The 57,671-nt window shown below is 29.9% G+C and carries 58 protein-coding genes (2 of these 58 running past the window's edge); 17 read left to right on the forward strand and 41 right to left on the reverse strand.

Annotated elements, in window-relative coordinates:
* The 3 genes in view from ACQ3F0_RS14355 to ACQ3F0_RS14365 are tightly spaced (at most 21 nt apart) and all read right to left on the reverse strand, a layout consistent with a single transcriptional unit that may run on beyond the window.
* Positions 1–1,008: the 5' portion of a M56 family metallopeptidase gene (locus tag ACQ3F0_RS14355; protein ID WP_428866085.1), read on the reverse strand. Its footprint begins 84 nt before the window's first position; only the first 1,008 of its 1,092 coding nucleotides appear in the window; it begins with the start codon at positions 1,006–1,008; the stop codon falls past the left edge of the window.
* Between the two features lie 21 nt (positions 1,009–1,029).
* The gene (locus ACQ3F0_RS14360) at positions 1,030–2,469 is read right to left on the reverse strand and encodes a sensor histidine kinase (protein WP_428866004.1); all 1,440 of its coding nucleotides are present in this window, start codon (positions 2,467–2,469) and stop codon (positions 1,030–1,032) included.
* The gene (locus ACQ3F0_RS14365) at positions 2,462–3,154 is read right to left on the reverse strand and encodes a response regulator transcription factor (RefSeq protein WP_428866005.1); all 693 of its coding nucleotides are present in this window, start codon (positions 3,152–3,154) and stop codon (positions 2,462–2,464) included. Before ACQ3F0_RS14365 ends, ACQ3F0_RS14360 begins: the two co-directional genes overlap by 8 nt.
* A 335-nt stretch (positions 3,155–3,489) precedes the next feature.
* On the opposite strand from ACQ3F0_RS14365, the gene ACQ3F0_RS14370 reads away from it, so the two are divergent.
* On the forward strand, positions 3,490–3,957 hold the full coding sequence (locus tag ACQ3F0_RS14370) for a DUF2680 domain-containing protein (protein WP_428866006.1): 468 nt from the start codon (positions 3,490–3,492) through the stop codon (positions 3,955–3,957).
* 48 nt (positions 3,958–4,005) lie between these two features.
* Here the strand turns inward: ACQ3F0_RS14370 and ACQ3F0_RS14375 are convergent, their stop codons facing one another.
* Positions 4,006–4,299, reverse strand: coding sequence for a hypothetical protein (locus ACQ3F0_RS14375; protein WP_428866007.1), 294 nt, complete (start codon positions 4,297–4,299; stop codon positions 4,006–4,008).
* 173 nt (positions 4,300–4,472) lie between these two features.
* Complete coding sequence (locus ACQ3F0_RS14380) at positions 4,473–5,087, reverse strand: hypothetical protein (RefSeq protein ID WP_428866008.1); 615 nt, start codon at positions 5,085–5,087, stop codon at positions 4,473–4,475.
* Positions 5,088–5,242: 155 nt separating this feature from the next.
* Between ACQ3F0_RS14380 and ACQ3F0_RS14385 the strand changes: the two genes are divergently transcribed.
* Complete coding sequence (locus tag ACQ3F0_RS14385; RefSeq protein ID WP_428866009.1) at positions 5,243–7,048, forward strand: sulfatase family protein; 1,806 nt, start codon at positions 5,243–5,245, stop codon at positions 7,046–7,048.
* Between the two features lie 172 nt (positions 7,049–7,220).
* Here ACQ3F0_RS14385 and ACQ3F0_RS14390 read toward each other — a convergent pair whose 3' ends face one another.
* The 10 genes from ACQ3F0_RS14390 to ACQ3F0_RS14435 all read right to left on the reverse strand — a co-directional run bounded on the left by ACQ3F0_RS14390 (position 7,221) and on the right by ACQ3F0_RS14435 (position 15,634).
* Positions 7,221–7,928 (reverse strand): putative ABC transporter permease, encoded by a 708-nt coding sequence (locus ACQ3F0_RS14390; RefSeq protein ID WP_428866010.1) that lies wholly within the window; start codon positions 7,926–7,928, stop codon positions 7,221–7,223.
* Positions 7,929–8,112: 184 nt separating this feature from the next.
* Positions 8,113–8,739 (reverse strand): hypothetical protein, encoded by a 627-nt coding sequence (locus tag ACQ3F0_RS14395; protein ID WP_428866011.1) that lies wholly within the window; start codon positions 8,737–8,739, stop codon positions 8,113–8,115.
* Positions 8,740–8,781: 42 nt separating this feature from the next.
* Positions 8,782–8,982, reverse strand: a complete 201-nt coding sequence (locus ACQ3F0_RS14400; RefSeq protein ID WP_428866012.1) for a DUF1858 domain-containing protein — start codon at positions 8,980–8,982, stop codon at positions 8,782–8,784.
* 216 nt (positions 8,983–9,198) lie between these two features.
* On the reverse strand, positions 9,199–9,894 hold the full coding sequence (locus ACQ3F0_RS14405) for an ABC transporter permease (protein ID WP_428866013.1): 696 nt from the start codon (positions 9,892–9,894) through the stop codon (positions 9,199–9,201).
* Positions 9,887–10,810: an ABC transporter ATP-binding protein gene (locus ACQ3F0_RS14410; RefSeq protein ID WP_428866014.1), complete on the reverse strand. Its 924-nt coding sequence runs from the start codon at positions 10,808–10,810 to the stop codon at positions 9,887–9,889. The genes ACQ3F0_RS14405 and ACQ3F0_RS14410 overlap by 8 nt, the downstream gene beginning before the upstream one ends.
* Positions 10,811–10,911: 101 nt before the next feature.
* Positions 10,912–11,847 carry a sensor histidine kinase gene (locus tag ACQ3F0_RS14415; protein ID WP_428866015.1) on the reverse strand — a complete coding sequence of 312 codons (936 nt, stop codon included), beginning with the start codon at positions 11,845–11,847 and terminating at the stop codon, positions 10,912–10,914.
* A 1-nt stretch (position 11,848) separates the two neighbouring features.
* Positions 11,849–12,544 carry a response regulator transcription factor gene (locus ACQ3F0_RS14420; RefSeq protein WP_428866016.1) on the reverse strand — a complete coding sequence of 232 codons (696 nt, stop codon included), beginning with the start codon at positions 12,542–12,544 and terminating at the stop codon, positions 11,849–11,851.
* A 66-nt stretch (positions 12,545–12,610) separates the two neighbouring features.
* The gene (locus tag ACQ3F0_RS14425) at positions 12,611–13,282 is read right to left on the reverse strand and encodes a DUF1905 domain-containing protein (RefSeq protein WP_428866017.1); all 672 of its coding nucleotides are present in this window, start codon (positions 13,280–13,282) and stop codon (positions 12,611–12,613) included.
* Positions 13,283–13,455: 173 nt separating this feature from the next.
* Entirely contained in the window at positions 13,456–14,283 is an 828-nt protein-coding gene (locus ACQ3F0_RS14430; RefSeq protein WP_428866018.1) for a Cof-type HAD-IIB family hydrolase, read from the reverse strand.
* Positions 14,284–14,305: 22 nt separating this feature from the next.
* Complete coding sequence (locus ACQ3F0_RS14435; RefSeq protein ID WP_428866019.1) at positions 14,306–15,634, reverse strand: 6-phospho-beta-glucosidase; 1,329 nt, start codon at positions 15,632–15,634, stop codon at positions 14,306–14,308.
* 119 nt (positions 15,635–15,753) lie between these two features.
* Here ACQ3F0_RS14435 and ACQ3F0_RS14440 point away from each other — a divergent pair, with 119 nt between their 5' ends.
* Positions 15,754–17,109, forward strand: coding sequence for an aminotransferase-like domain-containing protein (locus tag ACQ3F0_RS14440; protein ID WP_428866020.1), 1,356 nt, complete (start codon positions 15,754–15,756; stop codon positions 17,107–17,109).
* A gap of 46 nt (positions 17,110–17,155) precedes the next feature.
* Here ACQ3F0_RS14440 and ACQ3F0_RS14445 read toward each other — a convergent pair whose 3' ends face one another.
* The 4 genes from ACQ3F0_RS14445 to ACQ3F0_RS14460 form a co-directional block, all read right to left on the reverse strand.
* Positions 17,156–18,598 (reverse strand): 6-phospho-beta-glucosidase, encoded by a 1,443-nt coding sequence (locus ACQ3F0_RS14445; RefSeq protein WP_428866086.1) that lies wholly within the window; start codon positions 18,596–18,598, stop codon positions 17,156–17,158.
* 11 nt (positions 18,599–18,609) lie between these two features.
* Positions 18,610–20,466 carry a beta-glucoside-specific PTS transporter subunit IIABC gene (locus tag ACQ3F0_RS14450; protein ID WP_428866021.1) on the reverse strand — a complete coding sequence of 619 codons (1,857 nt, stop codon included), beginning with the start codon at positions 20,464–20,466 and terminating at the stop codon, positions 18,610–18,612.
* Positions 20,467–20,859: 393 nt separating this feature from the next.
* Positions 20,860–21,693, reverse strand: a complete 834-nt coding sequence (licT, locus tag ACQ3F0_RS14455) for a BglG family transcription antiterminator LicT (RefSeq protein WP_428866022.1) — start codon at positions 21,691–21,693, stop codon at positions 20,860–20,862.
* A gap of 168 nt (positions 21,694–21,861) precedes the next feature.
* The gene (locus ACQ3F0_RS14460; RefSeq protein WP_428866023.1) at positions 21,862–23,847 is read right to left on the reverse strand and encodes an oxidoreductase; all 1,986 of its coding nucleotides are present in this window, start codon (positions 23,845–23,847) and stop codon (positions 21,862–21,864) included.
* 170 nt (positions 23,848–24,017) lie between these two features.
* On the opposite strand from ACQ3F0_RS14460, the gene ACQ3F0_RS14465 reads away from it, so the two are divergent.
* Entirely contained in the window at positions 24,018–24,611 is a 594-nt protein-coding gene (locus ACQ3F0_RS14465; RefSeq protein WP_428866024.1) for a TetR/AcrR family transcriptional regulator, read from the forward strand.
* 143 nt (positions 24,612–24,754) lie between these two features.
* Here ACQ3F0_RS14465 and ACQ3F0_RS14470 read toward each other — a convergent pair whose 3' ends face one another.
* The 7 genes from ACQ3F0_RS14470 to licT (ACQ3F0_RS14500) all read right to left on the reverse strand — a co-directional run bounded on the left by ACQ3F0_RS14470 (position 24,755) and on the right by licT (ACQ3F0_RS14500) (position 32,901).
* Positions 24,755–25,525 carry a hypothetical protein gene (locus tag ACQ3F0_RS14470; protein WP_428866025.1) on the reverse strand — a complete coding sequence of 257 codons (771 nt, stop codon included), beginning with the start codon at positions 25,523–25,525 and terminating at the stop codon, positions 24,755–24,757.
* Positions 25,526–25,656: 131 nt separating this feature from the next.
* Positions 25,657–26,559, reverse strand: a complete 903-nt coding sequence (locus ACQ3F0_RS14475; RefSeq protein ID WP_428866026.1) for a DMT family transporter — start codon at positions 26,557–26,559, stop codon at positions 25,657–25,659.
* 108 nt (positions 26,560–26,667) lie between these two features.
* Positions 26,668–26,991 carry a DMT family transporter gene (locus tag ACQ3F0_RS14480; RefSeq protein WP_428866027.1) on the reverse strand — a complete coding sequence of 108 codons (324 nt, stop codon included), beginning with the start codon at positions 26,989–26,991 and terminating at the stop codon, positions 26,668–26,670.
* 124 nt (positions 26,992–27,115) lie between these two features.
* A complete protein-coding gene (locus ACQ3F0_RS14485) occupies positions 27,116–28,552 on the reverse strand; it encodes a 6-phospho-beta-glucosidase (RefSeq protein WP_428866028.1) in 1,437 nt (478 codons plus the stop codon).
* Positions 28,553–28,606: 54 nt separating this feature from the next.
* The gene (locus tag ACQ3F0_RS14490; RefSeq protein WP_428866029.1) at positions 28,607–30,043 is read right to left on the reverse strand and encodes a 6-phospho-beta-glucosidase; all 1,437 of its coding nucleotides are present in this window, start codon (positions 30,041–30,043) and stop codon (positions 28,607–28,609) included.
* Positions 30,044–30,063: 20 nt separating this feature from the next.
* The gene (locus ACQ3F0_RS14495) at positions 30,064–31,947 is read right to left on the reverse strand and encodes a beta-glucoside-specific PTS transporter subunit IIABC (protein WP_428866030.1); all 1,884 of its coding nucleotides are present in this window, start codon (positions 31,945–31,947) and stop codon (positions 30,064–30,066) included.
* Between the two features lie 123 nt (positions 31,948–32,070).
* The gene (gene licT, locus ACQ3F0_RS14500; RefSeq protein WP_428866031.1) at positions 32,071–32,901 is read right to left on the reverse strand and encodes a BglG family transcription antiterminator LicT; all 831 of its coding nucleotides are present in this window, start codon (positions 32,899–32,901) and stop codon (positions 32,071–32,073) included.
* A gap of 667 nt (positions 32,902–33,568) precedes the next feature.
* On the opposite strand from licT (ACQ3F0_RS14500), the gene ACQ3F0_RS14505 reads away from it, so the two are divergent.
* The 3 genes from ACQ3F0_RS14505 (at position 33,569) to ACQ3F0_RS14515 (ending at position 35,205) form a co-directional block, all read left to right on the forward strand.
* Positions 33,569–33,916: a PadR family transcriptional regulator gene (locus ACQ3F0_RS14505; RefSeq protein ID WP_428866032.1), complete on the forward strand. Its 348-nt coding sequence runs from the start codon at positions 33,569–33,571 to the stop codon at positions 33,914–33,916.
* The gene (locus ACQ3F0_RS14510; protein WP_428866033.1) at positions 33,897–34,727 is read left to right on the forward strand and encodes a DUF1048 domain-containing protein; all 831 of its coding nucleotides are present in this window, start codon (positions 33,897–33,899) and stop codon (positions 34,725–34,727) included. The genes ACQ3F0_RS14505 and ACQ3F0_RS14510 overlap by 20 nt, the downstream gene beginning before the upstream one ends.
* Before the next feature lie 121 nt (positions 34,728–34,848).
* Positions 34,849–35,205 carry a NifB/NifX family molybdenum-iron cluster-binding protein gene (locus ACQ3F0_RS14515; protein ID WP_428866034.1) on the forward strand — a complete coding sequence of 119 codons (357 nt, stop codon included), beginning with the start codon at positions 34,849–34,851 and terminating at the stop codon, positions 35,203–35,205.
* A 39-nt stretch (positions 35,206–35,244) separates the two neighbouring features.
* Here ACQ3F0_RS14515 and ACQ3F0_RS14520 read toward each other — a convergent pair whose 3' ends face one another.
* Positions 35,245–35,883, reverse strand: a complete 639-nt coding sequence (locus ACQ3F0_RS14520) for a hypothetical protein (protein ID WP_428866035.1) — start codon at positions 35,881–35,883, stop codon at positions 35,245–35,247.
* Between the two features lie 773 nt (positions 35,884–36,656).
* Between ACQ3F0_RS14520 and ACQ3F0_RS14525 the strand changes: the two genes are divergently transcribed.
* Positions 36,657–38,090 carry a L,D-transpeptidase family protein gene (locus ACQ3F0_RS14525; RefSeq protein WP_428866036.1) on the forward strand — a complete coding sequence of 478 codons (1,434 nt, stop codon included), beginning with the start codon at positions 36,657–36,659 and terminating at the stop codon, positions 38,088–38,090.
* Between the two features lie 38 nt (positions 38,091–38,128).
* On the forward strand, positions 38,129–38,395 hold the full coding sequence (locus tag ACQ3F0_RS14530) for a NifB/NifX family molybdenum-iron cluster-binding protein (protein WP_428866037.1): 267 nt from the start codon (positions 38,129–38,131) through the stop codon (positions 38,393–38,395).
* Between the two features lie 190 nt (positions 38,396–38,585).
* Here ACQ3F0_RS14530 and ACQ3F0_RS14535 read toward each other — a convergent pair whose 3' ends face one another.
* Together ACQ3F0_RS14535 and ACQ3F0_RS14540 are read right to left on the reverse strand one after the other, a co-directional pair.
* Positions 38,586–38,717: a hypothetical protein gene (locus ACQ3F0_RS14535; protein WP_428866038.1), complete on the reverse strand. Its 132-nt coding sequence runs from the start codon at positions 38,715–38,717 to the stop codon at positions 38,586–38,588.
* A 471-nt stretch (positions 38,718–39,188) separates the two neighbouring features.
* A complete protein-coding gene (locus ACQ3F0_RS14540; RefSeq protein ID WP_428866039.1) occupies positions 39,189–39,488 on the reverse strand; it encodes a hypothetical protein in 300 nt (99 codons plus the stop codon).
* A gap of 278 nt (positions 39,489–39,766) precedes the next feature.
* Between ACQ3F0_RS14540 and ACQ3F0_RS14545 the strand changes: the two genes are divergently transcribed.
* The 3 genes from ACQ3F0_RS14545 to ACQ3F0_RS14555 are packed head-to-tail and all read left to right on the forward strand — an operon-like array spanning position 39,767 to position 41,157.
* Positions 39,767–40,093 (forward strand): PadR family transcriptional regulator, encoded by a 327-nt coding sequence (locus tag ACQ3F0_RS14545; RefSeq protein WP_428866040.1) that lies wholly within the window; start codon positions 39,767–39,769, stop codon positions 40,091–40,093.
* Positions 40,093–40,644 carry a DUF2812 domain-containing protein gene (locus ACQ3F0_RS14550; protein WP_428866041.1) on the forward strand — a complete coding sequence of 184 codons (552 nt, stop codon included), beginning with the start codon at positions 40,093–40,095 and terminating at the stop codon, positions 40,642–40,644. The genes ACQ3F0_RS14545 and ACQ3F0_RS14550 overlap by 1 nt, the downstream gene beginning before the upstream one ends.
* An 18-nt stretch (positions 40,645–40,662) precedes the next feature.
* Positions 40,663–41,157: a GNAT family N-acetyltransferase gene (locus ACQ3F0_RS14555; protein ID WP_428866042.1), complete on the forward strand. Its 495-nt coding sequence runs from the start codon at positions 40,663–40,665 to the stop codon at positions 41,155–41,157.
* A gap of 62 nt (positions 41,158–41,219) precedes the next feature.
* Here ACQ3F0_RS14555 and ACQ3F0_RS14560 read toward each other — a convergent pair whose 3' ends face one another.
* Entirely contained in the window at positions 41,220–42,425 is a 1,206-nt protein-coding gene (locus ACQ3F0_RS14560) for a dicarboxylate/amino acid:cation symporter (RefSeq protein ID WP_428866043.1), read from the reverse strand.
* A 350-nt stretch (positions 42,426–42,775) separates the two neighbouring features.
* On the opposite strand from ACQ3F0_RS14560, the gene ACQ3F0_RS14565 reads away from it, so the two are divergent.
* Together ACQ3F0_RS14565 and ACQ3F0_RS14570 are read left to right on the forward strand one after the other, a co-directional pair.
* Entirely contained in the window at positions 42,776–42,982 is a 207-nt protein-coding gene (locus tag ACQ3F0_RS14565) for a helix-turn-helix transcriptional regulator (RefSeq protein ID WP_428866044.1), read from the forward strand.
* Position 42,983: 1 nt separating this feature from the next.
* Complete coding sequence (locus ACQ3F0_RS14570) at positions 42,984–43,436, forward strand: hypothetical protein (protein WP_428866045.1); 453 nt, start codon at positions 42,984–42,986, stop codon at positions 43,434–43,436.
* Between the two features lie 77 nt (positions 43,437–43,513).
* On the opposite strand, the gene ACQ3F0_RS14575 is transcribed toward ACQ3F0_RS14570, so the two are convergent.
* The 6 genes from ACQ3F0_RS14575 to ACQ3F0_RS14600 all read right to left on the reverse strand — a co-directional run bounded on the left by ACQ3F0_RS14575 (position 43,514) and on the right by ACQ3F0_RS14600 (position 49,421).
* Positions 43,514–44,932: a L,D-transpeptidase family protein gene (locus ACQ3F0_RS14575; protein ID WP_428866046.1), complete on the reverse strand. Its 1,419-nt coding sequence runs from the start codon at positions 44,930–44,932 to the stop codon at positions 43,514–43,516.
* A gap of 278 nt (positions 44,933–45,210) precedes the next feature.
* A complete protein-coding gene (locus ACQ3F0_RS14580) occupies positions 45,211–46,212 on the reverse strand; it encodes a hypothetical protein (protein WP_428866047.1) in 1,002 nt (333 codons plus the stop codon).
* Between the two features lie 19 nt (positions 46,213–46,231).
* Complete coding sequence (locus ACQ3F0_RS14585; RefSeq protein WP_428866048.1) at positions 46,232–47,251, reverse strand: ester cyclase; 1,020 nt, start codon at positions 47,249–47,251, stop codon at positions 46,232–46,234.
* An 88-nt stretch (positions 47,252–47,339) separates the two neighbouring features.
* The gene (locus tag ACQ3F0_RS14590; RefSeq protein ID WP_428866049.1) at positions 47,340–48,155 is read right to left on the reverse strand and encodes a MerR family transcriptional regulator; all 816 of its coding nucleotides are present in this window, start codon (positions 48,153–48,155) and stop codon (positions 47,340–47,342) included.
* Positions 48,156–48,178: 23 nt separating this feature from the next.
* Positions 48,179–48,742, reverse strand: coding sequence for a uracil-DNA glycosylase (locus ACQ3F0_RS14595; RefSeq protein WP_428866050.1), 564 nt, complete (start codon positions 48,740–48,742; stop codon positions 48,179–48,181).
* Between the two features lie 157 nt (positions 48,743–48,899).
* Complete coding sequence (locus tag ACQ3F0_RS14600; protein WP_428866051.1) at positions 48,900–49,421, reverse strand: ferritin family protein; 522 nt, start codon at positions 49,419–49,421, stop codon at positions 48,900–48,902.
* A gap of 285 nt (positions 49,422–49,706) precedes the next feature.
* Between ACQ3F0_RS14600 and ACQ3F0_RS14605 the strand changes: the two genes are divergently transcribed.
* Positions 49,707–49,892 carry a hypothetical protein gene (locus tag ACQ3F0_RS14605; RefSeq protein WP_428866052.1) on the forward strand — a complete coding sequence of 62 codons (186 nt, stop codon included), beginning with the start codon at positions 49,707–49,709 and terminating at the stop codon, positions 49,890–49,892.
* A gap of 412 nt (positions 49,893–50,304) precedes the next feature.
* Here the strand turns inward: ACQ3F0_RS14605 and ACQ3F0_RS14610 are convergent, their stop codons facing one another.
* Positions 50,305–50,856: a phosphatase PAP2 family protein gene (locus ACQ3F0_RS14610; RefSeq protein WP_428866053.1), complete on the reverse strand. Its 552-nt coding sequence runs from the start codon at positions 50,854–50,856 to the stop codon at positions 50,305–50,307.
* 356 nt (positions 50,857–51,212) lie between these two features.
* Between ACQ3F0_RS14610 and ACQ3F0_RS14615 the strand changes: the two genes are divergently transcribed.
* Positions 51,213–51,491, forward strand: coding sequence for a CD3324 family protein (locus tag ACQ3F0_RS14615; RefSeq protein ID WP_428866054.1), 279 nt, complete (start codon positions 51,213–51,215; stop codon positions 51,489–51,491).
* 312 nt (positions 51,492–51,803) lie between these two features.
* Positions 51,804–52,463 (forward strand): FBP domain-containing protein, encoded by a 660-nt coding sequence (locus ACQ3F0_RS14620; protein ID WP_428866055.1) that lies wholly within the window; start codon positions 51,804–51,806, stop codon positions 52,461–52,463.
* A 387-nt stretch (positions 52,464–52,850) separates the two neighbouring features.
* On the opposite strand, the gene ACQ3F0_RS14625 is transcribed toward ACQ3F0_RS14620, so the two are convergent.
* From ACQ3F0_RS14625 to ACQ3F0_RS14640, 4 genes are all read right to left on the reverse strand, one after another.
* On the reverse strand, positions 52,851–53,897 hold the full coding sequence (locus ACQ3F0_RS14625; protein WP_428866056.1) for a serine hydrolase domain-containing protein: 1,047 nt from the start codon (positions 53,895–53,897) through the stop codon (positions 52,851–52,853).
* Between the two features lie 69 nt (positions 53,898–53,966).
* Positions 53,967–54,791 (reverse strand): MerR family transcriptional regulator, encoded by an 825-nt coding sequence (locus tag ACQ3F0_RS14630; RefSeq protein WP_428866057.1) that lies wholly within the window; start codon positions 54,789–54,791, stop codon positions 53,967–53,969.
* 316 nt (positions 54,792–55,107) lie between these two features.
* Positions 55,108–56,358, reverse strand: a complete 1,251-nt coding sequence (locus ACQ3F0_RS14635; RefSeq protein WP_428866058.1) for a putative manganese transporter — start codon at positions 56,356–56,358, stop codon at positions 55,108–55,110.
* 169 nt (positions 56,359–56,527) lie between these two features.
* On the reverse strand, positions 56,528–57,671 hold the 3' portion of the coding sequence (locus ACQ3F0_RS14640; RefSeq protein WP_428866059.1) for an endonuclease MutS2. 785 nt of this gene lie beyond the right edge of the window; the window shows 1,144 of its 1,929 coding nt (coding positions 786–1,929); its start codon lies off the right edge, out of view; the stop codon is at positions 56,528–56,530.

Here is a 57,671-nt window from a genome sequence, read left to right on the forward strand (position 1 = left end):
ATTTATATACAATTTATTATTAAGTTTATATACAATCGTATTTAAATCATAAAATCTTATGTTACCTTTTTCTTCATTATTTTCATAAAAAGTTATATCATACGTCAGTTCTAAATTAGCCTCTATCTTATGAAGATCGGGTTCTCCAATCTCAGTAAATTTAATACCTTTTAAATTATTTACAACCTCACCCATTACATTTTTGTTAGATATTGGTCTTGCATCTGAAAACTTTTCCACAGCTTTTCCTAATTCTTCATCGTAAACAGAATACTGATTTGCTACAGTAATTTTATCATAGTTGAACTCTTTTATTCCATCAATATTTTGTAATTTATTTTCAACAGTATTACCAACTGCACGTACATTCTTATTTTCTTTATTAGTTAAAAAAGTTATGCCAACTACTGTTAAAACAATAGCTGCAATCACTGTATAAATTAATTTTGTTTTCTTTCCATTTACAATCATTTTTATTCTCCTTTTTATTTGTTTTTCTCCATTTTCCATTGATGTTGCATAAAACATAATACTTTTCTTATTTAATGCCGTATGTAATAATACAGTGGCATATAGTTTTTTATCTTTAGTTATATTTAAAACTCTTTGATCACATAACATCTCCATATCTTGCCTCATTTTTATTGATGCTATCCATATAATTGGATTAAACCAATATAAACATGTTATTAATGAAATACTAATATTTACAAGCACATCTTTATATTTAATGTGACATAGTTCATGTATTAATATTTGCTCTATTTCTTTATTTTTATAACCGTATGGAATAAGTATCTTAGGTTTTATAAAACCTATTGCCATTGGAGATTCTCCACCTCTAACAATCTCTATACTATTTTTAATTTTCATTTTATTTTTATAATTATTCAATATATGTAATATGTCTTTATTCTTGCATATTTCTAATTTCCTTATTTTATAAATAAATATTAAATATACAAATATTAAATATGAAAAACTAATAAAGAATCGAGCTATCCAAATATAATTTTTTTATAAATCTATTCAATCTCTGAATTCTAATGTGAACTGAGTTTTAACATTTTCTTCACTCTGAACTGATATAACAATGTCATGTCTCTCAGCAATTTGTTTAGCAATTGCTAGACCTAATCCAGTACCACTTTTATTTTGCTCTGAACGGGATTTATTGAATCTATCAAATATATATGGAAGATTTTCTTTTGGAATACCAATACCATTATCTGTAATTGATAGTATCTTATTTTTTAAGTCAATTCTTACAATCCCATTTGCTGGTGAAAATTTCAATGCATTATCAACTAATATCATTAGCATTTGTCTAAGCCTTCCATAGTCTGCCACTATTTCACAAAGGCTATTGTCATTATAAACCTCAATAGAAACTCCTTTTTTATCACCAATGTGCGACATACTTCTTTTAACATCTTCTATAACATGACAAATATTAATTGTTTGCTTTTCAATTACGAAATCAGTATTCTGCAATTTCGATAAATCTAGTAAATCCCCAACAAGTCTTTGCAAAAATTTAGCTTCAAATAACATTTGTTCATGATAACTCTTAACTAATTTTGGATCAGTTACAATCTCATCACATAAAGCTTCAAGTGACCCACGCATTACTGTTATAGGAGTTCTAAGTTCATGTGAAATATTGGCTACAAAATCACGTCTTAACTTTTCTAATTTTTCACTTTCTTTGCTTGCTTCATAAAGACGTTTTGTTAGTATATCAATAGTTGCTGCAAGCTCACCTATTTCGTCTTTCTGTTTTATATTGGTTAGGGCAGTATAGTCACCCTTTGCAAGTAACATAGCTGTATTTTTCATCTTATTAAGAGGCTTTGTAAATGTTATTGAAAAACCTATTGAAAGGAAAAAAGCAATAAGCAAAGCTACAAATATACTGATAGCTAAAATATTAATACCTGCTGAAGATGCTTGATTTACTCCTTCAACAGGTGAATGGAGTAATACAGCTCCAATAACTTCGTTATTTTGGTCAAGAATAGGTGAACCTACTGTTATAGTTGGTACTTTAAGTAAACTACTAAAACTTTCACTAAATACAGTTTTACCTTTAAAAACTTCCGATATTACACTATCTGCTCCTTTTGGTAAATCTGAATATTCATATTTCTTTCCCATACCTCTCATATTTTGACCATTCGTTATTAGTTCAAGATTTTCATCAACAATCCAAGTATCCGACAAAGCAATATCATTTATTAACCGAAGATAAACACCATATCCATACATCCTTCCGCCACTATTACTTAACATAAAACCAGATAAAGTATTAGATATTGAAGATGCTCTTTTTTCAAGTTCAGCTTTATGTAATTTTATTGTGTGATTTCTAAAAAGTACAATGAAAACACTTCCTATTATTATTGAAAATACTAATAATGCTGCAGTAAAATATGATGTTAATTTTATCGCAATCCTATTTTTAAACATCTGAATTTACCTCGAATTTATATCCTACACCCCATATAGTTTTTATATTCCAATTCTTGTGCTGATATTTATCAAGTTTAGCACGAAGTCTTTTAATATGTGAATCAACAGTGCGACTATCTCCAAAATAGTCATAACCCCAAAGAGTATTTAAAAGATTTTCTCTAGAAAAAACTTTGTTTTTATTAGTAGCAAGTGTCCATAATAATTCAATTTCTTTCTTAGTTAATGATACATTCTCATTATTAATAGATACTATATAATCATCAAGATTTAATGATAAATTTTCAAAGCTATATAACTGAGCTACTTCTGTAGTATCTCTACTAATTCTACGCTGTATAGCTCTTATCCTTGCCATAACTTCTCCAGGAGAAAAAGGCTTTACAATATAATCATCAGCACCAATATCAAGACCCATTATTTTTTCAAAATCTTCACCTCTAGCAGTCACCATAATAACAGGTACATTTGATGTTTTACGGATTTCTCTACAAACCTCAAATCCATCCTTCTTAGGCATCATAACATCAAGCAAAATAATATCAGGATTTTTTTCAATAAACTTTTCATAAGCATCAGTTCCATCAAAAGCTATAATAGGAGTATAACCTTCTTTTTTTGCATATTCACCCAAAATAGAAGTGATTTGTTTGTTATCATCCGCTATTAATATAGTAGGCATAAATTTATCTCCTTTCTCAATTAGCAGTTTCTACTTATAGATATTATACATTATACTATACTACGGTTATTCCACAAAAAGTAATTTAGTTGAACTTCGACCACAATATATAGCGTCAGAACGTATCAATCTGCGGTAGATATTGTGGTTGATTTTAGTTCAACTTACTTTTTGTGGTTTAACCATACTACATATTTGTGACATTTCTATGTTTTCAAAAATGAAATAGCACAAAATAAGAACATTAAAAACATATTTTTGACACAATTTCTGGGTATTATATAACCATAGAAAGAAACAACAACTACAAATAAATTCGGAAGGGAGTCATGAGAATGACAAAATTAAGAAAAAAATTCACTTTAGGAGCAACGATTTTATTAATAGGAGCTACATCCGTAACAGCCTTTGCTGCATCAAAATATAGTTCACCATCAGAAATTGTTGCTGGATTAACAGGTAGAACAGAAGAAAGCGTTATTTCTGAAAGAGTAGAAACAGGCAAGACTTACGGTACCATAGCAAACGAAGCTGGTAAACTAGATGAATTCAAAAAAGAAAATCTTGAAGTTAAAAAGGATATCCTAAACTCAAGAGTAGAAGAAGGTACTATGACTCAAGCTGATGCTGATGCATTAATTAAGCGAATTGAAGAAAATCAAGCAACTTGTGACGGCACAGGTTCAGCACAAATTGGAAAATCTATGGGTGCAGGTTTCGGTAGAGGTAATGGTAGTAGAAACGGCATGGGTAACAGAAACGGAAATTGTAGAGGAAACGGATATAGATTAAATTCAAACTAAAAACAAGACTGTAAGTAAATTTTTTATAATCTACTTACAGTCATTTTTTCATTTACTAAATTCTTTTCTTTTTCTAGTAATTTTTTGTCCTTTATTTTTCTTTACTTGTATTAAAGCATCTAATTCCGCAACATACTTTTCATCATTTGATAATCTCATACATGCCCTTAATAAATATAATGAATATCTTGGTATTATTTTATCAATACACAACCTAACGCACTTTATTGCAGCGCCTTTATTTTTAAAGTGACTATGGTGCTTATAATCTGCTTTTGTATTTCTTGCAACATATCCATCGTGTACTTTTAAAACTTGATAATTTCCTTCGCTATATACCACTTTAACACTTCCTTCGGTGTAATTGGGGTTATATAATTTATTTTTTTCTACCGTTTAATGATAAACTAAAATGTTTCTAAACTATTTGTATTTCTACTAACATTATATTCAGATAAAGTATATTTAGTTCTAATTTGAGAATTTTTTTACATGTAGAAATTTCTATTTTTTCATTAAAGATTACTAATCCAATCTGATATTTCCTTAAATAAAGTATTATCATCATTAATAATATTCATAAAACTAGTATTTGACAATGAACACATATTACTACTATCTTTAAAATATATAACTATAAGGATAGTATGTCCATCTTTATCGTATACTAGAAATTTTAATTTAACCGCCCTATCACCTGGCATTTCTAATATGGTTTTTAAACTTCTTTTTCGCTCATATCTACACAAAATCTTGTTAAGTTTATCTATACTCTCTTTGTCGCTTATTGTTTTTTTATATTGTGAAGTAAACCTTTCATCAGTAAACAATTCTTTTTCAACTATCACATGCTTATATGTATACCCTTTTGGAATAATTGGTTTAGGAAAATAAAAAACACTTCTGAAAACAAAAGATATAATAATTACGTAAATCCCATATCTAACACTAGGTATTTTTAAAAAGTTTCTTTCTTCGTTTGTTCTTTTTATATTCCCCCATATATAGCATAAGAAAAGATAAATTATTAATATGCTTCCAATAAAAATTATTGGATAAGTTATAGTAACTAAAATCCTTATAATATTAACCCAAAGTTTATATCGCCAAAAAATCATGCTTAAAACCATATAAATTCCTCCACAGCTATTCATTCTATATAATTATAAATTATATAATATATAACAATTATACCAAACTATGAATTTATTCATATAATATAAAGAATCTATTATGAAAGCTTTATATTATAGTGAAATATAAAAACATTCTTTGAGGTGATATTGTGAACGGTTCTTTAGACAAACCTAATTTTCTTATAATTTTAATTGACCAAGATCGTTTTCCAACTGTTTATGAAAATGATGAAATAAAACTTTGGCGCAAAACTTTTTTGAAAGCACAAGAAATGCTAAAAAATAATGGCTTGGAGTTTAATAATCACTATGCTGGAAGTACAGCTTGTTCTCCTAGTCGTGGAACTTTATACACAGGCCAATACCCCTCTCTTCATGGTGTTAGTCAAACAACAGGAGCAGCCAAAAGTGATTTTGAACCTGATATGTTCTGGCTAGATCCAAATACTGTGCCCACTATTGGTGATTATTTTCGTGTTGCAGGATACAGAACATTTTGGAAAGGGAAATGGCATGCTTCTCAAGCTGATATCCTAATACCTGATACACAAGATTCATTTATCAGCTTTGATCCTAATACAGGTGTACCTGTGGCAGAAAGTGAAAATATTTATCTTAAATCAAATCGTCTTAAACCCTTTGGTTTTAATGGCTGGATAGGTCCAGAACCTTTTGATGGAAATCCTAGAAACTCAGGATCATCAGCAGCAGTTGGTTTAAGCGGAAGAGATATAGTGTATACTGATGAAGTTATCAAACTAATTAATAAATTAGACAAAGATGATGGAAGCTCAAATAATTCTCAACCTTGGATGATTACCTGCTCTTTTGTAAATCCTCATGACATTGCTCTATTTGGTGCAATTACACGTATTGATCCACTATATAATTTTGAAGTAGACCCCTCAGTTCCCAAAATTCCAAGAGCCCCTACAGCCGATGAGTCTTTACTTACTAAACCGCTAGCTCAACGTAGCTATAGAGAAGTTTATCCTAAAGCTCTTCAACCATTAGAAGATACTTTATTTTACAGGCAGCTATATTATTCACTTCAATTAAAAGTTGATAGAAATATGCAAAAGGTGATAAGAACTCTTAAAAATTCTTCATTTTACAATAATACTATAGTGGTTTTTACATCAGATCATGGTGAACTTCTAGGCGCTCATGGTGGTTTATATCAAAAATGGTATCAAGCATATGAAGAGACTATTCATGTACCATTTATTATCCACAATCCAGTTCTATTCAATAAGCGTGCATCCACAGAAATTCTTACTAGTCATGTTGATATTTTACCAACAATACTAGGCCTAGCAGGATTAAATGTAAAGGCAATTCAAAAAGATCTTAGCAATAGTCATACTGAAGTACATCCCCTAGTTGGAAAGGACATATCGCCATTTATTAAAGGTGAGATTCAAAATACATTTTTTGATGAGCCTATCTATTTTATGACAGATGATGATTTTACAAGAGGACTTAATCAGACTAGCGTTCTTGGTGTACCCTACAATTCTGTAGTTGAACCAAACAATATAGAAACAGTAATAACTAAACTACAAACTGGTGAAAATAATGAAAAAGAAATTTGGAAATACTCTCGTTACTTCGATAATCCTCAATTTTGGAGTAATCCTGGGTGCGAAGACGAAGTTGTTATGAAAAGTAATTGTATCTCTGTTACACCTAAAATAACTTGTTCAACATGCATTACAACTACTAAAACTCGCCCCGTTCCTTGCGAAATAGAATTTTATAACCTAACAAAAGACCCATTGGAGACTAAAAATTTGGCAGACCCTATCTTTTCAACCCCTGAATCAAAAGTTATTGAAATAGTACTTGCAAAAGCCCTAGAAGAGCAATGCCAATTAAAAAGACTTTACCCTACTAACGGCAACGTACCTGGTAAACCATCATGTCAAACATGTACTCCCGATTATAAAGTATAGTATGGTTAAACCACAAAAAGTAAGTTGAACTAAAATCGACCACAATATCTACCGCAGCTTGATGCATTCTGACGCTATATATTGTGGTCGAAGTTCAACTAAATTACTTTTTGTGGAATAACCATAGTATAATAATTTTAGAGAATCCAATTTTTTTGGATTCTCTAACGGGTTAATTATGTTTAAATCTTTTAAAATGTTCTTTAACTTGAGTCCTTAAATTATAATCTCCTTTAAACGGTAATAGAAAAGATGGCTTTCTAGCTTTTCCTTTAAGCCCAAAGAACTTGCTGCTTATCTGAAATTTCAACTGTTCAAAATGAATAAATTCTATAGTTTCTTCCGTTCTCTCTACCATTTTCTTAATTGTAGATATAATGTTAAAGGAATTTACCACATCAACTAAAATAACACCATATACAACTCCAATAAAGAGCGAAAACTCCAAATGTTCATATAAAAATTCGATTTTGTTATAAAAATAAGGATAAAGGAAAAAATAAAATACTAAGGATAATATTGTCCAAAAGAAAGAATACAATGGTGCAATTAATCCTCCAATATTAAATCTTAAATTTGTATAATCCCATAATCTTGTTTTATAATACTTTAAGAAAAAAAGTCCAGTTAAATATTCAATTAATGTTGTAATAATGCAAAATAATATGATTTTAATATAGAATACAATACTCAAATCACTAACAATATATAACAAACAAACTCCAAAGCCATACAATGGCAAATAGGGTCCAGATAAAAATCCTGGATTAATCCAGCTTCTTGCTTTACCAAAATACCTTCTATAAACAACTTCCAGTGACCATCCAATAAGAGCTCCTGTTATAAACAAAAATAAATACTTCAAAACAAAAATCGTCATTTCTTCACCTCTAAATCATATATAAATCATTATAAATCTATCCATATTTTATCATTTTACAACTTTTTTATATATTATACCATAAACTAGAATTATACAAATAACAGAACATCAGGTTTCCCTGATGTTCTGTTATTTGTATTTATATTCCATTTTAAAATAAAAATATATAGCATAGTTCTCCTTACCTACTAATCTTGTGTGTACCTTCTTCCAATTTTTCATAATGAAGTTCTGGATTAATAGCTTCTACAAATGCTTTTATCCACATTTCTCTAAGAGTATAAAAATTCTCAACATTACCACCAACAAAATCCCAATATTTCTTATGAAGACACCTAGTACTTTCCCAAATTATTTCATCATAATCTGAGGATACTAGAACATTAATTCTATCACAAGGCATTCCTTCAACAACATAATCATTTATTGCGTTGTATATTGCTTCAAGAGAGTTTTCATCTCCTGTGAACTCTCTTCCTTCTAGAGTTCCTTTTTTCTTCATTATATTTAAAAGATTATCCATATAATTTTTATCTATTTCCAAAATCTTAGAAACTAAAGTAGCATATCTGTATTCTGCTCTTTCTATTTTATCTTGAAGCCAACCATGTATATTTCCAGTGTCTATCATTTCTTCTAAAGGTTTATCTTCTAATGGGCCACCATACTGCTTATATATTTCATCTTTCCATTGGTTTACAGGAAAATTATTTTTTTCTGCCCAATCTAAAATTTTTTTCTCGCTTAGTTCAAACAGTTTTATTTTATTAAATAACCAATAATGTATTTGTCCTAAATGCAAACTCATATTATTACCTCCGTAAAATCGTTTATCTAAAATTTACTAGTATTAATTTCCTTCAACAGTTTTATTTAATGCTTCTAACAACATATCAACGTCTAATCCATGAACACCAGCAGCTTCTTCTAAAGTTTCTGCTTGAGCTGAAGGGCATCCAACACAACCCATTCCAAAACTCATTAAAGTTCGGATTACTTCTGGATAATTTTTTACCACTTCACCTACTGTATTATTCTTATCTATTTTCATATTAAAATACCTCCTAATTATTCAAATTTAATTCCCAGTGAATGACTGTGGATTATGTATATAATATACCATGGAATAATAAAAAAGAACGTTACATATGTTACGAATTCATCTTCGACATAAAATATCTAACATTTCAATAAAAAGCAACTGAACATCAAATTTTACCTGATGTTCAATTGCTTTTTATTATATAAATAACTTATATAGCTATCACTATACCGCTACATCTTTAATATCTATATCTTTTATCGTTATATAAACTATTATTATGCCAATAACCATAAATGCTATCGGTATTGCAATAATTGAGGATAATGTAAATCCTCCGTTATTTGAATTTAAAAAAGATGCTACTAAAAAAGAACTTATAATGGTAACTGGTGTAGATTTTTTTCTTAACCCAAAATATAAAGGGATTAAACAAATCATTGAATTAGCTAAAGCAGAGGTAATAACACCTGTAAAACCACTTAAAAACAATTTAAATGTTAATTCCTCTAAAGTAGTATGTGTAACAATTTGTATAAGATAAAAGCATGAAAATACTAATAAATTTGATATTACTATAAAGGAAAAAGTAAATACAGATATAATAATCAATTTAGCAATTATTAGCTTCTTTCTACTAATTGGATAATTAAATAACAGATAAATAGTTTTATTTTTGTATTCTTCAATAACAAATTTTGAAATAAGAACTCCAGCAAAAATTATAAAAGTAGCATTAACAATAGAACCTAAAATTCCAAACAAAGCTTCATAATTATTAAAAGTTGTTGCTCTTTCAGCACGTTCTACAAAAAATATTAAACAAAGTAATCCTAATATAGATACATTACAAATCAATGCAGCAAATATATTACCCTTTATTTTAAATTTCTTTAATTCTAATTTTATTAAATTAAGCATTTATTACACCTCCATTTATTAACTTTAAGAAATAATCTTCTAATGAACTCTGTTTTTTTGTAATAGATTGAATTCCAATATCATTTAAAATCAAAGCTTTAGATATTTCTTTTTGTGTAATATTTGACTTATATACCCTCAGTAAATTATTATCTATTATTTTAAAATTAGTTATTTCTAGATTGTTATCTAGAATATAAGCAGCTTTTGTACTATCTTCAACATTAATCTCAATAAATTCTGTATTACTTCCTCTAATAGCTTCCATAGAAACCTCTTCTATTAATCTTCCATTACTAATAACTCCAATTGTATCAGCTATCTGCTCTATTTCACTTAAAATATGACTTGATATTAATATGGTTATTCCATACTCTTTGCTCAACATTTTAAATAAACCTCTCATTTCCTTAATCCCTACTGGATCAAGTCCATTTATTGGTTCATCCAATATCAAAAATTCAGGTTTTGTAATAATAGCTCTTGCTATTCCTAATCTTTGTTTCATCCCAAGAGAAAAATTTTTAACAGTTTTATCATTGATACTTCCCAAATTTACAAGCTTTAATGCCTCATCAATAGCTTTCTTGTTATGAAATCCCATATATCCACAGTGTAATTCTAAATTTTCTCTGCCTGTTAGCTTTTCGTAAAAAACAGGATATTCAATAATAGTTCCCATTCGCTTTAGTACTTCATATGACGTATTTGTCAATTTTTCACCAAAGATTTCTATATCACCCGCTGTAGGTTTAATAAGATTTGTTATCATCTTCATTACAGTTGTTTTACCCGCGCCATTTGGTCCTAAAAAACCATATATTTCCCCTTTTTTAACATTCATACTAACATTTGAAACTGCTTCTTTCCCTTCAAAAGCCTTTGTTAAGTTGTATGTTTTTAATACATATGTCATTGGTGTTTCCTCCTTCATTTCAACCTTATAATTCTATTTTATACGTAGTAAATTTCTTTTTACTTACGCAATTCTTACAAATTTCTTAAGTCACTTTTTTTCTAGTAATTTATTCTCTTTAGCTTAAAAGAAAATACGGTTTTATTATAAGGTTTACTGAAAAGAGATATTTTGCCGTCCATTTTTTCAACAAGTCTTTTTGTTATTGTTAGCCCTAAACCACTTCCCTGAAATGATTTGTTCCTTGAATCCTCAAGGGTATATAATCTTTCAAAAACTCTATCTTTATGTATTTCATCAATTCCTTTACCTTTATCCAGTACATCTATGTATACAAATTCATTATCTGCTTTTAAATTTATACCTAAAAATTTTCCTTCATATCCATACCTAATTACATTTGAAATTAGATTATTTAATATTCTATCAAGAGCCTCTTCATCTCCTAATGCATAAAAATTTTCTTCTGGAATATTGATGTTAACCTCAAATCCTCTATTAGTTAAAATATCATAAAAAGATAGAATATTTTTTCTGCAAATCTCATTCATATTAACTCTTGTTATAGAAATATCCTTATCTCCAGACTCAAGCTTTGCCAGGTTAAAAAATTTATTAATCAGTTCCAATAATTCTATTGTCTTATTTTGAACCTTTTCTAACAATCTCTCTCTTTCTTCACTGGTCAAGTTATTTTCTACTTTTAGTGTCTCAACATACCCCATTATAACTGTTAGTGGAGTTTTTAAATCATGAGAAATATTAGAGAGCATTTTTCTCATTGACTTCTCTGTTTTTAAATAATTTGCCATTGATTTTTGATTATAGTCTAGGAGTTTATTAATTTCTACTAAAATTGAAATTAAGTATTTATCATCAGTACAAACCAGTAGCTTTTCACTAGTCTCCTTTGATATAACACTACTTAATTTTTGATGTACATATGCTAAGTTTTTATTTCTAACCTTTATCTTCCTATATTGAAAACAAATTACACCCATTAATATAATAATTATCATTAATAAAAAAATAATCATTTTAATATTCTCCCAACTTATAACCTATTCCCCATAAGGTTTTAATATATTTTGGCTCAGATGGATAATCTTCAATTTTTTCTCTTACTCTTCTCATATGAACATTGATAACATTCTCATCCCCATAATAATTATCATTCCATATAACATTATATATCTGCGCCCTTGTAAAAACTTTATTAGGATTTGTAACAAATAACTTTAATATATCAAATTCTTTTGAGGTAAGCTTTAAAGGCTTGTCCTTCTTAATTACAGAAAAATTATCTAAATCAATCTCTAAATCACCAATATTAATATTATTTTCTTCTTTTTTATCAGGCTTAGAATAATATGCTACACGTCTTATTCTTGCCTTAATCCTTGCTGTAAGTTCAATCATTGAAAAAGGCTTAGCAATATAATCATCCGCACCAAGCCCAAGTCCTATAGCCTTATCAACATCACTATCCTTAGCTGACATAATCAAAATTGGTATTAAGCTTTTTTCTCTAACAATCTTCATAAAATCCATGCCATTAAGCTTTGGAAGCATTAAATCAAGAAGAATTAAATCAAAATCTTCCATTCTAAATATATTAACCGCTTCCTCTCCATCAAAAGCAGTTTTTATTTCAAACCCCTCTTTTATTAAATGATTTTTCACCATTTCGCTAATAGATATATCATCTTCAACAATCAGAATTTTATTTCCCATTATACATCCCCCTACTTCACAATAACTTCTTACACCATCTTTTATTATGAGACTTTTTTTATCTTACTACTCTATATAAATTTCTAAATATCCAATGATTTTATTTAAATCAAATTCTTCCAACACACCTACTGATGAATCATAATACTTTCCATTAAAGAATAATAAAAGGTGACTACTTTTTTTAGAACGAGCATTTATTATACAACAATTTGGTAGTTCTTTTATCTTCTTAGACATATAAACCATCTTAGGAGAATGATTAATTCCGTAGTAATCTATGGTTTCAATAACTTTACTTATGGACCCTTGCCATCTTTTAGCCTGCATAATGTTTACTACTTCTTCTACAGATACTCCCGCCAACATTGCAACAGTGGTTTGTCCACATAGCCCACCTTGCTGTTGAATAATACATTCTATGCTGTCAATTTTTCGTATAGGATTTTCAAGACTATATGGACTATTTTTATTAATTCGGCTCAATGCAGCAATTATCTCAAAAGATACATCGCATTTTGTGTCATTTTCTATTTGCTTAAGTATTACTTTCGTAATAGGTATATAATAATTACCATTACTTTTAGGTATCAACTTGCATTCAAAACATATATCATTTACTATAACTTTTACAGGAATTCTACCTTTTTGATTACACACTTTCCATACATTAAAAGGTATGGCTATAAATGTTCTTACTCCTTCTTTTAATAATTCTCCATTAAACTGGTACTCCATATTTATCCTCCTAATCATTCAGTATAAGCGTTAACCTATCTTATGTTTTTTATTCATTTATTATTAGAAAATAATGTAACTCTATGCAGAAATTATAGCATTACTTGCTATACACTACAATATAATTAAATATCTGGCGTCATGATTCACAACGCCAGATATTTAATATTCCACTATAATATAAATTTTTCTATTGCTTTAGCTACTCCTTCATTATCGTTAGTCTCTGTTATATAGGCTGATTTTCGTTTTATTATATCTAAAGCATTTCCCATAGCTATTCCAAGACCTGCATATTCAATCATAGATAAATCGTTCTCACTATCTCCTATTGCTATTACTTCATCTTTTTTTATATTATAATAATCTGCTATAATTTTTACTGCTTTTCCTTTGCTAACACCTTTGCATGTAACTTCAATATTACTTTTATGTGAACTTACAACCTCTAATCCTTCTATATTATTTAATTGATTTCTAACTTTTCTTAATTTATTTTCATTTGTACTCATAATTTCACATTTGATTATATTATCTTTCTCCTTATGTAAAATTTCACTCCATCTTCTTTTGCTAAATACATCTACTTTATTAGTTTTATCGTTGTCCAACTTCTTTAATTTAATAAATAGATATAGAAGCCTCATCATAAGATTACCACAATATAACTTTTGGGAGGTATAAAAACTTACCCCTATATTGTTTTCAGAGCATATATCAACTACTTTCTTACATAAACCCTCACTAATTGTACCCTCATAAATGGGATTAGCAATATCTTTATCTTTTACATAAGATCCATTTGATGCAATAACTGCAGATTTAACGCCTAAAAGATCCGAATAATATTCAGCATTAGTATATATTCTACCCGTAGTTATAACAATATGAACCCCCAAGTCATGCGCTTTCTTTAAAATTTCTTTAGTATTTTCAGTTATCTTATGTTTACTATTTAAAAGTGTGCCGTCCATATCAATGCAAACTAATTTATATACCATAAGCACCTCCTTTTTTTATTTATTAAGCTGTAAAATAAGTTTTAAAATTTGGAAGATAATCTTTATGCGCTTCTAATAATTCATCAAGAAGAACTTTTGCTATTCTTTGTGATGGTACTAATGGATTAATTGTCATTGCAACTAATGCTTTGTTATAGTCCCCTGTAATTGCTGCATCTACAGTAGTTCTTTCAAAGGATTTTATTTGTTGAATCAATCCATTAACCGCTACAGGAAGTTCTCCCACTGTAATAGTTTTTGGTCCATCCTTTGTTATAATACAACTAACTTCTACTGCAGAATCATCATCAACTCCAACTATAGCTCCATTATTTCTTGTATCAACAGGTTGGATGTCTCTTTTATCATTATAAATTGAACTTATTAATCTACAGGCTGCATCACTGTAGTAAGCCCCTCCTCTTTTTTCTAATTGAGGTGGCTTAATTTGAAGATTTTCATCTTTGTACAATTCAAACAAATCATTTTCAAGACGTTTAACCACTTCTGCTCTAGTTTCCCCTTTAGACAATTCTTCTAATTCCATTTCTAACATCTCTTGTGTTAAATAGTAATATCTATGATAAGCACAAGGTATGATACCAAATCCTTTTATAAACTCAGAAGTCCATTCTAAACCTTCTATATTCATAGGGATAGGATCAAATGTACCAGTAGCCATTTTATTTACAACTTCTTCTGTAACATTTTTTCCGTCTACATAAACATTTAATCCAAATACCATATGATTTAATCCAGCAAAGTCGATTCTTACCCTACTATGTTCAATTTGATATTCTTTTGCAACTGCCATTTCCATACCAATTGGAATGTTACATAATCCAACTACTTTTTTATTCTTTCTTCCATATCTCAAAACAGCTTCTGTTACCATACCTGATGGATTTGCAAAGTTAATAAGCCAAGCATCAGGACATAATTCTTCTATATCTTTATCTATTTCTAATATAACTGGCACAGTTCTCAATCCTTTAAACATTCCACCAGCACCATTTGTTTCTTGTCCAATTAATCCATGACTTAAAGGAATTCTTTCATCTTTTATTCTTGCATCTAAAAGACCTACTCTAAGTTGTGTTGTTACAAAATCAGCACCGGGCAAAGCTTCTCTTCTATCAAGTGTTGTGTGTATTTTAATGGGCACTCCAGCCTTCTTAACCATTCTTTTTGCAAGGCTACTAACTATTTCTAACTTTTCTTTTCCTTCTTCTATATCAACAAGCCAAAGTTCTCTAACCGGCAATTCATCATATCTCTTTATAAAACCCTCAACTAATTCAGGTGTATAACTAGATCCTCCACCAATAGTTACAATTTTAATTCCATTCATCCGCTATTGTCTCCTTAATAGTATATTAAGAACGTTCTTTATATATATTATAGAATTATAGAAAGAGCATTTCAATTGTGATAAAATGAAACTGTACTAGTACAGTTTGGGGGTGCATTATGAAAAACATATACGAACAGATAGTAGAGGATATTGAAAATGGCATACATACCGAAGTTTATAAACCCGGTAAAAAGCTACCTTCTGTACGAGAATTAAGCCAAAAATATAATTGTTCAAAAAGTACAATTATCAAAGCTTATGAAACCCTCAAAAATAATCATCTCATTTACTCCGTACCACAAAGTGGTTATTATATAGTTGAAAAACTAATAAAAAATACCACTGAAGAATCCTCTAGCATAAATTTTAGCACAGGGAATCCTCGTATTGGAAATATAAACACACCCGATCTTAAACATTGCCTTGATAGGGCTGTTGATATTTATATGAATAATTCTTTAAGTAGTAGTAATATATCAGGAGTAGAATCCTTGAGAAAAATTTTACCTAAATATCTTTCTGATTTTCAAATATTTACATCTTCTAATAATATATTTGTAAACCTAGGAATTCAACAAGCTTTAAGTATACTAACTAAAATGCCCTTTCCAAATGGTAAAGATGTGATTTTAATAGAACAACCAACCTATAGATTTTTCATCAATTTCTTAAAACATCAAGGTTCTAAAGTAATAGGCATTGAAAGAAATGAACAGGGAATTGATTTAAAAAAATTAGAGGAATTATTTAAGAATGAAAATATCAAATTTTTCTATACAATACCTAGAAACCACAACCCCTTAGGAACTTCTTATAATAAGCGTCAAAGAAAAGCTATAGCAGCTTTAGCTATCAAGTATGATGTATATATTGTAGAGGATGATTATTTTAGCGATATTTCTTTGGATAGTAAGTATGATCCTATTTACGCTTATTCTGATTATCAACATGTTATTTACTTGAAGAGTTTTTCAAAAATTTTACCCTGGATGAGAATTGGTTTGATTGTAATGCCTTCCCATTTGTTGAATATCTTTGAGAAATGTATTATAGCTTCTTATTATTATTCATATTTTTCCGCTTCTTTAGTGTCTCAAGCTACTTTAGAAATTTATATCCGTAGTAAAATTCTAAAGAAACAGGTGGCTTCTATCACAAAAGAATTGGAAGAAAAACAAAAATGCTTAAGAAATAACTTAAGAAAACTATCAAAATATAATATAAAATGCATAGGTGGTAAATCTGGTTATTATTCATATTTAGAGCTTCCAGAGTATATAAATGAAAACCGACTGATAACTAATTTAGAAAAACAAAACGTCCTTGTAACGAATGGAGAAAATTTTTATTTTGACAATACTTATTACAAAAAAGGAATACGCATAAGTATTGCTAGTTCAAGTGTAGAACAAATTAATACAGGTTTTAAAATAATAAGTTCACTAATAGAAAAACACACCAATAATTTTTAATCATTCATTTGGTGTGTTTTTACATACTGTTTTTTTGCAATAAAAACTATAATTCTTCTCCATTTGTTTTAATAACATTCTTGTACCAATAGAAGCTCTTCTTTCTAGATCTTTCTAAAGTTCCATTACCGTCATTATCTTTATCTACGTATATAAATCCATAACGTTTCTTCATTTCACCTGTTGATGCACTAATTAAGTCAATACATCCCCATGGAGTGTACCCCATAAGATCTACACCATCATTGGTAACCGCTTTTTTCATCTCAACTATATGTTTTCTTAGGTAGTCAATTCTATAATCATCATTAATAGAACCATCTTCTTCAACTTTATCAACAGCTCCTAAGCCGTTTTCCACAATAAATAGTGGAACTTGATAACGATCATATAAATTATTTAGAGAAATTCTAAGTCCTAGTGGATCAATTTGCCATCCCCACTCTGATGCTTCTAAATAAGGATTTTCAATTCCACCTAGCATGTTTCCACCTAAATTCTTTTCAGATGTATTATTATCCATTACTTTTGAATTTACTACTAATGACATGTAGTAACTAAATGCAAGGTAATCTACTTTACCTTCTCTTAAAATTTCTTCATCTCCAGCTTCAGTTTCAATATAAATATCATTTCTCTCGAAATAACGCATCATACTATTTGGATAAGATCCCCTTACTTGTACATCTGAGAAGAAATAATGCTTATTTAACATTTCATTAGTTGCTTGTACATCTTTTGGATTACATGTTTCTGGATAAAATAATGGATAGAGTAACATACATCCAATTTTAAAATTAGGATTAATTTCATGTCCTAACTTTACAGCCTTTGCACTAGCTACAAATTGATGATGAGCGGCTTGATAACAAACTTGTTCCTTATTTTCTCCTTCATTAAACTTAATTCCTGCTGGAATAAATGGATGCAATGTAACTACATTTATTTCATTAAAAGTCATCCAATATTTAACCTTATCTTTATAGCGAGTAAATATTGCTTCACAGTAATTTATAAAAAAATCTACTAGTTTGCGATTTCTCCAAGCACCATACTTTTCAACTAATGCATAGGGCATTTCATAGTGAGAAATTGTAACAACTGGTTCAATTCCATACTTTAAACATTCATTAAATAAATTATCATAGAATTTTAAGCCTTCTTCATTTGGTTCTGTTTCATCACCATTTGGGAATATTCTAGTCCAAGCGATTGATGTACGAAAGCATTTAAAACCCATTTCAGCTAATAGTGCAATATCTTCTTTATAATGATGATACAAGTCTATCGCTTCATGTGATGGATAGTATTTTCCTTTTATAACTCCATCTGTGTATTCACGGTGCTTATCAACAGTACCACCAGTAGCAACGTCTGCTGTACTCACACCTTTTCCACCTATATTCCATGCTCCTTCACATTGATTGGCAGCGACTGCCCCACCCCATAGAAATCCTTCGGGAAATTGTTCTATTTTATTTTCCACAATTCATTCCTCCATTATATAATAGTCAGTAGATTCTCACCTTCATTAACCTCTTTTATTTCTTTTGGTAAAATATCTAAATAATTAGGTGTATTTGTGATAATAACTGGTGTAATCAAATCATATCCTTCAGCTTTAATAGCATTCATATCAAATTGGAGCAATGTATCACCAACTTTAATAGCATCACCATCATTAACATGAGTTATGAAATATTTACCATCAAGTTTAACTGTATCAATTCCAATATGAATTAAAATCTCAGCACCTTCATCAGAAACAATACCAATAGCATGTTTTGTTTTAAATAGTGTTGCCACAGTACCATTTACCGGTGAAACTATTCTACCTTCAGTTGGTCTTATTGCAATCCCTTTTCCCATAATTTCTTTTGCAAATGTTTCGTCACTTACTTCTGTCAAAGGAACTACTTCGCCAGTTAAAGGGCTTGCTATATTAATCTTATTTGTTAATGCTTCTTTCCTAGGTAATTCTTCATCTAATTCATCATCATCCACTTCATCTATAGGATCTTCAAATCCCAAGAACCAAGTTGCTATAAATGTCACTACAAATGCTATAACACATACTACAATTGCATTAATAAAATTAGATCCTTCTGGTCCAATAAAAATTGGTAATGCTGCAAGACCTGGTACAGCCATTGCATAACCTTTAAGTCCTACAATACCCCCGTATAAACCACCAACTGCACCACCAATCATAACACCTATAAACGGCTTCTTCAGTTTTAAGTTAACACCGTACATAGCTGGTTCAGTAATACCTAATACTGCTGTAATCCCTGATGAACCTGCTAATTGTTTTAATTCACTGTTTTTACTTTTTAATGCTACACAAAGAGCTGCTGCACCTTGTGCAACGTTTGCCGCTAACATACCAGGTAATAATATACTTTCATATCCGCTAGTTGCAAATTGAGCAAATACAAATGGAAAATAACTGTAATGCATCCCTGTCATAACTAATAATGGTGAAAATGCACCCATTAATAATACTACTAACCATCCTGCCCTAGCACTTAAAATATTTATGCCTTGAGCCACAACATTTCCAACTACTGTACCTATCGGTCCAAGCGCTATTAAACCGATTGGAGCTACAACTAACAATATAATAAGAGGTTTTGAGAAAAATTTAATTGGTTTTGGAGAAATTTTATCTGCAAATTTCTCAACATATGACATTAACCAAACTATTAAAATAATAGGAATAACAGAGGATGAATATGTTGCTAATGTAACAGGTAATCCTAAGAAATGAACTGGTTCACCTGCAGCAACTAGTGCTGTTAAATTAGGATGTAACAATACACCTGCTAAGGACATAGCCATAAATGGATTACATTTGAATTTAATTGCTGATGTGTAAGCTATCAATATTGGTAAGAAAAAGAATGCTGCATCTGATATAAAATTCAAAATATAATATGATTGACTTTCCATTGACAATAAACCAGATGATGTTAAAAGTACTAACACAGCTTTTATCATACCTGCACCAGTAATTGCCGGTAAAATTGGAGTAAAGATACCTGCAATTGTATCAAGTACTGAAGATACTAAACTCTTCTTTTCCCCACTATCACTTGAATTTCCTTTTTGAAAATCACCTAGCTTTAATATTTCACAATAAACACTTGCTACATCACTTCCAATAATCAACTGGAATTGTCCACCTTTATTAACAACTCCTATAACACCTTTAGTCTTCTTTAATACCTCTTCGTTTACTTTTGATAGATTTTTTAAATTAAATCTCAATCTAGTTGCACAGTGAGTTACATTTGCTACGTTTTCTGACCCACCGACATTTTTCAAAATCTCACTTGCTAATTTTGGATAATTCATAACCTGATTCCTCCTATTTAACTTTTTTATTTTACATTAGAAATTTAAAATATTTTTGAAGAATGTAGGTTTTGCCTGATACATCAGTAACAATCCTATAGGAACTTAATATTATAATTTCTTATTTGGATTTAACTTACCGATTGCATCACCCCTTTCAGATTTATAAAAAAAACCCAAGTAAATTATAAAGAAGAAAATTCTACTTCTTTATAATCTACTTAGGTTTTGCCTGCTCTACCAGTAACAATCCTTGGGTCGGCTTAATAATTAGTTCTACTTTTCTTTTGAAAATATGAGGCTTCTATCATTTTTCAAAAGAATTTAGTAGAAGTTATTATTCAACGACCTTTATCAATTATATACTTATTAATGTTTTCAATGGCCCATCTATTATTTATTAACGACACGTTCAATATGTATAGTTAAATATAATCTTTCCTCTTTTGTTAACTTATAACTGTACTTTCCTTCGATAAATTTATGTATCTTTTTTGTACATTGATATGAATCATTATATTTACTTTTTATCATATCAAATAGTTCATTGTCTTTGCTATCATTGTAGCATTTTTTATTAAATAAACGTTGAGCAAAAAATTTTAAATGTGTAATAAATCGATAGTAACTTAATGATTCTTCATCAAAATCAATTTTATAATGATATTTTACGATATTTAATATTTCTTGCATAACTTTTGTAATATTCATGACAATAGGCATTTCTTCATTTAATTGAGCATTAACAAAATGCAGTGCAATAAATGCTGCCTCGTCCTCCAATAACTCAATATCAAATTTATCTTCTATCATCTTTAAAGCTTCTTTTCCTACAGAAAATTCATCTTTATATAATCTTTTTGTGTCCCAGAGAAGTGCATTTTTTAGTTGGATTCCCTTTTTGTAACGCTCTATAGCACTATGAATATGATCAGTTAATGAGATATAAATACTATCATTTAATTTCTTTCCAAGCTGTGTCTTTGCATACTTAATGATTTTTTCAGAAATAACCATATGTTCCATAGGAATTTCAGCAATTAACTGTTCAAATTTATCACTCATATCTTTATTAGATAAAGTGAATATTTTTTCTATTTTGCCTTCTTCAATCAAGTCACCAACTCGTTTTTTAAATCCTAATCCACGTCCCATTACCACGATTTCTTGTCCTTTATCGTTTAAGGCAACAACTACATTATTGTTAAAAATCTTTTCAATATTCATAAAGGTTCACCTCTCATTAAAATAAAAAAAGGCAAAATCTACAACGAAAAAGTTATAGGTTTTGCCTGCATTATCAGTAACAATCCTCTGAATACGTTTATATTATTGTGTAATTTCATGTTACCATGTCCTATTTCAATTGTCAACAATAATTTCAAATTTATCCATTTATAGATTTCTTGCTAATTCATATGCATTCCAAATTGAATACATTATATTGTGTACTTTTCTAGAGTCTCCAATGTTATGTACATGAACATCACAATCTTTTATTTCATTATACAATGAATCATTTTCTGTATACCCAACTGAAGTGATAACCGTATCAGCTAGAAGATCAAAGTTCTTATCATTCTGCTGAACTTGGACACTTCCTTCTTTTGAATTCACAACAGATGCGCTTTTATAAATGTCTACATGATGGAATTTCAATAGGTCAACTAACATATCATGATTCATATGTGGCAGTGCATCATGTCCTCCTAATATTTCAGGAAGTAATTCTACAACTGCAACTTTTTTTCCTTGTTGCGCTAGCCAAAGCGCAGTTTCACATCCAACCAAGCCCCCACCGACTACAACTACATTATTGCCAACAGAAACCTTTTCTAATAATACTTGGTCCGCAGTAACCGTTTCTTGTGAGCCATTTATTGTAATCTTCTTAGGACTAGAGCCAGTTGCTGTAATAATTACATCTGCCTTAAAATCATCAATATTTTCTTTATTAACGGAAGTACAATATTTTACGTCAACACCTAATAACTCTAATTGACGTTTATAGTATGCAATTAATTTGCGATCATATCGCTTAAAATGAGGTACACTACCAGGAATTAAATTTCCTCCCAATTGATCTGATTTTTCACATAGTGTTACAGAATGCCCACGAAGAGCACTAACACGTGCTACTTCCATACCAGCTACACCACCACCAACAACTAATATATGTTTCTTTTTCAATGCAGGAGTGAGTCCATAAATATTTTCTCTACCACAGTTTGGATTAACCGCACAACTTACAGGAGCATTACTAATACGTCCAAGACAACCTTCATGGCAACCAACACATGGACGAATTTCGTCTAATTGATCATGTTTTATTTTAGTAACAAATTCTGGATCTGCTAATAATGGTCTACCGTAGCTTACAATATCACATGATTTTCCTAAGGCTTCTACTGCCATCTTAGGGTTGTCCATTCTACCTGCTAAAATAATAGGAACATCTACATGCTTCTTGAGAATTTCACCAAATTCACGATACATACCGTCTTCAAAATATGTTGGTGGATGATTCCAGTACCATGAATCATATGTTCCTGCATCTACATTCAATGCATCATATCCTGCAGAAACAAGAATTTTAGCAGCTTGGATACCTTCTTCAATATCTTTTCCTACTTCTTTATAATCCTCACCAGGTAAACCACCCTGTCTCAAGCCCTTCATACAACTCTTAAGGCTATATCTTAAACTAACTGGAAAGTCAGAACCACATACTTTTTTGATACCTTTTACAATTTCAGTACTGATACGAAGTCGGTTTTCTAATGAACCACCAAATTCATCAGTACGGTGATTAAAGAAAGCAATAGCAAATTGATCTAATAAGTATCCTTCATGAACAGCATGAACTTCTACACCATCAAAGCCAGCTTTTTTTGCAATCGCAGCAGACATAACAAATTTTTGAATCAATGTCATTATTTCTTCTTTGGTCATTTCACGATGAGTCATAGCGGGATCAAAACGATTTTCCTGCTCTGATGGAGCAATAGGTTTAGAAACAAAACCAGGTACAGCACTTCTTCCTAAACCACCAGTTAATTGTAAAAATATTTTTGAATCGTATGCATGAACACGTTCATTCATCTGATAAGTGCTATGGATGAATGCTAACGGATTGCTGGTAGGGCATGGAATACCATTGCCCGGAATACCTTCTACTTGAAGATCAACACTGCAAATACCAGTGATAATTAAACCAACATCATTCTTGGCCCGTTCTACATAATAATCTTGAATGCGTTGATTGAATCCTCCAAAAGAATCAGCATAACCAACTGGTCCCATTGGGGCCATAGAAGTTTTGTTTTTAATTCTTAGTTTTCCAATATGAGTAGGTTCAAATAATTCTGGATATTTAATCATAGATATTTCCCCCTTTTTCACAATTCATTAACATAATCAATTCACCGAATCAATTCTCCGAATTGATTATGTTAAAATTATAACGCTATGGATATTCTTTGTCAACACGAGTTTTATTTGATAGAATAAAAAAGAATAATACCCTTATAGACAAAGGATTTGAGAAAAATATGAAAAAGAAAACAACACGTCAGATAAAGGCAGAAAATACAAAGGCTAATATCCTAGCAGTAGCAACTGATTTGTTTACTCATAAAACTCTAGATGAAATCAGTATTTTAGAAATTTGTAAAAAGGCAGAGGTTTCAGTAGGCGCATTTTACCATCATTTTGCAAATAAAGCGGGTATAATTGTTGAACTCTATAAAGAAATCGATGTTCAATTTGAAAATGAAGTTTATCCATCATTAATTAAAGAAGAACCAATTGAAGCTATTTTGAAATATTTGGAACGTCAATGCACAGTTCCAGCAGAAACAGGAATGGATTTAGTAAAAAACATCTATAAAGCTCAGATCGATTATGGAAGTGCCTTTTTTTTGTCCGTAGGAAGAGGTTTACCTCATGGTCTATATCTACTAATTAAAAAAGCAAAAGAACAAGGAAAAATCAAAGAAAATGCATCAGAAGAACAGTTAACAAATGAATTACTTATTATTTCAAGAGGAATAATTTACAATTGGTGCGTTAGTGATGGAAAAACAAATCCATCAAATATGGTAAGATGGATGGCGAACAATTATTTGCAGACCTTTGTTAAGTAGTCACTCTCTATTAGTTTCGGCAGTTCCCAAAAGAAAGCAAGTTCCTTTCTATCAAAAACAGCTTTCATAAAATGAAAGCTGTTTTAACATTGTTTATATTGGTTTTTGTTTCAATTAATTTTGAGATACTGAATTCCACATAATTAATTAGTTATAGAATTCAAAACATTAAATCTATCGTCACAAAGGTTTACTATTACTTTATGATAATTAAATACATCTAAAGAAAGATATTCCCTTAAAATTTTTGCAAATTCTATTACTTCTTCACTCTCTTTTTGATCTTCAAAAATTACTATTGAAAAAATATAATCCCTCTCAATTTTATCTATTTTAACAGAAATTATATTTTCATCATCAATAAATATTTCATTTTCTTCTAAGTATTTTCCCAATTTTTCCACTTCATCGATACTAATATTTTCTGTATAATACAATTCATCTCCTTGAATTATCTTATATTTATCAGGAATATTGATAGTATATATAAATGTTCCTAGTATAAGCACTGTAAAAGTTAAGCAAATCACTACAGGTATCATAAAAGATGCTTTTTTGCCGCCATTTTCAATATGTTCTTCATATAACTTCATTTGATCATTTTTCAAATGAAATGCTATGCTAACACTTAACGCTGTAACCATTGACGCAAATGCGCTATCACTAACAAATCCATCTAATAAAAATCCTAATGCTGGAACAGTCACAAAAATTACACTATAGATAATTAATGATATATTTCTTTTTCTTTTATTATTAAGCCTACCATAGTTTATAGAGTATAAAATTGCTACTGGTAAAAATGAAAAAAGAACACTAATTAAAATAAATTTTTTTGGATTCCATAATCCTTTTTTATTTAAAGGATATTCAGTTTTTTCAAGAGTCATGGCTATTTCTGTGTTTTCTATCATATGTTTCCCCCCTATACTCAAAATATATCATTCGGAGGGTAAGCTTGTACACTAGTAATTAATACCAAAATAATTTGGTGTTTTAATAGATAATTTTTGTTACATCTCATTAAAAACTAACCACCGAGTATCTATCCTTTTACTTTTGCAAAATTAGTGTGTTTGAATAAATTTGGCTTTAATTCGATAATAAGTAGTGCTACCATTATTAATCCTCCACCAACAAATAATCTATAAGTAACTACTTCATTTAAGAACACAATTGAAGCGATTGTACTTGAAACAGGCGTTAAAGAATATATTATACTCATTTTAGTAGGTGTCGAATATTTAAACGCCAAACTATTAGCATAAAAATTCACCCCCTCAATTATACCTGCCAATACTAATGGCCAAATAATTGTTAAACTTAGTCCATTAGAAAACTCACCATTTATAGAAGCAAGTACTATAGCTAAAATTCCTGCAACAAACATTTGAATAGTTGTAAAAACAATTGGATTACATTCATTCTTCTTTAAAACAAAGGATGAAAAAGTCATATGTGTTGCAACCATTGCAGCACCTAAAATAGTTAGTACATCTCCAATATTCACATTACTAAATCCATTATCCAATGTTAAAAATGCTAAACCAATTATGGCAATACCAACGCCAATTATTGTGTACATATCTATTTTTTGTTTGTATACAAAATAATATAAGAAAGGAACAAATATAATGGATGTTTGGTATAAAAACGCATTCTTACTTGGAGTTGTATAGACAAGACCTAAAACAAGTAAATAAAAAGATAAGAAAAATATGATACTTGCCAAAATTGCCAAAATAAAATACTTTTTATTCAAAGAAAATATTTTACCTCGTAAATATATTGTTAGAATAATTGCACCAACCAAAAGGTCTACAGCAGTAATTACATATGGCCCAAAACCATAATTTATGGCAATTTGATGTAATACAACTAGTAAACCTCCAATAATTGACATAATAAGCATAAGCCTTTCTACGCTCTTTTGTTTACTATTTCCCAAAATAATACCCCCTAAAAACTTTAGAAAAAGATGTTTTACAACATCTTTTTCATAATACAATGCAAAAACCGTTTCTAAAATAGACTGCAGTGCTTTCACCGTATCTAATCAATGATTTATTCCGCTTATGTTTAATCCTACTACTCCTAATATTATTATAATTATTGATGCAATTTTTAAAACACTAGTTGTTTCCTTAAAAAATACTATACCAATGACTGATATAACTGCTATCCCTAAGCCTGACCAAACTGCGTAGGCTACTCCAATTTCTATTTTTTTCAAAGCAATAGCTAGTAATACAAAACATATAATGTATGAAGTAAACATACCTATTGCTGGAATAATTCGTGTTAATCCTTGTGAAATTTTCATTAAGGTAGTAGCCAAAAGTTCAAATATAATTGCTAAAAATAAATACATCCAATGCATTGTTTTCTCCTTTCTTAATAAGTTTGATATTTAGGTCAGAATCTTTATATAACTCAAATAATGATTCTTCAAGTTTTTTAACAACAATCTTTAAGTCTTCCTTTGGAAGACTTAAAGATTGTTGTTATTTGAAAAATTTTGGTAAATATTTTTTATGCGCTTCTAACATTTCGTCAAATAATTTTACTGCTTCTGTATCTGAAGTTATTAATGGATTATTATTCATTGCTACTAATGCTGCGTTTCGATCACCTTTAACTGCAGCTTCGCAAGTCAAGCGTTCAAATGCTTTAATATTTAATATTGTTCCACTAATAGTCGATGGCAGTTCTCCTATTGCAATTGGTTTAGGTCCATCAGCTGTAATAACTGCAGCAATTTCTACTCCACTGTTTTTATCAATCTGATTTACTGCACCATTGTTTTTACAATTTACATATTGGATATCACCTTTATCATTATAGATTGATGCGATTAAGTTACATGCTGCATCACTGTAATGCGCACCTCCACGTTTTTCAAGTTGTGGTGGTTTAATTGCTAGATTTGGATCTTTATAAAGTTCGAATAATTCTGCTTCTGTTCTCTTAACTACTTCTGCACGAACATTCCCTTCTTTATATTCTTCAAGTTCCTTTTCTAGCATTTCTTTTGTATGATAGTAATACATCATATAGCCACATGGTATCGCTTTGATTCCACGTATAAATTCTTCTGTATATGGCATAATCATTGGAGTCTTAGATAAACTTGCTTCTTCATCTTTAGTTTCTTCTTCTTCTTCTTCTTCTTCTTCTTCTTCTTCTCCTTCTCCTTTTTTTGCCCAATTTTTAACCACTTCTTCCATCAGTTGTTTGATTCCACCTGATTTATTAGAAAGCTCAATATATTTCTCAAGTACATCATTCATAATACTTTTACCATCTAAAAATACATCAGTTACAAAGAAATGATGATTAAGACCAGCAATTTCTAGTCGAATTCTGTCTTCTGATACATCTAAAATTTCAGCAATATTCATATGCATTCCAATTGGAACATTACATAACCCAGCTACTTTTTCATGATCTGTATATCTAAGTACTGCCTCTGTAATCATTCCACTTGGATTGGCAAAGTTTATAAGCCAAGCATCAGGACATAATTCTTTAATATCTTTCACGATATCTAAAATAACTGGTATGGTTCTAAATCCTTTGAACATTCCACCTGCTCCATTTGTCTCTTGACCGACTAATCCATGACTCAGTGGAATTCTTTCGTCTTTAATCCTAGCATCTAATAAGCCAACACGTATTTGTGTCGTTACAAAGTCAGCACCAGGCATTGCTTCTCTTCTATCAAGTGTTAAATGTATTTTCATTGGCAACCCTGCTTTTTCAACCATACGCTTGGCAAGATTCCCAACAATTTCTAACTTTTCTTTTCCTTCTTCAATATCAACTAACCATAATTCACTTACAGGCAATTCTTCATATCTTTTGATAAATCCTTCAACAAGTTCTGGAGTGTACGAAGATCCTCCTCCTATTGTTACTATTTTTATAGGTTTCTTTTTCATATAGTCTTCCTCCTAAAAATTGTATATTTGCTATAATAAAATGTACTCTATAGATTAAATTTCTTCTCCATTTGTTGCAATCACATTCTTATACCAATGGAAACTCTTCTTTCTAGATCTTTCTAAAGTTCCATTTCCTTCATTATCTCTATCAACGTATATAAAGCCATAACGTTTCTTCATTTCACCTGTTGATGCAGAAACTATGTCAATACATCCCCAAGGAGTGTACCCTATAAGCTCAACTCCATCTAAAACAGCTTCCTTCATTTCCTTAACATGCTCTCTTATGTACTCGATTCTATAATCGTCAATAATTGAGCCATCTTCCTCAATCTTATCTATAGAACCTAATCCATTTTCTACTATGAATAATGGTTTTTGATATCTGTCATGTAAAGTGTTGCATGTAATTCTTAATCCCTTTGGGTCAATTAGCCATCCCCATTCAGAAGACTTAAGATAAGGATTTTCTATTGTATCAAACACATTACCATCTGTCATATTCTTTAAAATTTCTGGATCTCTACTTGCACATCCACTCGAATAATAACTAAACCCTATGTAGTCTACTGTATACGTCTTAAGCAACTCTTCATCTCTTGGCTCCATAATAATTTCTATACTATTTTCTCTGAAGAATCTCTTAGCGTACCCAGGGTATTCTCCCCTTGATTGAACATCTATAAAGAAGTAATTTTCTCTATCTTTATCAATAGCTTCTTGAACATCATTTGGGTTACAAGTATAAGGATAAGTTACCCCTGCTGCAAGCATACATCCCACCATAGCTTCTGGCATTATTTCACGTGCTGCTTTCGTAGCTAATGCACTTGCAACTAACTGATGATGAGCAGCTTGATACATTACTTGCGTCTTATTTTCACCTTCGTTAAATACTAATCCTGCACCAACAAATGGAAGGTGTAATAACATATTTATTTCATTAATAGTCATCCAATATTTAACCTTATTCTTATATCTTGCAAAGATAGTTTTAGTATATCTTTCATAGAACTTAGCAAGCTTTCTGCTTCTCCATCCACCATAGTTTTCTATTAAAGCTACCGGTATATCAAAATGGCAAATAGTAACTACTGGTTGAATATCATACTTCAACATTTCATCAAATAGCTCATCATAGAACTTTAATCCTTCTTCATTTGGAGTTTCATCATCACCATTCGGGAAAATCCTAGCCCAAGCTATAGATATCCTTAAACACTTAAAGCCCATTTCCCCAAATAATGCTATATCTTCTCTAAATCTATGATAGAAATCTATCCCTTCATGTGATGGGTAAAATTCTCCATCCACTAACTTTAAGCTTTCTGGATTACCAAGCATAACCTTAAATCTATTTTTACCAGTTGGGCAAAGGTCTATATTAGTTAGACCTTTACCTCCTTCTTTATATGCACCTTCGCATTGATTTGCTGCTAAAGCGCCTCCCCATAGAAAATTTTCTGGAAATCCTAATTTATTTGACATAACCATTTTCCTTTCCTTTGTTAAATCACTACTGTTAATAAGTTTCCTCTATAATTTATGTCAGCCTTATCAGTTTCAATAATATCTAAGTAATTAGCAGAATTGGTTACAATCACAGGGGTTATAACTGAATATCCAGCCTCTTCTATAGCCCTTTTGTCAAATTCCAATATAACATCACCCTTTTTCACCTTATCTCCTTGTTTTAACTTTGGAGTAAAGTGTTTTCCTTCTAATTGTACAGTGTTCATACCAACGTGAATTAAGATTTCAACACCCTTATCTGTAGTTATTCCTATAGCATGTCCTGTTGGGAAAACAGTTGTTAGTACTCCATCAGCCGGAGCTACAACCTTACCTTCTGATGGTTCTATAGCAATACCTTTTCCTAATACACCCGTTGAAAAAGCTTGATCCTTAACATCTGACAGTGCTGTAACTTTTCCCTTTAGAGGACTACCTATAACTTCTTGCTTTACGAAAGTTTTACCCTTATTTTCTTCAACAACTTCATCATCTTCAAATTTCATAAAATACATTACTACAAAACCGGCAATGAAAGCAAAAATCATAGCAGCCATCGCGCCATAAAAACCTTTGTCTAATCCTGTGTTTGGATTAATGTAATTTGGTATACCAAAGATACCCATTCCACCAATTACCTGCTCGGCTGAACCTGCCCATCCCATGATTCCACCACCTATAGCAGCTATAAAGCAGCTTAGTATAAATGGTTTCTTAAGAGGTAATGTAATACCATAAATTGCAGGCTCCGTAACGCCAAATATACCTGAAATAAATGCTGGTATTGATAAAGATTTTAATTTCTTATTCTTTGTTTTAAGCATTATTGCTAATACTATCCCAGTTTGTGCAAAAGATGCGGCAAAATAAGGAGCAATAATCGGATCATATCCTAAAGTTGCCATATTGCTAAAGTAAATAGGGAATATTCCCCAGTGTAATCCAAACATAACAAGTACCTGCCAAAAACCACCCATCATAACTCCATAAAAAGTTGGACTGATATTATGTAGGGCAAGTGAACCTACACCTACCAACTGACCTCCCCATGTTGCTATAGGGCCAATCAGTATAAATGTTAATGGACAAACAACTAGTAATGTACTAAATGGAACTAAGAAACTTTTAACAACATCTGGAATTATCTTTTTAAATAACTTTTCAAACTTTGAGGCTGCAAAAGTAGCTAAGATTATTGGAATAACACTTGATGCATAATCCATTATAATAACTGGAATTCCTAAGAATGTTATATACACAGGGGACTCTATTATTGTACCTTCGAACAATGTATATAATGGTTCACCTGCAGTCAAACCACCAAGTGCTGGATAAACAAGTGCTGCACCTATTGCCATCCCAACAAAGTGATTTAATTTAAACTTGTTAGCAGCTGTGTATCCTAAGAATATTGGGAAAAAGTAGAAAAAGCAATCTCCTACTGCATTTAAAATGCTAAAGGTACCTGAATCATATGAAAGCCAACCGAAAGCTATGAATAATGCAGTAAAACCTTTAATCATACCAGTAGCTGCTAATACTCCAAGAACTGGTGTGAATATTCCTGAAACTGTATCTACAAAAGTATTAAATAATCCTGTTTTTTCTTCTGTTTCATCTGATGCCGCTGTACTAAATCCACCTACATCCAACACCTCTTCATAAACATCCGGTACATGGTTCCCTATAACTACTTGATATTGTCCCCCACTTTGAATAACCGTTATAACACCATCCATATTTTTTAATGCTTCTGTGTTTGCCTTCTTTTCATCCTTTAATTTAAAACGTAGACGTGTAACACAATGAGCTAAGCTATTAACATTTTCTTTTCCACCAACATTTTTTATAATGTCATTTGCCAATTTTTGATATTTCATAATAACTCTCCTTTTTTTCATATTTATTTATAAAAAAAAAGCAACACCAAGTAAATAGAATAATCCTTAATTCTATCATTTTCGGTCTCGCCTGGTTTACCAGTAACAATCCTAAATATTTTATTATTTTTGAGTGACCCTTTGAATATGAAGGGTCAAGTACAATTTTTCCTCATCACTTAACTCTATTTGTAGATATTTTTCTATTTTAAGCATACAATTATATGCCTTTTTATATTTTGCTTGTCCTTGCTTTAATAAGAAATCATCCAGCTCTGATTCTATCTTTTCTTCTTCATCTAATCTTTTGAAGAAGAATCTTAAATGAGTAACAAATCTTTCATAGCCTAGAGATTTATCATCTAATTCAATGTTATAGGTATATTTAACTATATTTAAAACATCCATTATCTTTTCGGTTATATTACGCATATTCACTACGCTACTACCAGAACTGTTTACCTGTGCATTTATTAGATGAAGCGCTATATTTCCAGCTTCACCCTCAGGTAATCTATTACCTATTTCACTTTCAATAAAATCTAATGCTTTTAGCCCTACAGCGAATTCCTTAGGATAAAACTTTTTAATCTCCCAAATTAATACATTAGAAGTATTGAATCCTTGTTCAAAAATTTTTAGAGCATTACTAATATGATCTGTTAGGGTAACATATATGTAATCATTTAACTTAATATTTAAAATATTTTGTGCATATTCTATAATGTCATAGCATAGAGATACATGTTCTACTGGAACATCTTCTAGTAATAACTTGAATTTTTCAGAAGCTTCTTTTTGTTTAAGAATAAAAGTTTTTTCAACTAGATTTTCATCAATATTTTCTCCTACCTTTTTCTTAAAACCAATTCCACATCCCATAACAACAATCTCTTGTTTAGAAGTGTTCTTTGCTAACACTGCATTAAGATTAAAAATCTTTTTAATTATCAATTAAATCACCCCCATATGCATTAGTTAATTTACATTATAAAATAAAAAAACCTTAATTAATCAAATGAGACAAAATTGGCCTCTTTTGATTAATTAAAGTTTCGCCTGATCGAATCAGTAACCACCCATTAATTACTTGTACCCGTTTACAGTAAAATATTAACCTATTTTATTCCTTTTGTCAATGCCTTTTTTAATTGTTACACTCCTTCACAAAAGTTTTATTTGATAGAATAAAAAAAGAAATTGAATTTGCTAATATGACAATTAATAAGCTTATGACATTCATAAACATAAGATTCTTATAGAAAAAGGATTTGAGAAAAATATGAAAAAGAAAACATCGCGACAGATAAAGGCTGAAAATACAAAGGCAAATATTTTGGAAGCATTTGTTAAATAGTCATTCTCTATTAGTTTCGGCAGTTCCCAAAAGAAAGCAAGTTCCTTTCCATCAAAAATGTGCTGTCTCAGAATTCGTTGTGAGACAGCACATTCTCATAATTAATTTAAGTTACATATATGAAACTTCTAGAGTTGTTAATTCTCCCCATATCAATTAGTTAATTTACATTATAAAACCACTTTTCACTACTTTACTATATAGAGTAGCTAGTGTATAATAGAAATATACTACTTTACTATATAGAGTAGTGGAGGTGAAATAATGATAGATCGTGCACAATTATTAAAGGGACTCTTAGAGGGGTGTATCCTTAAAATCATTGCTCAAGGGGAAACCTACGGCTACCAGATTACCAGCGATTTAAACAATTCTGGTTTTTATGACCTTAATGAGGGAAGTGTTTATCCTGTGTTGATACGTCTTGAAAAAAAAGGACTTGTTGATACTGAGACAAAAAAATCTTCTCTTGGACCCAGACGAAAATATTTTAAAATCACACTAGAAGGAGAAAAATATTTAGAGTCATTTACAGAAATATGGAGTGAAATCTCACATAACGTCCATAATATTTTGAAAGGTGGTGCTATTAATGAATTATCAAGGAAATAATAAATTGTTTATGTCAATTGGATTAACTGTTCTTTTAATGGTAACTTTGCTAATATTAGTTGCTGCTAAACCTGGAGCAAGAAGTGTGTTAATAATATTTTCAGGATTGATTATTATAATGGCATTCTTAGGTGTCTATTTTACGTACAAACAACTAGCTCATACTAAAGTGCGTATAAAACAACTTCCTGTAAGTTATCAATCAGTATACTTGGATGCCAATGAATTGATAGGTACTTATGGGATACAAAAGGGAGAAAAACAAGAAATTATGAATATGATTCTTGAAATCTTTGAACATGCAAGTCTTGATAATCGAGAAGTTGAAGAAGTTATTAATTATGATTTAGGAACATTTGTTGGAGGTTTTATCAATGAGACAGGAAAAGTCCACAATGGATTTTATCTTTTTAGTTATTCAACATCACTTTTTATTGGATACTTACTCTTGATGAAAACTTATAAAGTAGTACGAACAGGAAATGTTTCCATGGCAATGCTACACTCAGAAACACTAGATGTAGGATTAGTAGTTACCTATGGACTCATTGCGTATTTGTTCTTCCCTTGGTTGCTATTAACAATACAACGATCAGCAAAATACCAGTGGCAAGGAATCAAACGCATTCAAATTTTATTCCCATTTGTGATTCCTCTTGGCTTAATGTCAGGTTTAATTTTAATAGATGATCCTGCATTCATCAAAATTATTGATAGACCAATTCCTATCTTTACGAATATATGGTCAGTTGCAATAGGTATAATCTTGTTACTATGTAGCTTCTGGATGATGAAGTCAAATAAAAAATAATACAAATATTATTTAATAATTGACATATATGTAATACATCTATATCATATTAAAAAGAGCATATACTAATAATTCCATAAGTGTATCATGCTTCTAAGATAATTTAAGGGGGAAATTTTATATGAAAATTGCATTACCATCTAGACAAAATATTATAGACGATCATTTTGGTCACTGTGATTACTTTACAGTTTTTACAGTTGACGATAGCAATAAAAGTATAATTTCTGAGGAAACTATTGCATCACCAGCAGGTTGTGGTTGTAAATCAAATATTGCACAAATTTTATCAGATATGGGTGTATCAGTTATGCTTGCTGGTAATATGGGGAATGGGGCTGTAAATGTATTAAATTATGCTGGTATTCAAGTAGTCCGTGGGTGTTCAGGGGATGTAAAGACTGTTGCACTGAAATGGCTTGAAGGTAATATTGCTGATTCTGGCGATTCATGTCATGCTCATGAATGCCATAACTAAAAAAACAGCTTCTAGCTGTTTTTTTAGTTATCTAATATATTATTTTAAATTCTTAAATATTTCTTTAGCCATTTTCTTCGTTTTAGGGCTTATACTTTCTAAACAATTTTTAATAAATAACTTAATTTCATCTTTATCTTGTGCTTTATCATAGACTATTTTAAAAATATCTAAAATATCATATTTTAATAGTTCCATTTGCTTTTTAGGATACGATGTTCTATCTTCAATTTTTAGTAATATTGAAACTATCTTATCAATCAAATCTTCTCTTTGCTGTATTATCTTTTTTAAATTCCTAACACAGCATTGAGCTGTCATAAATTTTTCATCGTTAATGTGCTCAATATATTTATCGAAGATATTATCAAATTTACGTTCTTCATCTACTGTTATAAGATTCGCAATTAATATCATGCCTATGTCTCTCTTATAAGAATTCTTATTGCCTAGTAACTCTACAAAATCATTCCAGTATTCATAAAATAATTGTGGTCTAATCTCACTTGCACGAGATAAAACATAGTAACTATGATAATAAACCATAATATTTTTATTAAACATTAAGTAATTAACCACTTCATTTCGATATCCTTTATTATCAATTATCCTCCTTGCAAGTCTTTCTATATCTAAATCTTTTCTCTTTATTTCATCAATCAAAGAATTATACGTCATAAACAATCAACCTTTCGTATTTCTCTTTTTCCAATTTTCAAACCCATTATAACACAGATAAGTCTATAAAATGCTCATAAATCACAACTCACACTTAAAGAACAAATACATATATAGCTAGAAAGTCACTCCACTTCACTAAGAAATTCTAATTTATTTTCTTAAATATCTGCTAAAAAATTATAACTCGCATGCTCAAACAATAATTTTTCTTAACGCATATATTATAAGATTTTTAAATGAAACTTTATCTATATATGCACATAATCTCAGGTATTAATGAGTTATGAGCATATATAGATTTTAGTTGAATTAAAAATCCATTTGAGAAAATAAATAAGAATTTCTAAAGTTTGTTACGATGACTTTTACGCTATATATGCTTCTTCTCACCACTGAAGGATGGAATTTATAAATCAGTGTAAATATTTCACATAATATTACAATGTATTATTATAACTGCATTTGACAAGTATATAATTCCTAAAAAAATTTATAAATTCTTAAATAACAAAAAATTGATTAAAAATATTCCAAGATTATAATCATAATTTTTAGTCATTACAAAGTATAAATAGTTATATAAATATATAGGATGAATTTTCCATTACTTTATCTTAAATATAACATGGTTAAACCACAAAAAGTAAGTTGAACTAAAATCAACCACAATATCTACCGCAGATTAATGCGTTCTGACGCTATATATTGTGGTAGAAGTTCAACTAAATTACTTTTTGTGGAATAACCATAACATTGGAGGAATATGAATTATGAAAAAATTATTAAGTAAGATTACTGAAAGTAAAGTAGTAAAATCAACAGTAACTTTAATAAAAAAACACAAGAAAATAGTTAAAGGTGTTTTAATTTCTCTTTGTACTTTGTTTGTTATATATATTGGAATGGCTCTATATTTTATGAACCATTTTTATTTTGGTTCTACAATAAATTGTATTAGCGTTTCAGGTAAAAGTGTGGATACTGTAAATGAATTAATGGCCTCTAAACTCCATAAATATGAGTTAAAATTAAAAGAACGAGGAAATAAAAATGAAAAAATTAAAGCAGATAAAATTGGTTTGAAATATGATTTAAATGGCGACTTTAGAAGCATAAAAGATAAACAGAACCCTTTCAAATGGATTTCAGCTATTTTTAGTAAAGAAAATTGTGTACTAGAAGAAAATTTTCAATACGATAAAAATCTATTATTAAAATGTGTAAATAATCTATCTTGTTTTGATAACTGCAATATAATTGAGCCCCAAAATCCAACATTCAAATTTACAGATAAGGGTTATGAAATTGTTCCTGAGGTAAATGGTAATAAGATAAAAAAATATATTTTATATATTCATATAGCAGATTCAATACTTGATAGAAAAACCTCATTAAATTTGGAATCAATCAACTGCTATGTAAAACCTCAATACACATCAACTTCAAAAAAAATACTTGATACAAAAGACATTCTCAACAAATATGCATCATCAAAAATAACTTATACCTTTGGAAAAGACCAAGAACTTTTAGATGGAACGACAATAAATGAATGGCTTTCAGTTGATGAAAATATAGAAGTAAATCTTGATGAGAAAAAAGCGAAAAATTATATAGATTCTCTTGCTAAAAGTTATAATACGGTTGGTAAGAAAAGAAATTTTGTTACATCATTAGGAAAATCTATAAACTTAGGGGGTGGAGATTACGGATGGTCCATTGATAAAACAAAAGAAACACAAGCTTTAATTGAATCCATAAAAATAGGTGAAACTATTACTAAAGAACCTGCATATTCCCAAACCGCCTTATCTCTTGGTAAAAATGATATTGGAAACACCTATGTAGAAATAAATCTTACAAGCCAGCATTTATGGTTTTATAAAAATGGCTCTTTAATTTCAGAAGGACCTATTGTTACTGGTAATGTAAGTGCCAATCATAGAACACCACCTGGAATTTATAAATTAAAATATAAACAAAAAAATGCTGTATTACGTGGTGCTGATTATGAGGCTCCTGTTACCTTTTGGATGCCATTTAATGGAGGTATAGGAATTCACGATGCAAATTGGCGAAGTTCCTTTGGTGGAAATATATATAGGACAAATGGTTCACATGGTTGTATAAATTCTCCATACTATTTAGCAAAAGCAATATTCAATAATGTTAAGTCTGGTATTCCTGTTGTTTGTTATAATTAATGCTTTTTAAGATACCTATATTTTTGTAAATCTTCAATATGTTTTATAAAAAAACTAACGTTTACTTAACTATTGACATATATCTTATTGACGATCATTTTGGCCACTGTGATTACTTCACAGTTTTTACAGTTGCCGATAGCAATAAAAGTATAATTTCTGAAGAAACTATTGCATCACCAACAGGTTGTGGTTGTAAATCAAAAATTGCACAAATCCTATCAGATATGGGTGTATCAGTTATGCTTGCAGGTAATATTTTTGATTCTGGTGATTCATGCCATGCCCATGAATGCCATAATTAATTTAATAAAAATTAATACAAACGGAAGTCGAAAAACCCTCTTCCGTTTATTATTTATCATTTATATCCACACCAACAGCCCTAACTTCTGAATGATTATCGACAAACAGTAAGAAACTCAACATATGAGATGTAGCCATAATATAAACCCAAATCCAAAGGCATAAAACACTCCTCCCAATATCACATTTTTAGATATTGAATTCTGCTCCAACAACAGCAAAGAAATTCCAGCCTATCAACAATGTAAATAATGCAATTAATAAAAAAATAGTTATAACAAACATTACTTTACGTTTCTTTGAAACTACTATCTTTTTCATGAAATTCACAGAACAAAGTACAACAATAATTGATCCCAAAAGTAAATAATAATTTAACAAAATATGTGGCTTCACTTTTGCAAAAGTAAGATAATTATTAATTAGCATTCTAGCAAAGCATATTAAATTATTTGAAACAGTGATTGTCCCACATAGTATTAAAATTGAATGACAGAAATTAAACTTCCTTATTTTAAGGTCTATTGGTTTCTTTCTATTTTGTATAGTAACAATAAGCACAAACAATGGTGCAATAAAGAAAAATGCTATGATAATTAATAATATAATAATATCTTTGGTGATGAGCTTGCTATCATCATTTTTTAATAAGGAAGATTCTGAATTAAAACCACTCTTATATATTATTTAACCCAAATAAAGCATGCAGAAAGTAACTCCTAGCTATCTTTGTACATGCTTTAACCTATTCAATCTATCATCGTATTTCACGACTTCCAGTACTTACATTCACTAAATATTATACTGAACAATTATCTTATCTTTTCTAGGTATAAAAAAAGGGATAACTTTTGTAGATTTTAATTCATTAAAAATCTTGTCAACTGTTTCTATATCCTCAAGTATTAAAACATCATACTCTTTAATATTGCCATCTTCTTTAACCTTGATTTTGTGTGTTTTTGTAAGTTCTCTATATTTATTACTTTTTGAGCTTGTTGTAAATGTAATAAGTCCATTTTCATTTTTATAACTTACAGTTTTGAATTTATTACCATTAAATACTTTAATTAATCCTTTTTGTTCGTACATATAAACCTCCTATTAATAAATTAGTATATATTGCTTTTCCTCTATTTTATTCATTAATGAAGCCTGTTTCCTAATTATTATACCATTAAAAAATCTTATAGGCGAACAGGTTTGGAATATATTTAATAATTTGATATTTTAGATAAAATATAATGAAGATATTACTTTATTAATTGTTTTTTATATCGGTATGTGATATAGTATAATTATACTATATCACATACCGATATAACGTATAAAGTAATAACGGTAACCGTAATATTAAAGGAGGTTTTAATATGCCTGAAAGTTCTAATAGAGGCGCATTAACTGAAGCAGTATATTATATTTTGCTATCCTTATGTACTCCTTTGCATGGATATGGCATTATGCAAAATGTTAAAGAACTAAGTAATGATCGAGTTGTTTTAGGGGCTGGCACCTTATATGGAGCTCTTAACACTTTAGTTTCTAAAGGTTGGATTGTTCCCTATACAAATGAAGGAAGTTCGAGAAAAAAAGAATATGTGATAACAGATGAAGGTAAACTTATACTAAAAAATGAGATAAAACGACTTAAAGAATTAGTCTATAATGGAACTGAAATATTAGGGGAGGTATTTTAATGAAGCATATAGTAAGAAAGGCTTATTGGAATTATGAAAAAGAAGAAAACTGGCTAAATGAAATGTGCGCAAAAGGATATGCCCTAGTTGATTATTCCTGGTGTAGGTATGTCTTTGAGAAATGTGAAGAAGGCGAATATATATATAGATTAGAACTATTAGAAAAACCAGCTAGTAATATAGAAAGTCAAAAATATATCGAATTCTTGGAAGAAACAGGCATTGAACATGTTGCGTCCTATATGAGATGGATTTATTGCCGTAAAAAATCAAATGAAGGAAAATTTGATTTATTTACAGACCTAAAATCTAAACTAAAACACTTTAGAAGTGTAAGTAACTTTTGGTGGGTATTGACTATTATTAACTTATTTGCAGGAATATACAATTTGATGATTGGCATATTTATGAGTGATTTAAAACCTATTACTAATATAAATACAACTTTAGGTATTTTATCATTAACTGTTGGTATTCTTTTATTACAAGTGGCAGCTCCGGTTAGAAAAAAAATAAAAAGACTAAAAAAAGAAATTAAAATTTCAGAATAGGAAAAGGGAGAGATTTAATTGAAGGAATTAAAAATAAGAAATGTATCAAAAAATGATTTAGACTATGTTACTAAAATTGAAGCTGCTTGTTTTCCAGCTGCAGAAGCAGCTACAAAAAATATATTTGAGGAAAGAATTTCTGTTTTCCCAGAAGGTTTTTTTGTTGCTGAATTAAACAATGAAATCATAGGATTCATTAATGGTGGTGTAACTAATAAAAATTCTATAGAGGACGATTTTTTTGAAAGTATGAATCTTCATATACCTAATGGAGATAATATTGTAATCTTTGGACTAGATGTTCATCCTAAATACCAAAATAAAGGATATGCTAAAGAATTAATGAATCATTTCATTGAGTCATCAAAAAAGACTAGTAGAAAAAAAGTATTACTCACCTGCAAAGAACATTTGATAAAATATTATGAGGGATTCGGTTATCTCAATGATGGAGTATCTGAATCTGAACATGGCGGGGCTAAATGGTATGATATGTACCTTGAATTAAAATAAAACATCAGGTTCCCCCTGATGTTTTATTTTAATTTATATTGCTTATATTATTTACACTCACTCTAAACCGATAAATTTTTCTTTTCAGATGTAGTTAAAGAATTTCCATCTTTATCATAGAATAATCCTCTAAGGATTAATGCTAAAGCTCCATCTCCCGTAACATTACATGCAGTTCCAAAACTATCTTGAAGCGCAAATATTGCAATTAATAATCCTACTCCTGATGCATCGAATCCCAAAACTCCTGTAACAATTGCTAACGATGCCATAACAGTTCCCCCTGGAACTCCTGGTGCTCCTATAGCAAATATACCAAATAAAAGTATAAATAATATCACTGTACCTACTGATGGCAGGGTACCATAAAGTATTTTTGATATTGTAAAACAGAAAAATGTTTCTGTTAAAACAGATCCGCAGAGATGAGTAGTTGCCCCTAATGGAATAGCAAAATCAACTACTTCTGGTATTAATACTTTTGATTTATGAGCACATTTTAGTGAAACAGGTAATGTTGCTGCACTAGACATTGTTCCTACAGCGGTTAAATATGCTGGTAAGTAATGTTTTGAAACTTCCCAAGGATTCTGTTTTGATACTATACCTGCAATTGTATATAATAACGTAAGCCATATAAAATGTCCTATAAGTACGATTATAATAACTTTTAAGAATACAGGTAACTGCTTAGTTAAACTTCCAGTATAAGCTAATTCACTAAAAGTCGCTGCAATAAAAACAGGCAAAATAGGTACTATTATTTTTGTAATTATAGCAAGAATCATTTTTTGGAGTTCATTTAAAAACTTGTCCACAATTTCAGCTTTTGTCCAAATTACTGAAACCCCTGTAAATATAGCTAAAACTAACGCAGTCATAACTGGCATAACTGGTGCAATCTCCAATTTAAAAACTATTTCTGGTAATTCATGAAGTTTTGCTGCCTCACTAGCAATATTAAAGTGTGGTATTATTATATAACCTGCAATAGCTGCCATAGTTGCTGCCCCTACTGCTGATAAATAACACATAATAGCCATACTACCTAACATCTTGCTGGCATTATTTTTGAGACTCGTTATTGCTGGTGTTATAAATCCAAATATAACCAATGGAACAGTGAAGAATATTATAGATCCTAATATGTCCTTAACTGTTAATATAACCATCATAAATTTTTCATTAACAACTAGACCTAAAATCACACCAATAGTTATTCCAATAATCATCTTAGTGATTAGGCCCATATCTTTTTTCTTTGTCATTTTTACACTTCCTTTATTGAATTTAATGATTTAAAGCTTTTCATTATCATTCTATACCTATTTAGTTAATTTTTCAATACAAGTAATTATATGTTACAAACCTTTATACACCATATTCTTTTTTACTTTGTACAGGTGCTAAATCCTTTATGTTATTATATTTCTTCCATAACTTTCTTAGTTATTAAGGAAGCACTCAGATATAGCCAAAATATATCTTATAGAAATTCATATTAAAAATCACCACTTTGCAAAATAAGCTTTACATTTTTACATATTATTCTTGACTTATTATGCAAAGTTTACTATACTAAAAATGCAAAGCAGGCTTTGCAAAAGGAGGAGATGATATGAAAACATGCATACAAGCATTGAGAAAAAAACATAAATTATCTCAAGAAGAGCTGGCATTAGCAGTAGGTGTTACGAGACAGACAATCACCTCATTAGAACGTGAAAAATATACTGCATCACTTGTTCTTGCTTATAAGATTTCAAAATATTTCGATATGACCATCGAAGAAGTATTTGATTTTTCAGAAGTGGAGGAGTTATAAGATGGAAGATTATAAAATGGCAATAAAGAAAAGATTATCTCTTATGATTGGATTCAATTCCATAGTAGTTGTTTTTATTGTATTAATTGGGTATTTAGGAAATACAACAGTCCAATTAAATGAAAATATTTCCGATATGATCCATGGATTTCAAGTAGGTATTTTCATAGGAATACAAATCCTTATAGTAATACAAATCAAAAAATATAATACGGCGTTAAAAAGTAAGGATGCATTAAAGAAATTATATATAGAAGAACATGATGAGAGAACAAAACTTATTAAAGATAAAATAGGCGGAATGGGTTTAAATCTTTGTATTTGTGGAATTGGAGCAGCGACTGTTACAGCTGGATTTTTCAGCAAAATAGTTTTCATTACTTTACTTAGTGTTTTAATCTATACAGTACTTGTAAAAGGATTCTTTAAAGTATATTATAGAAAAAAATATTAGTTTTTTCGAGTCCTAAAAAGTATCTAACTTCGTCAACACCTCAGATACTTTTTAGGATATATAATATACTAATTGTATTAGTTATAACAAATAACTGGAACACCTGCTCTAATATTATTGAATATTTTCTTTGCTAAATTGTATGGAGAATTCACACAACCATGTGACCCGCTGGTCTTATATATTGTTCCACCAAAAGTACTTCTCCATGTTGCATCATGAATTCCTATTCCTCCATTAAAAGGCATCCAATATGCAACTTCTGTTTCATAATTATCCCCGTGAAGTATAGCATTCTTTTGTTTGTATTTTAGTTTATAAATACCTGCTGGTGTTGTATTATTAGCACTCACATTCCCAGTAACAACAGGACCTTCTGATATCAAAGAAGAATTTTTATAAAACCATAAATGTTGACTTGTAAGATTTATTTCTACATAGGTGGTTCCAATATCATTTCCGCCATGACACAATGCAGTTCGATTATATGCTGGTTCTTTCGTTACCACTTCACCAGCTTTTATAGCTTCAGCTAAAGCTTTTGTTTCTTTAGCTATATCTATAGACCAGCCATAATCTCCACCGCCAACCTTTATTTTTTTTCCAGATGAAGTTACAAAACTTCTTTTTCTTCCTACTGTATTATACTTTTTAGCAAGGGTATTTATAAAATCTTTTACTTTTTCCTCATCAAATTTCACAATCATATCCTCATTTACTGTGAGCCAATTTTTTATTGTAGAACTATCTAAACATTCTTTATTTTTTCCTAAAGTATAAGTTATTTTTGATGATACATATTTATTTAATAAGTTTTTTGCATCAATTATTTTTTCAGAATCTGAAGTATATTCAGGTTTCACATAACAATTAATTGATTCTAAATCTATTAAAGTCTCTCCCTTAAGTATTGCATCTTCTATATGATTGTATAGAATATATTTTTTTACCTTGTTTCCATTCACTTCAGGAACAATTTCATATTTACTATCATTATACTTAAAGCTAGGATTTTTAGGTTCAATTATATTTGCACTATCAAAACAAAAGAGGTTGTCCACTTTTTCTTTCAAAAGTTTTTCATCAAATTTAAGTCCTTCTACCATATTGTTATCTTCTGTCTTGAAAATTTCCAAAATCCATTTAAAAGGATTTTGCTCTTCTATAGAATCTTTAAATTCATTACCTGATTCATATGTTAAACCAATCTCATCTCCTCTAATTTTTTCGTTTTTGCCTCCACGTTCCTTTAGATTTAACTCATATTTCTGAAGTTCTGATGACATTAATTGATTTACTGATTCTACACTTTTACCTGAAACACTTATGCAATTTAAAGTAGAGCCAAAATAAAAATGGTTAGTAAAATATAATGCCATTCCGAAATATATAACAAGTATGATGCACAAAGAAACTGAAAGACTCAAAACAACTTTCTTATACTTTTTCTTTTGCTTTTTTTTACGCCTTACTCTTCTATCTATCGTACTTTTCACCCCTTAAATTGTTAATATATTATATTATGTTTTGTTATAATTTACTATCAATTACTATTTTATCTAATATATTCTTGTTTTTCAAGTGATTCAAAGAAAGTAAAAAGAACAAATGCATAAATCAGTGTGAATATTTTACACAATGCTACAATGTATTGATATAACTGCATTTGACAAGTATGAAATTCCTGAAAAAATTTATAAATTCTTATACAACAAAAAAAATCTACCTCAATAAAAGGTAGGTTTTTAAATCATATTAAGTTAAATTGTAAATACTATTTGTTCAAAATTTGCTCAGTTCTTCCCAGTATATCAACGCCCTGCTGTTTCATCCAATATACATTATCAATAAACACCCAATTTTCTGCAAGTTTATCATCTTCACGTGAGTATACATCAACTACCTGCATATCAGCTATATTACTTGCTGGAAGTCCCATATAACCTCCTATTGGTCTATTTGTGAGATTTGGCCATCCAAAGAAACAAGCAAATGGACCTTCAGCAAATCTCACTACATGTCCGTTAAATTTCATATCATCAAGACCATATGTAAATGGATTTTGATGCTGTTCAAAGTATCTTTCCACAGTATATGTTGCACCTATACCGCACGGTCCATACCATACCATATCTTCATGCCATGTATTTCTGTAACAATCGAAAGGTACATTCGGTTTATCGTTATACGACTGAAGATCGATTGTGAATTGGTTTATGATATCCAAAGTTTTTTGTCCTTCTGACTCATGAGCATCATCAAACAATAATCCGTTATGATTTCTTGGTCCTGGATAAACGAAATAATGTCCTGTTGATGGAGGCAATGGATACATTCCTGCCTGTTGCATAAGTCCTATAATATCTAAAAATAAACCTGATTTTGTTATTTTTCCATTTTCAACACATGTAAACTCAACATATCTAAGCATGGCTATCTTGCGCGTATGACGTATACCAAGCCAGTCATTATCAAACAATCCCATAAAATGACCCATGCTCATAGTCCATTTTTCTTCAGGAGCATACATGTTCTCTCCACCTATAAATATATCCTGTCTTCTTCTCATGTGTAATAATGATTTTTTTAGAGGAATCCAAAATTTCTCTGCAACATCATCAATACCATATTGTTGCCTAAAAGGATAAACACCTTTGAAATCATAATTATCTGCCATATGTTTTTTCATAACATCTTTAACTTCTTCAGGACTACATTTCTCCATTGCTTCAAAATAGTCTAAAGTTACTTTTTTTGTTTCCGTATATTTTCCCATAATTCTCACCTCAATTTTTCTAGTTAGATTTAAAAATATTCAAATTGCCCTTCATCCGATCAAAAACATCTATACCAATTTGTAAAAGGAAATCAACCATATCAATGAAAACCCAGTTTTCAGCCAATAGATTGTCTTCTCTTCTATAAAAGTCCATTACACGCATAGTTATCTTCTTGTTTGTTGCTGGTAATCCTAGCCATCCATCACCGGTATGTGTAGCATAAATACTTGGCCATCCAACGAATGAACAAAAGTTACCTTCTGCAAATCGAGTAAGATGATTTCCACCATTCCAATCAGGAATACCTTTACAGAAAGGATCACAATGATAATCTAGGAAACCTTTTAAGCCTCTAGTTGTTCCTGTACCGCCAGGTCCATACCACATAAAATCTTCATGAAAATAATATTCCATTCCCATACCATAAACGCCATTATAATGATAATCATCTCGTAATCCTTTATAAAGCATATTTTCAACTAATTTCAAAGTTTTAGTTGATTCTACATCATCAGATTCACCTAATATAACTCCATTCATAGTAGATGGAACTGGACAGAATGTTTCTTTACCTAAAGCTGAGATGAATTTTATACCTGCTTGTCTCATCAAATCCAATATATCTACTATGATACGTGTTTCAACTATTTTACCATTTTCCATTTTATGAAACTCACCAAATCTTAACCATACTACATTCTTTGTTGCAGGAATCTCTAAAAAATCCTTTTCAAAAGTTGCAACAAAATTTCCCATTGTAGAAACCCATTCTCCTTCAGCTCCAGCAAATGATCCTCCTGTTAAGAAAATATCATTTTTTTGTATATCAGGAAATGATGTCAATAATGGTTTGTAAAAGTTATTAGAAATACTTTCTAAACCATTTAATGTGTTGAATGGATGAGGTCCATACCACACTGCATCTTCATGAAAATATTCAGATAATACACTATCGATATTTTGAGAATTTGCTTTACGAATATGTTTAGAAAACTCATAAATTCTTTGTTTGTTTTTAATTCTTACTGAACTCATTTTATCACCTCATATTTTAAAATAGAGTAATGGAATAATTACTCTCAAAAAAATTATAAACTCTATACTTTGTATAGAGTCAATAGTGTTAGATTAAAATTTGTAGTTCATTTATTAATTGATTATTTACATATTGTTTTGGAGTACTATATAAATCAGTTTCCAGTATAATATCTTTTAAAATAATATTATTTTCTTCAATATATTGTTTTAATTTCTTTACTGCTACGTATCTATCTTTATTTAAATATGCAATACAAATATATTTTCCAGCGGGAATTTCATCAATATTTTTACTTTTATGTTTTAATTCATCAGCATATAGCGTTATATAAGGATGCTTATATCGAAATTTACTTTCATACAAAAATGATTCTATATAAATTAAATTCCCATATTCGCCTTCATACATTATTCCATCTTTCTCCATAAGTGCAGTTAACTTTCTTAATTCTAATACCTTATCGCTCTCTGAATCATCTTCATTAACTCCAGGTTTTGTTATAAATCTTTGTTTTATTTCTCTAAAATATATTTTATTTCTTCCATTATATCGTAATGTATATTGTATTTTTTCACCCATGTTCTCCATATCTTCACTAATTCTTTTTAATCTTGTGATTTCTTTTTGGACTAAACTCTGTTGCTTTTCTATAAAAGAAAATAAAAAACTTATATCTTCATTATTAATTATTTCTTTTAGTTCTTTCAGGGGAGAACCTATATACCTTGCGTATTTTATTAAGTCAATATATACAAATTGATTTGGTGTATAATATCTATAATTACTATCAGGATCTATAAAAGCAGGTTTTAAGAGTCCCATTTTATCGTAAAGCCTTAAAGCTTGAATTGAAACATTATTTATCTTTGATGTTTCTCCTATAGAAAAATACTTTTTCATATATACCCCCAAGTAAAGTATAATTATTTCTCACTGATTAAAGATTCATATTTATTTTTGATTTCTTTAAAATCTTCCCAAAATGGTCTTTTTTTCAACTCATCTCTTAAAACAGCTGATGGATGAAATGTAGATATAATCCACGTATTCTTCCTGTGACACCACTTTCCTCTATCCCTTGTTATTCTCAGATTGCTGTCAATAATATTTGTAGCTGCTATTCTACCTAAGCATACTATAATCTTTGGCTTTATCAACTTAACTTGCCACCTAAGATATAGCATGCATGCAGCTATTTCATCACTTTGCGGATCTCTATTTTTTGGCGGTCTACATTTTACTATATTACCAAAATACACATCTTCCCTTGTCATATCTATTGCATTTATTGCTTTTGTTAGAAGTTGCCCTGCTGGTCCTATGAACGCCTCACCTTTTTGATCCTCGTAGAATCCTGGTCCTTCTCCGATAAACATAATATCTGCATTTGTATTTCCTTGCCCAAAAACAATATTGGTTCTACTTTTATGTAGTTTGCACTTTTTACAATTGTAAACATAATTCTGTACTTCTTCTAAAGTATACATAATACCTCTCCTAATTTTTATAATATCATGTAATTATATACCCTTATTTTATACATACATTGTAACTTTTTCAATTTAAAATCAGTATAATATATTTTTAATCAAAACAACGTAGGTCGCCCTACGCTGTATAAATATACTATGAATAATAATATTCTTATCTAGTTAAATACATATTGGTTATAATAAGATGCTGTTGTTCAACTTCCGCTATAGCACGAAAAATTTCTTTTATACGAGGTTCTGGAGCTCTAGTAGCTACTTCTGTATAAAATTCTACTGCCTTAACTTCGTGCTTATTAGATTCCTTTAAATTTTTGAAATCATTATCTGCACAGCATTGTTTTAATGCTTTATTAAAAGATATTCCCATTGCATCAGCAAAAACCTCTGCATGTTCGAATTCCTGTTTCATTAAACGATTAAAAATAGCTTCGGTTACTTGGTTTTCTGCATTGGCTGCAGAACATTTGTAGTAAAGATAGTTTGCTATTTCAAGTTCTAAAGCTTTTTGACAATCTTTATAACTTTGTTCACTCATATTAACCTTACCATATTCTATCCATTCAGCAGCAGGTACAACACGTTTTCTAATAGCCCCACAGAAAGGACAACGTTGTGGTGGATTATCCATTAAAGAAGTTTCTCCACAAATTTCGCAGCGATAAGGATTCATCATTATATATCACCACCTCTATTTAAAACTCAAATTCAATCATATAGCTTGTCCTTTGTACATTATAATATATTCATTTCATTGGGCAAGTGTTACAATATTGAAATACAAAAAGAGAATTAAGTGATTATTAAAAAATTTAAATTAATTAAAACATGGATACAACAACAATTATCTAATCAAATTATTATGTTAATGATGTAATATAACTAATTTAGGATATTTTTTTGTTAAATACGTATAATAAATATTAACTAAAAAAATTCAATTTCTAAGGAGGAGTATACTATGGATATGAATACTCATGATGCTATTATGAAAAAATTATTGGATGTACAAGAAAATGTTCGTGACTTTGAATGTTTTTCTAAGGAAGTAGCTGATAAAGAAGTCTCTTCTATATTTAAGGAATTTGCTGAAGAATCAGGTATGCAAGCAAGAAAATTACAACAACTTATTGATAAACATAAGTAACAATATTTATATAATATTTTAGTTACTTCATGGAAGTAGGATTACCTACTTCCATATTTGTTATGAAAGAAATTATCAATAATAAAGCATAAATCTTTACTATAATAAATCCACCCATCTTTTATTTCTAACACTTCATAATTCCTCTTCTCGAAAAGATATTGAGCTGGATTGGTTACTAAAGTTGATAAAACCACTTAAAATCATACTCATGTTCTATTATGTATTCTCGCTCAAATAGATAGATTTGTTCTATATCACCTGTTTGTGTTTTTATAATTTTGAATTCTCTAATTTCTTTCATTATCTATCCACTGTGTTATTAGTAATTTCCTCTAGTTTCATTTCCAAAAAAGATTGAGAAGTAGTTTTATAAATGATTATATGAAAATTTACATTTCAACTTTTTTGACTAAGACCTGGTATAATCATTTAATTTCATAAACAAGTACCGTGAAGCAACACTACAGAAATAGGCAATTACTATAGCAGCTAAAATATCACTAGGAAAGTGAACATAAAGATACATTCTAGAAAAAGCCACAAGTATCGCAATAATTAAAATAGGTATATACATGTTTACCTTATTCACCTTCAATCGTTCCTTTAATAATACAAAAGCTACAGCAAAAGAAGCAGTAGTATGCCCTGAAGGAAAAGAATAGTCATGAGGTTCATCAATTAATAATGCAATATCTTTATAATTGTATGGCCTTGCCCTTGCCACCATGTTCTTTAACAATCCATTAGTCACAATTGCTCCACATAATAGAGCAATTAAGCACATTATTCCCACTCTTCGTGTTTTTGGATACATCAATAAAGCAACTGTTATTGCTATCCAAATAAGACCATAATCACCTATGTGAGTGAAAAACAGCCAAATATTATCAAAAAACGGAGTACCCATAATATCTTGTATTTTATCCAATACTGCTAATTCAAAATTCATTAACTCAGTCATATTTAACCTCCATTTTAAAATAAAATTCTGTAAAGGGATAACCTTAATTTTAGTATAATTATATCACATAGTAATATATTTCAATTTTTTCATTTAAAATTTGTTCCTCTGTAAATATTCTACATAATTATGCTATAATAGGTATACATATTGGAGGTGTTTTTATGAAAGTAACTAATACATTCAGCTCTAAAACAACTTGCTCCTTGCAAAGACTACAACAATGTAAGCTATGCTTTGTTTGGAGCCTAGTCTGTAAAGTTAGCTGAATTACGTACAGGTTTTAGGTTCTGTAACACATAGCTTTTTTTGTATTCTTTGCTTTAATACTATGCTAAGAGTGGAGGAGTAAGGAAATGAAATATGCAAAAGCGCAAGATGTGTTACCAGAGGAAATTGTTAAAATAATACAAGAATATGTAGACGGCAAATATCTTTATGTACCCAGAAAACATGAAAATCATAAGTCCTGGGGAGAAAGTAGTGGTATAAAAAGTAGTCTTAAGATGAGAAATAATGAAATTTATAAAAAGTACATTGAAGGGACTACTATTAATGAACTAACTCAAGAGTATTATCTATCAGAAAAAAGTATAAGAAGAATAATAAATCAAGAAAAGCGTCTATGCTCATAATCACTACAGAATTATTTATTAGGTTGAATGCTTATTTTAAATTGTGATATGATTTCATTGTAGCAATCCAATGAAAGTTATCGTGAATACGTAATATGTTTTAAATCAGGATGATTATTGTTACTTTCAGTTGGAGTAATAATAATCATCTTTTTTTAAGAGTTGGCTTAATAATTAGTTTTACTTTTCTTTCAAAAATATGAATGGTTCTATCATTTTTTTTAAGAAATTAGTAAAACTTATTCTTAAACAATCTCTTTCCTTAACTATACACTATAAATTATATATTTCAGAAAAGAGGTGCTGGATTTTATGAAAGCTTTTATAAAAAAACATCAGTATAATTATATAAAAAAATGTTCAAATGATTTAAACAACACGTTTAGAAATTGTGTAGATATTAATATTATTGAAACAACTAAAGTGTATATGAACATGAAAATATTGAATCTTTTTACAAACCTATCCCAGGAAGAAAAAGAGCTCCTTGATATTACAAGAATTAATGACCCCATATACATTAATATGTATTTAGACAAATTGAATGAATATGTATATGGAATGCCAATCATTACAAAAGCAGAAATCAAGAAATTATTCAAAAAAGAAAAGAAATTTAAATTACCTGATCCAGATGCTCAGAATTCAAATAATGTTTATTTAGGTTGGATTGATGAATCCATTAAAAAGTTATTTGTAGTTTATAATATGAATGATAAACCAATAGGTATGGCATGTAGAATTCTAAATCAGTCTTCCAATAATGCTCATGTATGTTCCCTTTGCAATAAAGTAGGTAGCCAATATGAAATAGCCTTTGTTTCACCAATATGTAAAACATCTAATACATCAAGAGACGCTTATAGGTCAATAGGCTTTAATATTTGTTTGGATAGCAAGGAGTGTAATGAAAGAATTGCATCCGTGGAAAAGCTTGAAAAAATTTTAAAGGATGTTAACAATATAAAGTGACACAATTTAATTAATATTGCTATCCTTATATACTCCTTTGCATTGGTATGGCATTATACAAAATGTTATAACACTAATCAATAATCGAGTAGTTTTAGGTGCTGGTACTTATATGGAGCCCTTAATACTTTAGTTTCTAAAGGTTAATATATTAGATCGCTTTATTACAGTGATGTAGAAATTCTTAATGTAAATGTAGCTTACGTAGAGATAGTGGATATATATCTATAGATAATATTATACAGTTCTATTAGTTAGTAATAAAAGCATTAGATAAAATCTAAGAGTTTATAAATGAAACAATAATCCAAAAGCCATTATCCAAATTGTATACAGCAAAGAAAAATGTATTACATCCTTTTTCTTTGCTGTTTTATAAATTATTTTTTAGTCTATTATAGCTGGGATAACACATTCCTTAATCAGTGTCCACCTATCACGAGGATTCATGATGAATTCTGATGCAATTGCTACAACTAGATCTTTTTCTGGAATGCAACAAATGACATTCCCTCCATCCCCAAGTGCTAAGTATGCAAAAACTCCGTCCTCTTGGCGTAACCACCATAGATACCCGTATTTGGTTATTGACTCACCAATCAATGTCTCAGAATGCGGCGATGTAGACTCATCAACCCATGCCTTAGAAATAATCTGATTATTCTCCCAAATACCATAGTTAAGATACAGAAAACCTAAACGAGCCATATCGCGGGGATTTAACGTAAGTCCCCATCCTCCTGTAGAGTTGCTGTTTGGGTCTTTAACCCATCCTTTTACTTCCTTCCCGAATAATTCATCAAACCCAAATGATTTAATTTCATAATCCGGGATTTCTTTCATACCAATAGGTTTAAATAAATGCTCGTTTGCAAATTCACGAGCACTTTTTCCTGTACTACGAGTAATGATAGCTGAAAGCAGGTGTGCCCCTGCAGTGGAATACTTGAAAACTCCAATGCTTCCTTTTTCACCTAGCATATCCAAAGTGTATTTTACCCAGTCAGGTTGCATACACATCTTGTCCAACGGTTCGTGCCAGTCCTCAAATGAATATGGAGAAGTCATAGTAAGAAGATGTCCTATGGTGATTTCTCGTTTCTTCATATCCCCAGCTTCAGGAACATATTCAGGAAAGAAATCCAGCACCTTCTGGTTTACATCTTTAATATATCCTTTATCTATAGCAATACCAATGAGAATAGATATTATACTTTTCGTTACAGATGCCACATGGTGTGCATCATCTGGTCCATAGTCATTATAATATCTTTCATAAGCAATATATCCATTTTTCACAATAACAATACCTTTTATATTGCTATGCTGAGATTTTATCATAGGTTCAAGCTCTGAAAGCTTTTTAGAGTCCATTCTCAAAGTTGCCGGGTCTAGGGCTTGCCATTCTGTAGTTGGCCAGTAGTTTCTTTGCATTATAGATACCTCCTAAAAGACATTTTTTGTCTGTTTAAAGAACATTAAGGAAAGTGTCCGGTCTTGCAACTATTTTTTCTTTACAGGAAAATATACCTCAGTAACAATATCCTCAGGAACGGTGGCCTGATATGGATTGGTTACATATATTTCATATGGTGATTTAACCAATTCATATCCCTCATCTTCCACCCACTCCCTTAACTTAGCATATACCGATGTCAATTCTGAATAGGAACCCTTTAAAACAGCCTTAGCACAAAGACCTCCATGTAAATTTCTCGTTCCCTTTATATTCTCTACTATCGGGATAGCAAACTCTGTATCATAGCCAACAGGATTGTACTCAATGCTGTGATAAATAGTCATTGGTGTACCAAGTAAGGTAAGTTTTTCAGTAGCAATCTTTTCATATAACCTGCTAAAATACTTTCCATACCCTGCAATGCAATCATAACTACTCATCATCTGACGCATAGAAACTATGTTCGTTAGCTGTGTTTCAACAAGTTTTACTTCTATATTGTCAACGTATGACATAATTGGTATACCCTTTTCTAAATTTGAAATATCTTTACTCATTTGTTTTAGGGTATATTCAAAAGCCTTTAGCTTTTCCTGTATTTCCATCCTCTTACGATTAAGAACAGAACAAAGCTTCTCTTCTGATTCATCCTCTTCCAATTCCAGAATGGTTCTGATTTCTTCCAAAGAAAAATGATAAGATTTCAAACGATTGATAAATAACATCTTTTTTAGTTGTCTGATAGAATAATACCTATAACCATTTTCAGGATTAATGTCATCAGGATTAATTAATCCAATTTCATCATAATATCGAAGTGTTTTTGTAGATACTTCGCATATCTTTGAGAATTCTCCAATAGATAACAATAGGTCACCTCCTTTGTTCAATTCTACTATACACCTTTCCCTAAGGGCAAAGTCAAATCCAGTAGGATCTAAATAATCATTTTATTTAGCGTCCTCTCACACCACTGCATGTACCGACCAATATACAGCGGTTCATTATAACAATCTTGCTTTTAGCTAACAACTATATCACCTTTGGTGTTCGGGACTTTTACCCTATAGATTATACCCATGCTATACCTATCCTGGGCACACATACAAAAATACCCATCATTTGCTAGAGTAGGTATTTAAATCAAAGTTATTCTCATTTAAAGTTCTAATGAATTATTTTATTTTAATGTAATAATTTCATTTCAATAAAATAACATATACATCCAAATATAAGTGCAGGTATAGTGGTAATTATAGTTGCCCATAAAGATGATTTTTTATCCATTGCCATCAATGGAAATAATGCATCACCGTCCTGCGATATAGCATTAGCAAACAATGCAGCAAATGGCATAAATCCTTTTGTAAACAATGTTACAAATATTATTTGAGTCCCACATCCGGGTATTAATCCCACACATGCGCCAATAATTACTGAAATTATTCCTGTAGCCATAAGCCATCCTTTAACTACAACTTCACCACCTACAAAATAAACTGACATCTCATAAATAAAATACGCAATGAAAACCCAGGTATTTACAAATGCTATTTCTTCTGCATTATGAATAAATGTTTCTTTAAGGGACAACATCTTACTTTCTATTTCACCATGCTTATCATCTCTTAATATTTTTTTAGATATTATCATGTATATAATTGAAAAACCTGTACCAGCTATTCCAATTATGCTTCCTAAATGAGGAATCGATAAATCACTATTAATGTCAACTTGAAATAAAAGCACTATTCCTAATACCAAGCCAATTGTAGTTAATACCCAAAATACTTTATATCCTACACCATGAGTGAATTTATGAGACTTATAACCAATAATATTATTAGCTTGGTGATGAAGTGCAATATCTATCTCATCGCCTTCTTCATGTCCTATATGAATTTTTTTATCTAATTTTAATCTTACATTAGGATATGATAGTTCATACTCTGTTTTTACATTTTTAAACTTTTCATGCTCATCCTTTAATTCTTCAGCCGATTTCACTTTATGATGTTTTATTAAATTTTCTCCTATTTTAAAATAGTCTACTATATATCCAGCTACTATTGCTACTACAAAACTTAAAACACTAACTAACAAATACATTGCTGGTCTGGCAGCTATCATAACAAAAGCTGAATCTCCCATGGTAGCAATTAATGTTGCAATTACCGTACCAAAGCTTATAGAGCCTTTAATAAATAATGGCATCACAAGTATTGCACCTCCGCATCCAGGACTTAATCCTAATAATGCACCAATTATTGGCTGAATATTCTTCGATTTTTCAATGCCTTCTATAAGTTTTCCATTTTTTTTATAATTTATATAACCGAAAATCAAAAGTACTGCCCCTACAAATACTCCTACTTGTAGAAATGCTCCTTCTGCACAACTTAATATAATATTTAAAATGTCTTTGAAAATTTTCATCTCATTCCCTTCTGTAATTTATTAATTTCAGATACAATTTAATAGTAGTATATGCCGTTCTATTGATAATGATTACCATTTCCAAGTAATTCTCCTTATTAAAAAGTTTTCTATTCAAAAAACACCAGGTTCCCCTGATGTTTCTTAAAATAATCATATCCACCCATTACTAATAGTTTTGATTATCCTGTCTTTCTTGTTTCATCTCCTTTTGAATTCTCTTCAACGCTTTTTTAGATCCTCTTTCAATATCCCTATCTAATTTCCTTTCTTTATAACTTACAAACAAAGTATCAAAATCATAGCCCTCTGGATATAACTCTGCTGCTTTTAAAGAAAGCTCTATTCTCTTTACATTTACTTCTATAAATTCACTATTGTATAGGACCTTTACATTATTTAATTTGTCCATAGGTTTATAGATAATCCCAAAATCATCTTTATCTAATAATTTAACTTTATCTCCAACATGATAAACGTAGGTTTCTTTTTCATTTTCCTCTTCCTTTTCATGTACTTTCCCAGATGATTCTATTTTACTTCTTTTAACTAAATCAAAATTATAGTTTTTATCATCCATATATTCTTTTGCTTTTATTAATACCTTGTCTTTTATACCCATCTTCTTAGAAATAAACAACGCATTACTATCCTGAGATATACCTATGGTTAGCTTGTATAGTGGTTGTAAAGTCTCTTTGTCAAACATCATACCGGAATTCTCAAATTCCGGATGAGACGATGCATACTTCTTGATTTCTCCATAATGGGTAGATGCTAAGGTTATACATCCCTTTTTATAAAGTTCTTCAAGAATGGCTATAGCAAGTGCAGCACCTTCATTAGGTTCTGTTCCACTTCCAATTTCATCTAATATCACTAGAGTAGAATTATTAGATAAATTCATTATTTGTGCAATATTTTTTATATGTGAAGAAAAGGTACTAAGAGCATTTTCTATACTTTGATTATCCCCTATATCAACAAAGATATTTTCAAATACATTCATTACAGTCTCTTCTTTTGCACAAATATCAAATCCACATTGAACCATTAGCGATAACAAGCCTACAGTTTTTAACGCAACAGTTTTTCCTCCTGCATTAGGTCCTGTAATTAGCAAGCTTCTATAATTCTTTCCTATTTCTAAATTTAGTGGTACAACATTCCCTTTTAATAGAGGATGTTTTCCATTAACTATTTTTATATATCCTCTATCATTTATTTTAGGTGTAATTCCTTTAATATTTTGACTATACTTAGCCTTTGCAAAAACCATGTCATACTCTGCCATTATTTCAATGTTTAATTTA

The sequence above is a fragment of the Clostridium sediminicola genome (assembly GCF_050402865.1).
Classification (GTDB): domain Bacteria; phylum Bacillota; class Clostridia; order Clostridiales; family Clostridiaceae; genus Clostridium_AF; species Clostridium_AF sediminicola.

What these genes read in the sequence shown, in the direction of transcription:
- ACQ3F0_RS14360 (WP_428866004.1), bottom strand. Translation starts at nt 2,469, where the DNA reads ATGTTTAAAAATAGGATTGCGATAAAATTAACATCATATTTTACTGCA.
- ACQ3F0_RS14365 (WP_428866005.1), bottom strand. Translation starts at nt 3,154, where the DNA reads ATGCCTACTATATTAATAGCGGATGATAACAAACAAATCACTTCTATT.
- ACQ3F0_RS14370 (WP_428866006.1), top strand. Translation starts at nt 3,490, where the DNA reads ATGACAAAATTAAGAAAAAAATTCACTTTAGGAGCAACGATTTTATTA.
- ACQ3F0_RS14380 (WP_428866008.1), bottom strand. Translation starts at nt 5,087, where the DNA reads ATGGTTTTAAGCATGATTTTTTGGCGATATAAACTTTGGGTTAATATT.
- ACQ3F0_RS14390 (WP_428866010.1), bottom strand. Translation starts at nt 7,928, where the DNA reads ATGACGATTTTTGTTTTGAAGTATTTATTTTTGTTTATAACAGGAGCT.
- ACQ3F0_RS14395 (WP_428866011.1), bottom strand. Translation starts at nt 8,739, where the DNA reads ATGAGTTTGCATTTAGGACAAATACATTATTGGTTATTTAATAAAATA.
- ACQ3F0_RS14400 (WP_428866012.1), bottom strand. Translation starts at nt 8,982, where the DNA reads ATGAAAATAGATAAGAATAATACAGTAGGTGAAGTGGTAAAAAATTAT.
- ACQ3F0_RS14405 (WP_428866013.1), bottom strand. Translation starts at nt 9,894, where the DNA reads ATGCTTAATTTAATAAAATTAGAATTAAAGAAATTTAAAATAAAGGGT.
- ACQ3F0_RS14410 (WP_428866014.1), bottom strand. Translation starts at nt 10,810, where the DNA reads ATGACATATGTATTAAAAACATACAACTTAACAAAGGCTTTTGAAGGG.
- ACQ3F0_RS14415 (WP_428866015.1), bottom strand. Translation starts at nt 11,847, where the DNA reads ATGATTATTTTTTTATTAATGATAATTATTATATTAATGGGTGTAATT.
- ACQ3F0_RS14420 (WP_428866016.1), bottom strand. Translation starts at nt 12,544, where the DNA reads ATGGGAAATAAAATTCTGATTGTTGAAGATGATATATCTATTAGCGAA.
- ACQ3F0_RS14425 (WP_428866017.1), bottom strand. Translation starts at nt 13,282, where the DNA reads ATGGAGTACCAGTTTAATGGAGAATTATTAAAAGAAGGAGTAAGAACA.
- ACQ3F0_RS14430 (WP_428866018.1), bottom strand. Translation starts at nt 14,283, where the DNA reads ATGGTATATAAATTAGTTTGCATTGATATGGACGGCACACTTTTAAAT.
- ACQ3F0_RS14435 (WP_428866019.1), bottom strand. Translation starts at nt 15,634, where the DNA reads ATGAATGGAATTAAAATTGTAACTATTGGTGGAGGATCTAGTTATACA.
- ACQ3F0_RS14440 (WP_428866020.1), top strand. Translation starts at nt 15,754, where the DNA reads ATGAAAAACATATACGAACAGATAGTAGAGGATATTGAAAATGGCATA.
- ACQ3F0_RS14450 (WP_428866021.1), bottom strand. Translation starts at nt 20,466, where the DNA reads ATGAATTATCCAAAATTAGCAAGTGAGATTTTGAAAAATGTCGGTGGG.
- licT (WP_428866022.1), bottom strand. Translation starts at nt 21,693, where the DNA reads ATGAATATTGAAAAGATTTTTAACAATAATGTAGTTGTTGCCTTAAAC.
- ACQ3F0_RS14460 (WP_428866023.1), bottom strand. Translation starts at nt 23,847, where the DNA reads ATGATTAAATATCCAGAATTATTTGAACCTACTCATATTGGAAAACTA.
- ACQ3F0_RS14465 (WP_428866024.1), top strand. Translation starts at nt 24,018, where the DNA reads ATGAAAAAGAAAACAACACGTCAGATAAAGGCAGAAAATACAAAGGCT.
- ACQ3F0_RS14470 (WP_428866025.1), bottom strand. Translation starts at nt 25,525, where the DNA reads ATGATAGAAAACACAGAAATAGCCATGACTCTTGAAAAAACTGAATAT.
- ACQ3F0_RS14480 (WP_428866027.1), bottom strand. Translation starts at nt 26,991, where the DNA reads ATGCATTGGATGTATTTATTTTTAGCAATTATATTTGAACTTTTGGCT.
- ACQ3F0_RS14485 (WP_428866028.1), bottom strand. Translation starts at nt 28,552, where the DNA reads ATGAAAAAGAAACCTATAAAAATAGTAACAATAGGAGGAGGATCTTCG.
- ACQ3F0_RS14490 (WP_428866029.1), bottom strand. Translation starts at nt 30,043, where the DNA reads ATGTCAAATAAATTAGGATTTCCAGAAAATTTTCTATGGGGAGGCGCT.
- ACQ3F0_RS14495 (WP_428866030.1), bottom strand. Translation starts at nt 31,947, where the DNA reads ATGAAATATCAAAAATTGGCAAATGACATTATAAAAAATGTTGGTGGA.
- ACQ3F0_RS14505 (WP_428866032.1), top strand. Translation starts at nt 33,569, where the DNA reads ATGATAGATCGTGCACAATTATTAAAGGGACTCTTAGAGGGGTGTATC.
- ACQ3F0_RS14510 (WP_428866033.1), top strand. Translation starts at nt 33,897, where the DNA reads ATGAATTATCAAGGAAATAATAAATTGTTTATGTCAATTGGATTAACT.
- ACQ3F0_RS14515 (WP_428866034.1), top strand. Translation starts at nt 34,849, where the DNA reads ATGAAAATTGCATTACCATCTAGACAAAATATTATAGACGATCATTTT.
- ACQ3F0_RS14520 (WP_428866035.1), bottom strand. Translation starts at nt 35,883, where the DNA reads ATGACGTATAATTCTTTGATTGATGAAATAAAGAGAAAAGATTTAGAT.
- ACQ3F0_RS14525 (WP_428866036.1), top strand. Translation starts at nt 36,657, where the DNA reads ATGAAAAAATTATTAAGTAAGATTACTGAAAGTAAAGTAGTAAAATCA.
- ACQ3F0_RS14530 (WP_428866037.1), top strand. Translation starts at nt 38,129, where the DNA reads ATGTTTTATAAAAAAACTAACGTTTACTTAACTATTGACATATATCTT.
- ACQ3F0_RS14535 (WP_428866038.1), bottom strand. Translation starts at nt 38,717, where the DNA reads ATGAAAAAGATAGTAGTTTCAAAGAAACGTAAAGTAATGTTTGTTATA.
- ACQ3F0_RS14540 (WP_428866039.1), bottom strand. Translation starts at nt 39,488, where the DNA reads ATGTACGAACAAAAAGGATTAATTAAAGTATTTAATGGTAATAAATTC.
- ACQ3F0_RS14545 (WP_428866040.1), top strand. Translation starts at nt 39,767, where the DNA reads ATGCCTGAAAGTTCTAATAGAGGCGCATTAACTGAAGCAGTATATTAT.
- ACQ3F0_RS14550 (WP_428866041.1), top strand. Translation starts at nt 40,093, where the DNA reads ATGAAGCATATAGTAAGAAAGGCTTATTGGAATTATGAAAAAGAAGAA.
- ACQ3F0_RS14560 (WP_428866043.1), bottom strand. Translation starts at nt 42,425, where the DNA reads ATGACAAAGAAAAAAGATATGGGCCTAATCACTAAGATGATTATTGGA.
- ACQ3F0_RS14565 (WP_428866044.1), top strand. Translation starts at nt 42,776, where the DNA reads ATGAAAACATGCATACAAGCATTGAGAAAAAAACATAAATTATCTCAA.
- ACQ3F0_RS14570 (WP_428866045.1), top strand. Translation starts at nt 42,984, where the DNA reads ATGGAAGATTATAAAATGGCAATAAAGAAAAGATTATCTCTTATGATT.
- ACQ3F0_RS14580 (WP_428866047.1), bottom strand. Translation starts at nt 46,212, where the DNA reads ATGGGAAAATATACGGAAACAAAAAAAGTAACTTTAGACTATTTTGAA.
- ACQ3F0_RS14585 (WP_428866048.1), bottom strand. Translation starts at nt 47,251, where the DNA reads ATGAGTTCAGTAAGAATTAAAAACAAACAAAGAATTTATGAGTTTTCT.
- ACQ3F0_RS14590 (WP_428866049.1), bottom strand. Translation starts at nt 48,155, where the DNA reads ATGAAAAAGTATTTTTCTATAGGAGAAACATCAAAGATAAATAATGTT.
- ACQ3F0_RS14595 (WP_428866050.1), bottom strand. Translation starts at nt 48,742, where the DNA reads ATGTATACTTTAGAAGAAGTACAGAATTATGTTTACAATTGTAAAAAG.
- ACQ3F0_RS14600 (WP_428866051.1), bottom strand. Translation starts at nt 49,421, where the DNA reads ATGATGAATCCTTATCGCTGCGAAATTTGTGGAGAAACTTCTTTAATG.
- ACQ3F0_RS14605 (WP_428866052.1), top strand. Translation starts at nt 49,707, where the DNA reads ATGGATATGAATACTCATGATGCTATTATGAAAAAATTATTGGATGTA.
- ACQ3F0_RS14610 (WP_428866053.1), bottom strand. Translation starts at nt 50,856, where the DNA reads ATGACTGAGTTAATGAATTTTGAATTAGCAGTATTGGATAAAATACAA.
- ACQ3F0_RS14615 (WP_428866054.1), top strand. Translation starts at nt 51,213, where the DNA reads ATGAAATATGCAAAAGCGCAAGATGTGTTACCAGAGGAAATTGTTAAA.
- ACQ3F0_RS14620 (WP_428866055.1), top strand. Translation starts at nt 51,804, where the DNA reads ATGAAAGCTTTTATAAAAAAACATCAGTATAATTATATAAAAAAATGT.
- ACQ3F0_RS14625 (WP_428866056.1), bottom strand. Translation starts at nt 53,897, where the DNA reads ATGCAAAGAAACTACTGGCCAACTACAGAATGGCAAGCCCTAGACCCG.
- ACQ3F0_RS14635 (WP_428866058.1), bottom strand. Translation starts at nt 56,358, where the DNA reads ATGAAAATTTTCAAAGACATTTTAAATATTATATTAAGTTGTGCAGAA.